This is a genomic window from Vibrio sp. LaRot3, from assembly GCF_027587025.1.
Taxonomy (GTDB): domain Bacteria; phylum Pseudomonadota; class Gammaproteobacteria; order Enterobacterales; family Vibrionaceae; genus Vibrio.
Map to the genome: position 1 here is coordinate 1 of NZ_JAPPTI010000012.1, position 57,671 is coordinate 57,671.

Sequence of the window (57,671 nt, forward strand, 5' to 3'; positions counted from 1 at the left end):
CTGCCTAGCCTTAAGTCTAAACACAGTATGGATATGGGCTTTTGGTTATGAAGCAGCTAATTACGTTAAGACCAAATCTAATCTTGATGACTTCCGAAAATGTTAACCAAGGTGACTGTCGAGACAGCATTAAATGTGGAAATTGATAGGTACCTTGGGAAGACTACAAAGTATTAAACGGCTTCTTCACCTTTAAAAAACCTTGTTTTAGGGTTTAGAGCATCAGTCAAAGACACTTAGCTCTTCTCAACCTGCTTCAATCCCAAAGGATTAGTCTACCCTGCCGGATTGACTACATATTGATAGTTATTTAACCCACCTGCAAGCCCTATTAGGTCTGGGATAATAAAACTTCCAGAATCGGAATGAAGAATATCGCTAATATGTTTACAAACCTCACTATGCCACGACAATGTACCCATTTTCGTTCACTATAAGAGAAGTCAATATGGGCGGAGTGAATCCGATAGAAGTAACCTCAACGTTAAGCAACTATCAGAACAATTTTTAGCCACTACATATAATAAAATGCTATCTTTTTTATCATTAAAGCATCTATTGATTCGATCGGCTTACCATTATTTTTTATTTCACTAAGCACATACTTAGCAATTGGATGTGGATTTGTTTCAATATCTGAAAATATTTGTTTTTTTAAAACATCATCATATATATATTTATCTACAAGATACTTTAGGTTCTGTTCTAGCTGTGCTCGGTTCATATTTACTCGTCAATCAAAGTTACGTTATCAAAATTAATAAAAGGTTTGTTCTCCATATCCAAAGGAACGAGTTGGAATTCACCACCCTTACCAAAATCAGGATAAAAACTCGTAAACGGCTCTAATTTTTCACCATTATCACCATCCTCAAACGGTACTCTAACTATTGGTTTTCCATCATTATCATATAACTGTAATGTATCGAACTCACCTTTAAGCCTAGCATCGGACCAAGAACCAACTGGGTCTTTAGGATCATAATAAATCTGAAATGCATCCCGAGCTTTTGAAGCATTCTTAAAGTCACTGAAACCAAAATAGCTTAGAGGAGCTGATTTTGTTTCCATTGTTATGTCTGCAAAACTGGAGTCCATGTACCTATAACCAGTACTTGGGAGAGTAGACTCCGGCCCTGCAGGTCCGACATAGAAATCGGGCTTACTAGAAGATGAATCTACACCATTTTTCTCAACCTGCTTCAACCCCAGCGGGTCAATCCACCCCGTCGGATTCACTACATATTGATAGTTATTCAACCCACCTGCAAGCCCTATTGGGTCTGGGGTGATAAAGCTTCCAGAATCGGGACTATAGTATCTGTATCGATTGTAGTGTAAGCCTGACTCTTCATCATAGTATTGGCCTTGGAACCTTAGTGGGCTTTCTATCTGAGAGACATATTTACGCGCAAGATTACCATAAGCTTTATATTCAACCTGCCATGCTATCGCACCGTTACCATCTAGTAGCTCTAATGGTGTTCCAAGGTGGTCGAGTTGATAGTAATAAACCTCACAATCTTGTGGACCTTCCCCTTGAATAAGAGCTAATGGTTTGAATGTGTCAGGCTCATACAAGTACGTCTTATAATCTTCACCACAGATCTCACTGAGCAGCTTATCCCCAAACCACAAAAACTCTGTTTTCGTTTCTACGCCATTCTTATCAACGACCGACTTTTCAATACGGCGCCCAAACGCATCATACTTATAATGAGCTTTGCTTCCGTCACTCTTAGAAATCTTCTCTAAACGATGGCTAGAATCATATTCAAAGTGAGAAGTGATCGCTTGGTTCTTACCTCGAGATTCTCTCGCTAGATTACCAAACTCATCATAAGCGTAATGACGATCACCTTGAATTAAGATTTGGTTCTGTCGAGACAAGGCATTTTTGTCTCTTAATAATGAGCCTGCAGGGTCATGGATGAACTGCTCTTCAATATCACCACGAACTATGGTCAATCTATCTAGTGGGTCGTAGTGATATTCTTTGGTACCACGGAGTAAGTCATCAACTTGAGCGAGGTTGCCGCTATCTGTGTAACTGTAATTACGTGCGAATGTCCGTTTGTTGTTTTGGAAGGTCGACTGCTCTGTTAACCGCCCCAGTTCATCATACAAGAACGATGTACTTAAATTACCCGACTTTCTCGTTGCCTCTAAACCATTCTTTAGATACTGATGCTGAGTCAGCAGTTCACCGTTCAATGCAACTTCAGACAATAGTCCATGGTGATACGTCTGCGTGACCAGTTGACCGTCAGGTAGCAGCATTCCCGTTAGATTACCTATAGCATCATACTGATAACCTAATGTCGCCCAGCTCTGGTGCTCCTCAACTAAACGGCCTAAAAGATCGTATTTGTACGCGAGAGGCCAGTGACCATCATCCACCTCACATAATCGACCGTGAGCATCATATTTATAAGTAATGACTTGTCCATCTGGTAGCGTTTTGGCGCTTAAATTCCCTGAGCTATCGTATTGGTATTGTGTGGTTAACTCATTTCCTTCTAGGCCTTTTTCAGTCTTAGCGATGAGCTGTGTATGCGCATCATACTCATAATCAAATTCCCGACCATCAAAAGTAATTTCTTTTTGAACGTGTCCTGTCGGCGTATATTCGATTTTGTAAACGTCACCCGATTCGTTAGCGATTTCACTTACAAAGTTAAAAGCAGAGTCATACTTATAATTAATTGAACTACCGTCTGGCTGAACGACTTTTCCAACTTGATGGTAAGGTAATTCAAATTGGAACTCTGTGGTGCGCCCTTGCTCATCCGTGAACTTGGTGACTTTATTGTAAGCGTTGTATTCGTATAGGCGAGTCTTTCCGCCTGGGCAGACCATTTTGATCAACCTATCTAACTTGTCAAAATGATACTCAGTAATACCAAGACTATCTTGTCTATATCGTAAACGACCTAAAATGTCGTACCGATAACGCTTAAGCTCTCCTGCTGCTGTCTGCTCTTCAATTAATTCGCCGTTGTTGTTCCAAGATAATTTGTGTATAGAACCATCGGGGTATTGTATCTGCTCAATAAGACCATGGGAGTTGTAAGAATAGCGAGTTTGATTACCTAGAGGGTCTGTTTGCAACAATACATTGCCATGTTTATCTCGTGAGTACTGCCACGTTGCTTTGCCTTGACTGACTTTAAATATATGCCCTTTGATATAACTAAAATGAGTAACAAGACCAGAGGGAGATATTTGCTGCACTAAATCACCGTTGTCGTTATACGAAAAAACGGTCGAATTACCAACGGCATCAGTTTCTTCAACTAGGCGTCCTTTTAGATCATACTTGTTATGGTATTCACCACCGCTAGCATCCACTTCTTTGATTAAACGAGCATTCTCATCATGCTGATAAATTTGCTCTGTACCATTCTTGTTTTTAACAACAACAGTATGAGAATCATCGTCCCACTTATAGGAAGTATCGACATTACCTAAGCTGTCGAATTGCCTAATAGCTCTCGCTTGTTTACCTTCACCTTGCCATTCCCAAGAGAAAACAACTCCTCCTGCAAGCTGACGGGATTGAATAACGTTATGTTGATCATAACTGTAAGTTTCTGAATCACCTTTAGCATTCGTTGCACGTATCAATTGTTTAGAAGCATTATATTCATAGCTCACTTGAGTGTGTATGAACACCCATTGCTTGGCACCATCGACCTCCTTACGATGATATAAGTCAACTTTACGAATTAGCTCCCCTGCATAGCTAAACTTAAATCGTAATCCAGATTGAGATGTCACAGACTCAATAACTTGAGTAAACTTGTTTCTCTCTAGCGTGTACTTATGCCCATATTTGTCTTCAACACGCTTAAGCTGGCCAACTTCCCCTAAAATATCAAAATAGTAAAAATGACCATTAGTATCTTGAATTACAATTTCGCTGTTTTCACTGAGGTAAATAGCCGATTTTGCCAACGTATTAGTGATAATTGGCTTAATTTCAGATGGTCTAGGAAATGTCGTTGTTTTATTCTCATGATCACGCCACTTCACTGCGTCTTCGGTGACAGTTAGAGAGTGAGATAAAGCGTGAGACCAACCATAACCTAACTCGCTTTTCCGCTCGACAGAGCTAGTTCGATAGAATCTTCTCCAATCAAATGCGATGAGTCCGGGTAAGCGACCATCAGTTAAAGAAAGAAGTTCCTCTCCTGTCGCCATGGAAATAGGGTCTTCGTTGGTTTTGGTGTCCTTTTCATCCTGTGACGGCTTATCGTTATCAGTACTTGATTGGCTACTTTGATCGGGAGTGTTGTCCTTGACGACAACTTCAGTCGTTAGTTTGTTGTCAGCAACGATTTCTACTTCACCATTATTATAGTTTTGACCGTTTGCATCATTTAACGCTAATTTTTTGTAACCTTGTTCGCTTTTCTCTCTCGATTTCTCAACCAAACTAGACAGTTTGGTAATAAGTTTTTTGATGGGCTCTAATATTTTTGAAACTACTTTGTAAATAGCCAAACCAACTCGACAACAAAAGTAAACAAATCCTACTACTGGAGTAGCAACAAAAGAAATAATTACAGCACCAATAAGTCCTAATAAAAAATCAAAAAAAGCTTGTCCACCTAATTTATTTAAACCAAGGATGATATCCTCTGTAGGAAACATTCTCGTATAAATTGTAATGCTATTAGTTAGCAACCACATTACTGCCTCATCAGATGCAATTAGCAGTGCTTGCTCATATTTCTTAGGTGCAGTTTCCGCAGCATTTTTAATTTCTTCAATAATTTCCTTAGATTGCTCATACTTGCCTTCAAGTGCCTTAACAGGGTCTTTCAGCATTTCGTAAATTTCTACAATCCCCTCCCAGAACTGTTTTATTCCATCAAGGAAACCTGAAAAAAAACTCATGTTTCGAGCAAGCATTTCTTCTAACTTTTTTTGTGCATGAGCCTCGCTCCATCTAGGTTTAAATGTTACCCACTGCTCATTCATCCAATTGGAAATGTCACCTCCCAATCCATTGTAACGTTCAAACAATGCATCAAGGTCCTTTTCCGTTGACTCATTATTAACTGTTACGGTATATGTTGCTCCTGGTTCTAAGCCTTCAACTTTGCCTTTACCCGAATCATCCAGCGGTACTTTTATTGGCTCTGAATTCGAGAGCCATTCATTTTTTTGCACCACAACTTGGATATTTCCTATCGGCACATGATAGATAGACTCATACCTCGCAGAGATCTCCAACATCCCACTTTGAGGGCAAACTACCTCAATAGCATACTTAGAGTCATAAACGCCTACATCAAGTTCAGAACCATTAGCCTTTAACGTCTTTTCCATACCCAAAAATGAAGGGAGATCAAGCATCTCCCCTGGTCTTTCTAAAGTACGAAAATATTTATTTGCAAGAGTTTCTCTATACGAACTTGTTATATTAGGGATATCATTAATTTGATTTTGAATATCTTCAAAGAATAGATCTAAGGCTTCATGTTTCATTTTATATTCCCTAACATCTTCTGTTCATGCTGAATAAGCTGTACGAATTTTTCCAATATTTGCGCAAATTCACCCTTATAACGCTGGCAAAAACGCTCAGTTTTACGTAAAAGAACACGTTCACCATACTTTGCTGATAATCCTGGTTGGATTTCATGAAGGGATTGAATCAAGTTATTCACCAACACCGTAGTATCCTCAACAAGCTTCTCTTTTACTTCCTCAGGCACCTGCCACCATGGAAACTCGCGTTCTGGCCTGTATTTAATGACTTCTCGATTAAGAGAGTGGGATTTGGTGCTCAACCATGACGTACATGGCCCCATAAGCTCTGCGCGCTGCTGTTCGTTGCAGAAGTTGGCGATATCGATGGAAGACATAGGGTCAAAGAATCGGAAAAAGGCATAGTTGCTTGAAGAAAGCCATACTTGAGTAAGACCGCGTAGATGATCACACACTTCCTCTATCTCGGCATTAGAAGCAACAAACATCCCCCAATCTTCTTTAGCTTCATTGATTACCCATTCCACAAAGCCTGAATCTCTATCTAATGCCGCAATATACGGCATAACTTCGTGCCAATCTTCGTATGGGGTTTCACTCCAAATGGGTAATGCATCTTTACCACCTAAACGGTAGTACTCAGCTAAGCCATTTGAATCACTGGTTTTGTTAAAAATGATGAACCAATTGTTCTGCTCATCAAGTGACTGTTTTACGCAGAACATTCGCCATCCTTACACGCTTCGCATTCTTCACAGAAAGGAGCAGCCGCACTCATAGTCGCAACTTGTGCTGAGCTTAAAATAGGATTTGGGAGTGGAGGTGCAGCTTCAAGTTGACCCGGTTTAAGAGCGGCTTGACCACTAAAGCCTTGGCCACTGCCTTTGCCACCACCGGAGTTCATATTGACTTTAGCCCCTGAAACATGAACACCTGCGCCATCTACTTTGACAAAACTGCCACCAGCTTTAAGCGTAATTTCGCTACCGGCTTCAATGACGACTTTACTTCCCGCTTTACAGTGAATAGCGTTAGCCGCGTCTAGAGCAAACCGCTTACCTGATTTTTGGTACAAATTACTATCAAGGAACTCTATCTTGTCACCCACGACCTTTAGGCGACATTCTCCCTCGACCGTCAAGTTGTTCTGATTAACGACCTCACTAAATTGGTCGTTGTCGATGGTCAAATGCTTATCGTGTTTAATGTGTGCGGTTGCATCATTTTTAATTTCTGCATTGAGATCTTTTTGAGCGTGGAGGTAGATTTTTTCACTCTCAGCTTGGTCTTCAAAGCTCAACTCGTTGTAGCCTTGACCTTGGTGACTTTCACTTCGTAGGACTGTCTTAGTCTTATTTGCTGGCAGTGGATATGGCGGTGTATTTGATGCGTGGAACGTTCGACCGATTATCACTGGCTGATCAGGGTCTCCATTTAAGAAGTCCACAATCACTTCTTGGCCTATGCGAGGCAAAGTGACTAAGCCATACTGACTGCCAGCCCAATCATGAGACACCCGCACCCAACAAGAGCTTTGCTCGTCACTATTTGAATAACGGTCCCAAGGGAAATGCAGTTTTACTCGGCCATGTTCATCGCAGAAAATTTCTTCGCCTGCAGGACCAACGACAATAGCGACTGTCGGGCCATCGACTTGTGGTTTTGCACATATCGGAGCTTGCCAATTGGTATCTGCTGGGATAACGGTGAATTGGTTTGCGTAAGTGGTCGCACCTTCTCCCCCCTCTTCTTCAAGAGCTTGCGGTTGCTCACCTTGATGTGAAGCCAATACCACAACCCAATCACGATTTAACTCGACATTACTGTGTTCCATTAAATCAAACTTATAACCCGCTCGAATGCTTGGATGGTTACTTTTTAGATCCGCACGAATTGCTGAACGACGCAACGCGCTTAAGCGCGTGAGGTTAAACTTTTTACCAACTCCGTCTTGCTTAAAGCGGCCAGGGAAGTCGAAATGCTCATACTTATCGGTTAGCTGATATTCTGCTTGAGTCGCCAGCTCCTGTTGTTGAAAACTAAAAGCAGGCTTTTTAAAACTGTAATCCTTGAGAGAGGCTTGGCTAGGAGCGGCTTCAGAGGTTAGTTTGAAAAAATTGATGTATGGTTCATCTACCATACCACCGCTCATCGCATTGTATGGTACTGGCGTAGCAAAAGACGGCAGTTGTTCAGATGAGTCGCTGATGTAGAGCGTATGCTTAGTCTCTTCATGCAAGAAGCTATATACCAAGCCTTCCTCTGCCGCTAAGCGATGGAAAAACTCTAAATCTGTCTCACGATACTGAACGCAGAACTCACGCTTTTCAAATTGACCATTTAGAGCAAATGCATAGTCTTCTATTGCCATTTCTTGCAATAGAATGGAAAGAATTTCTGGAACAGACTGTTGTTGGAAAATACGGCTATTTTGCCTTAAAGAAAGCCTCTCTAAAGCTGGCACTACCAGCATCGAATAAAACGTATGATGATGACCAGTATCTTTACGAGTAAAACTTTTCACCACACCATGAATAACTTGAGCGTCTTGGCCCTCTCGGATGATTTTGATGGTAACGTTCTTATCAACGACTTGATCAGCGGTGATAGTGCTAATACGACTCGCAAGCTCGAGTTCAAATCGAAAGCCGTTACATTGCTCGTTATTGTTTAAAGCGACTTGCGACATTGATTCGAAACCATGGTATTTTGTAAGAAGTAGATCGCCTTCTTCCATACCATCAACCAAAACATCAAAATTTAGTGGTGTCATCCTTGTGCCTCATAACCTCATATCAGAAGGCTATAGCGCAAGAATAGAGCCAAGTTTTATCAATTAAATATCAATCACTTAAAGTAACAAATCACTATAACGAGCAACTAATTGCCCGCTTAAACAATTAGTTGCTTGTTAGAGCAAATTTTATTGCCTGCTCTATCCGAGCAACGTAAAGACGGGAGACATGCCGTAATCTTGTCCGCTAAACAAGATTAATCCGATAATCACAAGAAAAACGCCAGCCAAAAACTGTAACGAGCTCCCCGCGACCTTAATGTTGATGAAACGATTTCCGCTGTCACCTTTTAAGTATCGTCTAACAATGTGCTTACCGGTCAATGTCAAAATAGCGATCATTGAAGTAGTGAATGCAGTTCCAGCGGCCATAACGATAGCACTAAGAACGCCCATCCAATACAAACCAACCACATTGGCAAACAGCAAAACCATGATCGCTCCTGTGCACGGCCTTATGCCGATGGTTGCCACAATACCTATATATTCTCGCCAAGTATCTGCGTTGTTGAGGGCCGAGGCATCCACCACATGTTGATGACCACAACCACATTCTTGGCTATGGGAATGACACTTTTTCTGAGGCTGAATTAAGGGTAAACCTGTCAAGCGTTCTAAACTCGAATTCGCTGAACATTGGTCATAACTAACCCGATCTTCACTGTTTAATGGAACGAAACGAGTAAATTTAGGTTTTGAGATTTTAACTAACTGATAGGTCTGTTTAACGGCTTTCCAACAGATTAGAGCTCCGAGAACCGTAACAAAAGCATAGCTCGTTGAGATTAGCCACATCGCTTTCTGGTTTACTTCTCGCATCGATGCATGAAATCCCCATAGCAAAACACTCACAAGCAGAATAGCGACGATTGCTTGGACTAATGCTGAAATAACCGTAAGCACAAGACTCATTTTCACTTTGGTTGGGTGGGTAGCAAGATAGGTAGTAACAATGACTTTACCGTGCCCCGGACCAAGGGAATGTAGCATTCCGTAGAGAAAGCTAAAGCCCACCAAATAACTACCTACCGCTACTGGGCTATTTTTCGCATCGTAGAGCAAATCCGCCAATTGGGCATTCACCTCTCGTTGCCATTGAATGCTGGTCACCACTAATGAAGGCCACACCCCCCATAGCTGATACAAACCAAGACTAAGAAGTAAAATCGCTGCTATTGCTAAACAAGAGTAGCGAGAAACTGAGAAATTTCTTTTCATAATACGCTCTAAACCTGAGGAATGGATGCGCAATAGATTTCAACCGTTTGAGTAAATAACTGCCCTAACGTGTTATCAGGGTCTGCTTCAGGAGGAAGCGACATCGCGTAACTCATTTGCTCTGGTGTTGGGTTGGGCTCAACAACCTTTAATTGACATTGGCGCGCTAATTCCGGCGACAAAATAACATCTTGATTGGAACGCCAAGCCATATCGACATAGTAACTTGGGTCAAAGATGAGCAAACGTAAACTCTCCCGAGTAACTGAAATTGGCTTAGCCAATGGTAACTCAAAGCTTAGGACGAGCTTAGCTCGATCACGGGTTAACTTATCACTGTGGGCCACTTTGTAACGAATTGGCGTTTCGCCATCATAGAAATAAGTGAAATAGTGCTGATATAGCATATTCTCCATGACCGATGCCGACACCTGACGGAAAGTCTGTTGTTCGTTTTCAGGAGAGGTATCTTCGCCATCTAGCATATACGCTGATGTCATTGCATCAAACGTCCATTCCATTTTGAAGCCAGTAATCATTCCAGCATCACCTAATATGTAGGTTTTCGTATATACCCAAGAGTGAGGATGTGCATATGCAGGAAGCGCTAAAAGCACAGAGCTCCCGCACAGCATCGTTAATAGCCTAAATGAACAGTAAACGCGTCTTACCGCTATTAGTGTTTTCAATTTTCCGGTTATACCAGAGAGCGTCGCGCAGAAGGATACTAATGTCATAATTACCATGGAATCGTCTTATTACTTTAACGAATAAATGCATTAACGATACAAAGAGAGTCCTCTCAACTTTGCTAAGTTACACTAGAGGTTGCGTATATAAACAACTCAAAAGCTGCGCTTCAAAAGCGTCTTCTATGTTTTCAGCGATGAGTTCAATGCGGCTTTCAACGCTATCATCAAGCTCATGCTCTGTTAAACCATCAGGAGTTAAGTTATAGCCAAACACGCCGCTTTCAGTAATGAACACCGCTTTCATTCGCTCAACATCCAGTTCCACTAACAAAGGAATCAGTTTGTTACGGGTGAATATTTTCATAGGAGAAAATCGCCAACCGACACTAGTAAAACCTTCACCTTTATTCTTTGCTTTAATCATGCCTGAGGCCGGTATCGGGATTTCAGAAGCTAAAGTTTTTCGATGGCCATGGTGATGGTGATGAGGTAACTCCTCTGATTTGGCACTCTGCCCTTGCAGTTCTGCAAACGGGAAAACCCCATGTTCCGCCATGATGACTTTCGTATTAGAACCTGCAACGTTTCTTACATAATCCATCAGCCTTTGCGCATCACCTTCTTGATACAAATCCGATTTATTGCCGACAACGGTATCAGCTATCGCAATCTGTTGATTGAAAGTCTCATGTTGGCTATAACGGGTATGCTCCAATTTGCGCGCATCAACCAAGGTGATGTTCTTTTGCAATGAAAGTACTTGTCGATAATGTTCGCTCGATAGAACTTCAAGCACTTCTTTCGGATGGCCTAACCCCGTAGGTTCTATCAATAAGCGATCTGGCTTAGCCTCCTTCAGCAATTGATTAAGCGCAATTTGCATGGGTAATCCAGCAGAGCAGCACATACAGCCGCCCGGAACTTCACTGATGAACACTTGCTGAACATTGCCTTTCTGCCCCTTGACCAAACTGCCATCCACGCCTATTTCACCAAACTCGTTAACGAGAACAGCCCACCGTTCGTTGTCTGGTCTGTACGCCATAAGGTTGAGAATGGCCGTCGTTTTACCCACACCAAGAAAACCAGTAATAATGTTGGTCGGAACCGCTAAAATAGGAGGCTTGTTTGAACTCATCTTGCGCGCTCCTATCGCTGACTGAATGGCTTAAATGATAAACGCATTGCTGACGCGTGCTCATCAGTTACAGCTTGGTTCGCGTAGACCAAGCGGCCGTTAACCCACGTTTTATCGATTCTTGAACTAAACTGATGGCCAGAAAACGGCGACCAAGCGCAATGGTATAAACTATTTTCATGAGTCACTTCCGTCACTGATTCACGATCAACTAATACTAAATCTGCGTAATAGCCTTCTCGAATGAAGCCACGCTGCTCAATCCCGTAGCGAATCGCGGGGTTATGTGCAGTTTTCTGCACCACTTGCTCGATAGTCATATGCCCAAAACTCACTTGATCAATCAAACTAAGCAAAGCGTGTTGAACCAATGGCAAGCCTGCAGGAGCATTACCATAAGGTACCTGCTTTTCTTGCCAAGTATGCGGCGCGTGGTCAGTCGCAATGATATCGATTTGCCCAGTATTTAGCGCATCGAGCAAAGCTTCACGATCACTAGGGTATTTAATAGCGGGATTACACTTAATTAAGCTTCCTAACGTCGCGTAATCTCGATTGCTAAACCATAAGTGATGTACACACGCCTCAGCGGTAATGTTTTTACCTTCAATTGACCCTGCATCAAATAACTCAAGCTCCTTCGCCGTTGTAATATGCAAAACATGCAATTGACTGTTATGCTTTTTTGCCAATTCAACCGCGTATGAAGATGAGGCATAACAAGCTAGGTCGTCTCGCAATACCGGGTGGTCATCAATCGTAAGCTCTAACTTTTCTTGCTTTAGCTTTTGTGTATTCTCCGCAATCACTGCACCACTTTCACAGTGGGTCACAATCAGCACTGGCGAGTATTGGAAAATAGCTTCTAATGCCAGTGGATCTTCGACCAGTAGGTCTCCTGTCGATGCCCCCATAAATACCTTCACCCCACAATGTTTCTCCGGATCCAGTCGCTTAATTTGATCGAGATTGTCTTCGGTTGCTCCTAAATAAAAGGAGTAGTTTGCATAAGAACTCTCACTGGCAATAGCAAACTTGTTCTCTAGCGCTTCAATTGTGGTGGTTGCAGGAGCCACATTAGGCATTTCCATATAGCTGGTTATCCCCCCTGCGACTGCCGCTCGAGATTCAGTGCGAATTGACCCTTTGTGAGTCAAACCCGGTTCACGAAAGTGGACTTGATCATCAATCATTCCGGGTAGAAGATAGCCACCTTTGGCATCAATTATCGTGTCATCTTTAGTTGCCTCGATGGTAGTTGCTATGGTTGCAATTCTTTGATTAACAATTCGTAAATCGGCTATGGTGACCTTTCCTTCGTTCACCACTTGGGCATTTTTAATGAGTGTCGCAGACATAGCTGTTCTTGGTCTCCTTTATGACTAAAGTTAGTTAATATGAAATTAATCTACTCGGTGAGAGTGGTAGCTAAGCAAGCGCTATCCACTTCAATCGGCACACTGGTTACACACACAGTTAATTTCCAACTGAGGGCTAACAACGGTAAACCCGGCTTGTTGGGCGTGAAATTGCAGATCTGTTATCGTAGTCGGATCGATGATTCGTTCACTGATTTTGTTGCATTTTGAGCAGATGAGAAATTGCGGGATACCATGTTCATGGCCATCAAGAATGTGCGAGCACACCACATATTTGTTTGATACATTCAGCTTATGAGCGAGATGTTCTTCTTCAAGAAAGTCTAGAATTCTGTACACTGACATCGCTTGAAGACGCTCGGAAAAATGTTTGTCGCAGTAATCTGAAAGCTCATAGGCCGATAATGCTTTGTTCGCTTCCACTAAAGCCCGAAGAACCAACTTGCGCTGAGGAGTAAGCCTTTTACCTCTAGCCTCACAGCGCTTCTCGACATGGGCAATGATGGCATCAAACTTGTGCATTGCTATTTAGACCATATCCAAAGTCAGTAGCAGTCGACGCTCATTACTCACTATCTGCGGGGAGCGATGAACCAGCGCGTTGTCCTCATTTCCTTCCCAACCGCCGCCTTTAAGTAACGCGACATCACCAGACGTTATTTGCTGGATAAGCGCGCCATTTTTCTCCGTTAGGGTGGAACGATCAACATCTTGATTCTCTAGCCACTGCGTCGCTTGCCCAATGTATGTGGTAACCAGCCTTACAGGCACTTGATCCACATGAAAGCTCGGACACATTGGTTTATCTAAGACCGTCAGCCGTAAGCCAACTTCTTTAACGTTGAACAAGCAACAGAACATATCAACGATAAGGGCAATGTCTTCACTTAAAGCAGCCACGCATGAGTGTTCACCAAGTTTGCGGCTAACTACTTCGGCAGCATCGTCTGGTGTAACAATACTAACAACGGCAAGTTGATGGTCGGCTTCAACCATTTGTTCTATTCCGTAAGCCAGTTCAGCAGATAGCTCTCGCTGCCAAATAGCAATGTTATGCTCAGGTTTATATATCTCAGATAAAACAGACGCTTTGTTGTCCTCTGCTCGAGGTTGGCTTACTTCAACAACTTCCTTATCTATGCTTGGGCTGATACTCATAAACGCAATCCCTTTCATTGCAACCTTGGGAGAATGGCACGTATCATCGCACCTTGAATATTGGTTATGTTATAACATAACCAATATTCTTGCTACCGCTACATATCAATGAGAGTCAATTCCGTCCTATTGCCATCAACTTGGGCCCAACGTAGGTATAAAAAAAGAGCCACTCGATGAGCAGCTCTTTTGTTAAATTTCAAACAACTTTTAAGTGTTATTCTTTACCGAATACGTTGTTCTCTTGCTCTTGTACGCGGATGAAAGTCGTACGCTTAGTTAGCTCTTTAAGCTTTGCTGCGCCTACGTATGTACAAGTTGAGCGCACACCACCAAGGATGTCAGAGATAGTGCCGTGCACGCTTCCACGGTATGGAAGTAAAACAGTTTTACCTTCAGCAGCGCGGTACTTAGCTACACCACCTGAGTGCTTATCCATAGCAGACTGGCTAGACATGCCGTAGAACTTCATGAATGTTTTGCCATCTTGCTCAATGAACTCGCCGCCTGACTCTTCGTGACCTGCTAACATACCGCCAAGCATAACGAAGTCTGCGCCGCCACCAAATGCTTTAGCAACATCACCCGCACATGAACAGCCGCCATCACCGATGATAACGCCACCAAGGCCGTGTGCAGCATCGCCACACTCGATGATTGCTGACAATTGAGGGTAACCTACACCTGTTTTTACGCGAGTAGTACATACTGAACCTGGGCCGATACCCACTTTCACAATGTCTGCACCTGCAAGGATCAACTCTTCACACATATCACCCGTTACAACGTTACCCGCTGAGATAACTTTGTCAGGAAAAGCAGCACGCACTTTTTCAACGTACTCAACAAGGTGCTCTGAGTAACCATTTGCGATATCTACACAAATGAAAATCAGCTCATCGCTAAGCGCCATGATGTCTTTCGTCTTTTGAAAGTCAGCTTCAGACGTACCTGTTGAAACCATCACATTGTTCAGAGTGGCTTTATCAGCATCTTTTACGAACTCTGCCCAATCTTCTACTGTGTAGTGTTTATGAACAGCCGTCATTACACCGTGTTCTGCTAGCGCTTTCGCCATTGCGAAACTACCAACAGAGTCCATATTCGCAGCAATTACAGGCACACCAGACCATTGACGACCACTATGCTTGAATGTAAAATCGCGGGTTAAATTTACTTGAGAACGACTTTTTAGTGTTGAACGCTTAGGGCGAAACAGTACATCTTTAAAGCCTAACTTAAGTTCTTGTTCGATACGCATTGTGTAATTCCTTGATTCATATAGCTATGTGTCACATCAGAGTGCGTAGTAATCACGTTGGCAGACGTTATTACTGTCCTTCGGACACAAAAAAACCGGAGCGTTGGCAGACGCTCCGGTTTTCAGCATTATAGGCTGTGATTTCTTTCTCGCAAGACTGATAATTCATTTTTTTTTATGCTACAGTTTCGACTTCTTGCAAACCTAAATCCCTGCAATTCAAACACTTTCCCGACATTTTCTTAATTATCATCAACTTAACTAGCCGACCACACTAACCGTTTGCGCAATGGTTTGCGTTTTGAGAGGCACTCCAATCAAATTTTTGATCCAATTGTGAGACCTAAAGCGAAAGTTGGTCTCAAATCTCCCCCTTTTCAGTAATTTTTTATTATAGATTTCGTACGAAATACCGATAAATGAGCATTGGATTACAAAACACAAATCGTTATAGAACGACTGACGGTTAGTGTGGTAAAGTGAATGTAAATTAACCGAGCAGGTATTGGTATCAATGAAACTTATAAATAAATCACTGTTAGCTGCGGCAATTTGCGCATTGTGCTCAACCACTGCGTATGCAAATGGCCAACACTCAGTATACGGAAATACGGGTATCTCTACTTTTTCTAAGGACGGGCACAGCCAAAGTGGTCTGTACTTCCAAGGTGGTTACAACTACTACCTTACTCCGTTCTTAGCACTTGACCTAAACTACACCATGGCGAACTCATTTAATGTCGATATGAACCAGAACAGTCCGGATTTCTCAGCGGATGCGAATGGTTTTGGTGCTGGCCTTAAACTAGAACACTATGCAGGACCAATCAGCATGCACGCGAAAGGCGGTATGAGCTCTTTAAGAATTAAGAGTGACTACTGGGATAACACTGCGCTTGAGTTCAAAGAGTCCAAAGATACTGTGACAAGCCCTTACTTTGAAGTGGGTGTAGGTATGATGTCTCCATGGGACAAGAACCTTAATGTGAGCGTTATCTACAACAAACAGACCGCCGATAATGTATGGGATATTTCTACCTTTACCATTAGCGGCGCATACATGTTCTAAGTAACCCTTTTTAGCTAAGCGCTATTGATCACCGCTCTCAATGAGCCAATAACATCACTAGCGCTTAACCCAATCATGCCACGCTGAGCAACGTCAGCATCTGCTGCCAGACTATGCGCAAGCACCCCAGACTTGGCCGCATCAATAAGCGGTAGACCTTGAGCTAAAAAAGCAACAATAACGCCTGTTAACACATCTCCCATTCCACCGGTAGCCATGCCTGCGTTTCCTGCACCACAAACAAACACTCGATTCTCATCAGCGACGAGCGTTCCTGCACCTTTTAATACCACTACCCCTCCGTACTGCCTTTGCAATTTAACAACAGCCGAATACCTATCTGCTTCAATCTCAGTGTTACCGCAATTAAGCAATCGAGCTGCCTCTCCGGGGTGTGGCGTAATAATTCGGCTGTTGTCGTAATTAGGGCGTTCGGCCAGCATGGTTAGGGCATCAGCATCGAGCACCTTGGATTTGCGTGACGTAACGACGTTCTGGAATAACTTCTTCGCTTCATCACTAAACCCTAACCCAGGCCCTAGCGCTATCGCGTCGCACCAGCTAAGCCGCTCGATCGTATTTGCTTCTTCCCAAGTGGAGTACATCACTTCGGGAGAACCCATAATACCCGCCGTCACGTTGCTGGGTTCGGTCAAGCAAGCCGTTAATCCAGCCCCAGATTTTAAACAAGCTTTTGATGCCAGCAATATCGCCCCGCCTAGCCCTTTGCCACCACCAATGAGCAATGCCCGTCCATGATGACCTTTATGAGAACTCTCCTTTCGGTGGAAACGAGGTAATTGAACAATGATTTGAGCGCTAGGCTCTACTAGGCGGCGAAATGCTTGCTCTATGCCTAAACCTTTAAAATGAAGTTCACCAACATAGTCGCGCGCTTGACCTGTTACCAGACCTTGTTTGGTGCCTATGAAGGTCACTGTATGATTCGCTCTAACCGCACAGCTACTCACAGCACCTGTATCACTGCAAAGTCCGGACGGCACATCAACGGCAAGCACATCTGCATGAGACTGATTTATGGCTTGGATTATTTGCTGAAACTCTTCGCGCAGTTCACCTTGAAAACCGGTTCCCAGCAAGGCGTCCACAATCAATAAGGGCTGAGGCTCTCTAAGTCGCGCTAAATTTGGATTGCTAACTTGACCTCCGGCTGCAATAAAATCCTCAAATGCTTGCCTCGCGTCTCCTTTTAAGCTTTTCGATGATTTGATTGCCCAAACATCAGTTTGGTAACCAGATTGAATCGCCAACTTAGCAACGATGTATCCATCTCCACCATTATTGCCACCACCGCATATCACAACGATACGAGTTGGCATTGGGTAATGATTAACGATAACCTCAAACGCTGCGCGCCCTGCTCGCTCCATCAACTCGAACATGGTTACATTTACAGCATCGGCTGCAAGTTTTTCGCCATTTCGAACTTGCTCTGCGGTGTATAAATCACTGGAGTGGGTCATTGTTATTCCTTAACAAATACTGGATATAGAAAAGGCTAGCCGAAGCTAGCCTTTAAGTTTGAGATCAAACCTAGGTTATTTGCGTCTAGCTTCGCTTTGAAACCAGCGCTTCTGCTGTTGCATCTTGAATCGACAAAAACAACGAGCGAATTTCACCAGTTGGAGTTCGCATAGGGTTAAGCGTAATGTTTTGGTACATATAATCCGCTTGCTGCGTTACTGGGCGTACATTTCGACACTTAAACAGGTAAGGTCTTTGCTGCCAAGTAATAAAGCTTCGGCAACCGAGATCATAAACGGGTTTGGTTTTTAGCTTAAACCACTCTTGAGGGATTTCAGGAAATAGTTCAAACAGAGACTTACCAATCGCATCATGAGCCTGAATGCCACTATGGTGGGTCATAAAGCCATTCCAAACTTGCACGTTGTGGTCTCTGTCTAATACGACTAGGCCAAGATCAACGTTTTGCACCATATCCACCATCCAGTGGAATTGCTCAAACTCTGCAGGAAGATTTAACATTAGAAGTCCTCCATTAGGTAAGACAGCTTATTATCAAGCAGTGGTAATGACTCATCGACAAACATAAACAACAGATCGCAGCGGATATCCGTACCATCTATGTTATAGCTCACTTCAAAGGTCATGGTTTTCTTAAACGACCCCGACGTTGACTGAATAACGGAATCAATCGAGATATGTTGGCCAAGCAATACCGGCGAGCTTTGGAAAAAACGAACTTCAGCTTGCTGACCTAAACCGTTAAGGAACGAGCCAACCAGAATGTTGGACACATCCATGAGAAGTTCAAGCTCTTCAAGCTCTTCGCTATCGGCAGGTACTTTCATCAGTTTCTTCAAATCAGAAACACTTGAATCACTTAGCAGAACCAGTGCCTCACCAGCAATGCCTTCGCCACTAAAGCCCTGACACACACCAGAGACTTGGTCATTTTCAGCCAAATCACGAAGTGCCATATGAAGCTCGCTCACTTCAAAGATATTCACGTTAGGTAATGGCAGATGTACAAACACATCAAAATGACGAGCAAGCGCATCAGCAGCTCGACCAATAGAAACGTTGGCCACTTCCATGTAGATATCACGGCGGCGCAGAGCAGGAATGTGAACGGGAGCAACCGCAACGGGCACTGCCGCCTTATCCGCAGGCTCCACTAGCTCACGTAAGACTTGCTTTAGCGCTTCTTTATCAATTGGCTTTTGAATAAACGCTTTTGCGCCGAGGCCCATCACACGTTCTTTGGCTTTTGGCTGAATATCACCCGAAACAACCACTACGTTGATTTGCAAGCCGCGCTTGTTAATTTCTTCTAATGTTCCAAAACCATCCAATTCCGGCATGGTCAAATCGAGGAACATCACTTTAAATTGATTCTTTTCCAGCTGCTCTAATGCATCAATACCATGAACGGCGAAGCTAATGTCGGCATTCAAAGTAGCAGGTAGAGAACGTGCCATCTGCTTGCGGGCAAGCGCAGAGTCATCACAGATTAAAACGGGATAAGACATCGGTTTACCTACTGCTATTTTGTCGTTATGAATAAACAAATTGTAACAGATAGTTATGGGGGCAGATACGGTTAAGTAGTATTTCTTTTTGGCTACTAAAAAGCCAGTAGTCAATCACTACTGGCTCTCTATAGGGGGACTAAATTGCGCTGGAGCTTAAGGTTAAGCTGCCATACGAATCAATGCCTTACCAATCAACCATTCAAGTTCTTTGCCGCTTTCAGCACCGAACTTCACTTCAACCGCTTTGTATAGGCGATCGATGCCTTTTGCTGCGAATTCGTTCGCTTTCTCTGAAGTCACAATGTGGTGGAAAAGCAAACGCAGAATCGCAAGGAACTCTTCGTTATCTAGTGCTTTTACCCAGCTATCTGAAAATGTTTTTAAGTCTGAGTCAAAGTCTAAGTGTTCAACGAACATTTTAAAGAAACGACCATCTAGTGCTGCACTAAAATCAGTTTTCTTTGGAAAGTGGTGACTGATACCTGTTCTCGATACACCTGTCTGTTGGCTCAATGTTGTGTATGACATTTTGTCATAACCTAGACGAAGTAGCTGATCAACTACGGCGTCCATTATTTTCTGAATCGTAATTTCGGTATCTTCTTTACTACGCTTTGGCATGTTTAGGCTCTTCTCTTTGTAAATCCATCTAACTCATATGAGTCAAAGTAGAGACTCGTTAAACTGTCGAATCTTTTATCTTTATATTAGATAGCCTTATAGGTGAGCTGCATGTATCGGTGCAGATCTTGGCCATCTTTCTTATTCGGTGAGAATTCTACCACATTGATAACTCTCACAACGCGACAAATTGTAACTGGTCAACAGCATTCTCATAAATAATGCATAGGCACTACGAATGAAAATACGAGTCATTCATGGCTATTTGTTATACTGAACAACAGATAATCTTATAAATGTAGCGTACTTACAACTAAGGGAATGGCATTCTGACACAAGAATGACATTCTGCATTTAAGCAACATGAGCAAGATCACATTCGAAGCTCACAAAATTGCTCGCTACTACTGTCTTTTACAACATCATCGCAATACAACATGCCATTCTTACTCTAGCTTATATTGACTCGTTTTTATGGATTAAGTTCAAATATCTCGATAAAATAACAACAACTTTTGTAAGAGGATTTAGAAATGAGTGAAGAATTAGAAGCTCAAGTATGTGAAGCATGTGGCTGCGCAGGTGAGATGGGTTTCATCATCAAAGAAGGTGATGATGTCGCTGAAGTGACCATTTTTGCTCAAGGCGAAGCACTGCTAAACGCAGAGCTTGCTAAATACGTTGAGCTAGCAAAGCAAGTGTGTGCCAACGTAGAGTTTGAATCAACAGCGGTTGAAGCAGACTCAACAGAGCTAACCGCTCGCTTTAAGTTTGAAGTAAGTGCTGAAAAACTTATCTTCGAACTAAAAACACGCTCTCTAGCGCGCTAATTCAAAGTGGCGGGTAATCACCCGCTACTTTACTCTCCGCCCAGCTCAACCCACTTCTGCTTCCACTTTATTTTATTCCTTTGCTTAACATGTTGACCTAGCCCAATCTGTTACCGATACTGTCGCGGTGTCTTCTTATTTGCCGTGTTATATGCTTAAAGCGATTTCATTAGCGCTCACTTTAATTGCCAGCTCTGCCAGTGCTCAGACGCTCGACTATTATCGTATGCTCAACCACCTCGATAACTACGGCAATCTCGACCTGCGCAATAAGCCTTATACCCAGTTAGCAGACGGTCTCATAGTGAAAGGCAACCTCAACATAGCGAAAACCGCCATCAAGCGCTTGCCTAATGGACTGGAAGTGGAAGGCAGTTTAGATGCATCCAACAGCAGCTTGGAGAGAGTTGGCAAAGGAACCAAGATAAAAGGTTTCGCCAATATGCTTGGTTCTCAAATCAAACGTTGGCCCGGTGGAATCCGAGTTGGAGGTTACTTAAACTTTACCGACACCCCCCTAGAGAAACTGCCTAATCGTCTGAGAGTGAAAGGGGATTTAAGCTTAATCCGTACGCCAATGACTGAGTTGCCAGAAGGCATTATCGTTGAAGGAAACTTATTCATTGGTGGCTCCAATATCAAAACCTTCCCAGCGACAATGACGGTAGATGGGAACATTTTTCTTGGTGGCAACCGAATTGAAAAATGGCCTGAAAATCTAACTTTAGGCGGTGCAGTTGCACCTTAATCGCTCGTTAAAAATAGAACAATAAGAAAAGAGCAGCGTTGTCGCTGCTCTTTTCGTTGTTCTCTAATGACAAACTATTGCTGATTCTTTACAGGGTTCGCATAGCTATCAATCAAGTACTGGTGCGCGCCTTGTGGCAACTGCGCTAATTTCTCATTGAGTACCGCGGTAACCTGAGGCCCTAGCGTTTCATCACCTGCAGCAAGTTGATTGATCGGGAAAAGCTTGTAGTTCTCGTGGATTTGGCGATCAATTTCTGCAGCTAGCTCTTCTGGTGTATCAAAACTTTGGTCAATAACATCACCAAAAGCGACATGCACTCGGCCTTTATCACCAATGATACCTTGGATAATGCTCTCGATGTCTTCAAATTCGCCTTTTTCATAACTACCATTCACCGCTTTTTCATACAGCTCATTCGCTTTGGCAATATCGCACGGGTCATTTTCATAAGAAATAGAGACTGGAACGATTCTTAGCGACTTAATGTAGTCAGGAAACGCCATTTTTTGTTTGCGTCCTTCGACGTGAAACATTTTCAAAATCGCAGGATCGGTAAAATCGTTGCCATCTTTCGCTCGACCTTCTTTTTGTGCAATCCAAATCGAGTTACCCGTATCAAGCGAGTGTTTGATGTAAGACGATAATGTGCCTAGCGCTTTCATCATTTCTCGTGGGCCTTTCGCTGAACGTTTAACGATGAAACTCTTGTTTAGCTTCATCAGTTCCGTGGCGCATGGCTTTTTCAGCAAGTTATCACCAATCGCGATACGAACTGTTTTATGCTCTGTCTGATGAAGGCCGTAGTTCACTAATGCTGGGTCCATCGCAATGTCACGGTGGTTAGAAACAAACAGGTAGGAAGTCTGCTTATTTAACTTTTCCAAGCCGCTGTATACAACGCCTCTTGTTGTGCTATCTAACGTTTGCTGGAGGTATTTTTTCACCTCTAATTGAATTGCTTCAACCGAGTTTAACTTGCTCCATTTGAATTTGAGATACACTTTTACAAGCGGCGTCATCATGCCTTTAAACCAAGGTGCATGGTTTGAAAAGCGGTGCTGAAGAATTGCATCGATAAATTCATCATCTTGAATCAATCGATCGATTGCCGCAGGGATCTCATCGTCGTTATACGGACGAATATCAATGTAAGGGTCGGTATTTACAGTCATGTTTCACTAACTTAGGTTCGAATCGCCGCCATTCTACGCATAGAAGCCGCTCTTGACAGCTAAAGTGAGCACATTATTGATAAGGTCAGACCAGAATTCACTGCCCCATCGCGGCTGACAATAGCTTTTTAATCCATTTAGCGGTAACCTTAGCGCCCCGAAAATGGCTGAGTTTTTCCATGCACTACTCTATATCTCATCAGACAACAGAACATCACTTTTTATCAATCACTTCTCGTAAGAAATTGTTAAAACACACATTGCTCCGTGTTGAGCAAGGTATAGTGCTGGCAAGATTAGGTAAACAAGAGTATGCCATTGAAGCGGGTCAGAGCTTATGGCTACCCTTTGATAGTTTGACCGCACTGACATTTTTCCCGCAGACAAAAACCAGCACTGTTGAAGTGTCGTGCCGCGTAACTAAACCGTTACCTGCTAATGGCGGCTACGTTGGCTTAAATGAACTTACGACGGCACTGATGAACCGCTTAACAATATTAGATGAGCATCAACATAAGCAGGCTTTATTAACTGTGATGCTGGATGAATTGGCGCAGCTCAAACCTAAACTTGAAAACAGCGCATTGACTCAACAAATCAATGCTTGGTCGGTAAACCAACCTTCAAATCTAGCTAAAGATTGTCAACTGGTACTGCAATTACGTGAAGCGCGTAAGTGGCTGCTTTCAGGCAAAAAAGAAGACCAAGTCATCGAACAGTTGTTTGCAGGTGATAAAGCGGCTTATCAGTCACTTAAAAGCGCCATTTTAGGTTAACGGCTTAACTAACCTCACCTTTTAAAACAACAAAGCCCAATCAACAGTGATTGGGCTTTGTTGTAATAAGCGCATCGATAAGACAAATCAGCGATGCTATTCACTCTCGGCAATAAACATCGCGCATGTTCTGGCTGCAATGTGAAATTCTAACCGTTCACCTTCAACGACAAATCGCGTATCAGATAGACACTCTCGCCATTGGCCATTCGCCACAATAGAAACCGTTTGAGGACGAACAGATTTGTTCAGCACTACAATTCCGTGTTTGCCTCGGGTGAAGACCAATAAATCATCAGATGCCTCCACTACTTTCATCGCACAACCGTGCATCCGATTATGAAATGCAATCATCGCGGCTAATTTAGGATCTCGCCACATTGATAACCAACGAGGTTTACGCTCGCTATTCGTCATGCCACTGGTATCCAAATCACTATAAATCAGTGGCACACCGCCATCTCGTCCTAGAATAAAACCATAAGCCAACCATTCTTCGGCTTCTTCGAGCACTAGGTTCTCAAAGACCTGATTATTCGGTATGTCATGGGTGATAGCAAAGGTGACCGCTCGATGTTCTTCAAGAGCCTGACCTAAGCTATATGGGTCAATAAGGCTTTTGAAACTGCCTTTGCTTTGCAACGCATCATACAGCGTTTGAAATAGTGGGAAATCATAAGCCCCCAACTGAGTCTGTTCTAAATAAGGCTGTAAGAAGGTGTCATATTCTTGTTTGGTTGCGCCGCCGTCGGTAATGATCTCACCAAAGATGTGAACATCTTTACACAGCTCATCAGCCCACACCTTAGTTAAGTGCTCTAGGCTCATGTGCTTAGCCGCATCAATTCTAAAACCCTTCACGCCAAGCTCTCTCAGTGCTTTGATGTAGTTTTGCTGCTGTAATACAACGTGTGCGTTATCTCTTAACGTCGGCAACCCCGGATCTTCTGGCCCACCTGTAATACGGCCATTTTGAACCTGCCATTTGTCCTGCCAATCCTCAATGCCAAAGGCTTCGACAAAGTCATCTTCTGTAAACAAAGGCTGACTTAAATCACCGAACAAACGCTGCTGCTGAAAGTATTCTGCATTCGATTGGTAAGTCATCATTTCTTGCTGGCTTGGGTATTGAAGATCGTCACGAAGATCCGACTCGTTCGCCATGTGGTTAAACACCACATCGACGTACACCTGAATGTCATGCTGGCTCAACTTGGCAATCATCGCCTTCAAATCTGTTAGATTACCCAGCTGATTATCGATCACTCGGTAATCTTGGGGCTGGTAACGCTGCCACCAGCGAGTCCCTGACGGCTGCTTTAACGATTTCATCGGCGGAGATATCAAAACCGATTGGTATCCCAATTGACTAATTTCAGCAGCATACTGTGTCACCATTTGATATGGCCAATCAAATACATGCAAGATGACATTACTGCGTAGTGCGGACATCATAGTCTACTTCCTTCTCCTTAAATTCCGACTCAATACAGCCAACGTATTGTATTATAAGGAAGCGTACTCGGATTTGTTCAGCCTTTTAGAAATATTTAATGTAGTAGAAATCAGGCGTAGACCTCAGCCTTTAGTGATTGCAGTTGTTCTGAACGCTCTATATTCTCTAAGCTACCTCAACGAACTGAAGCTATGACTATGAAAACTGAATTTAGCTACCCTATTGGTACGCCAGGTACACCTTGGACTGATACAGAACGTGCGCAATGGCGTGCTGAGCGTGTTATTCACCGTGAATACGGTGAGGAAGTGTTACCTAAAATCAAAGCATTAGCCGAGACATATACCATCGAGCAATATGGTGCCTTGTCCTACGACCCTGACCGATACCCGCTTTACTGCCTCAAATCTAAACAATGGCACGCCGATAAGCCTACAGTACTGATCACAGGCGGAGTTCACGGCTATGAAACCAGTGGTGTTCAAGGTGCTCTAGAGTTTGCTAAGCAGCGTATGGAACACTACAGCCAATATTTTAATATTGTTGTCGCTCCGTGTGTCAGCCCTTGGGGTTATGAAACCATTAACCGTTGGAATCCACTTGCCATTGACCCGAATCGCTCTTTTTACCCAGAGTCCCCCTCCCAAGAAGCAGCTTCATTACGCAAGCTCGTTGAGGGTTTAGGCGATGTACTAGTGCACTTCGATCTTCATGAAACCACAGATACTGATGAATCTGAGTTTCGCCCAGCACTTGCCGCGCGCGATGGTCAAACTTATATCGAAGAAAACATTCCAGACGGATTTTATACAGTAGGCGATAGCGAAAACCCTCAGCTCGATTTTCAAGCGGCCATCATTAGCTCAGTGGCAAACGTGACCCATATTGCGCCTGCCGATGAAAATGGCGAAATCATTGGTTCTGATGTGGTGCAAAACGGCGTTATTCTCTACCCAATGGTGAAATTGGGCTTATGCGGTGGCGTCACAAACTGCCTGTTCGGTACGACTACCGAGGTTTACCCTGACAGCCCTAAAGTAAGCGACGAAGAGTGTAACCAAGCGCAAGTTGCAGCGATCACTGGTGGCCTTGATTATGTATTAAGCCATCACTTAAACATTCAGCCATAACTAGGCGAGTAGCTTACTTTTGTATTGTTCAGGAGTTTGACCAGAATATTTCTTAAACATGGAGATAAAAGGGCTCGCTTGGTTATAACCCAAAGTAAGCGCAACATCTTTTACTGAGTGGCCCTTTTGCAATAAATCCATCGAATATAAGTAACGAACCCTCAAGCGCCACTCGGTAAAACTCATACCAAGTTCCGTTTGGCAATGACGCGCTAAGGTTCTTTCTGTGGTATGAACTTTAGCCGCCCATTCGGATAAAGGCGTGCTGTCGGTCGGATCTTCTTCAACCGACGTTAAGATCGGCGCTAAGTACTTGTGATCGCTCGATGGCAAGAAATGGTGCTGTGTATCTCGGGTTGCCAATTGATCCAATAAAACTTGCACCAAGCGCTGGTCCGCTTCACTTTTCGCCACATTTACTTTTCGTGAACGAAAATCATCAATAATCGCAGAAACAATAGGTGTGACTCGAATCAAGCTTGTTTTGGCAGGAAACTGCTTTGTAAGATGCCCTGCTATATTCAAAGAGCAGTAAGAAAGTGGCTTGCGGTTAAAACTGGTATGCATCACACCGGCTGGCACCCAAATAGCTAAATGAGGCGGTGCAAGAAAGCGCGTATCTTCCGCTTCCATTTCCAAAATACCGCCACTGATCAACTGTATTTGCCCCCATGGATGGCTATGAACGCGAGTCTCTGTATTCGACAGAAAAGCTTCGAAATTCATAAATACGTCAGATGGTGCTTCATCAATTGATAATGATGGGTGGAGGTGTTTTGCTGATTTTCTCAAACTTGTCTTCCTAAAACGCGCAATGTCTTCCTAGAGATATTTGCAATTATACAGACCTGCGACACTACACGCCATTATTGTTTGCGACGAGCTTCTCATGATCTACCTTCTACCATTGTTGACTGTTTGTATTTGGGGCGGAAACTCCATCGTCAACAAGATGGCTGCATCGGCTATCGAACCTAGTGCGATGAGTTTCTATCGTTGGTTCGTTGCCATGCTGTTATTAACACCGTTTTGTCTTCCGCAAGTCATTAAACAATGGAAAAACGTGCGCCCTTATCTGACAAAGCTGGCCTTTTTGGCCATGCTAGGTATGGTCTTAAACCAATCGCTTGGCTACTACGCGGGGCTTACGACCACCGCATCTAATATGTCGTTGATTACGTCCCTCGTGCCTCTACTTGCGGTATTCATGAGCTTACCATTACTTGGCAAGGCCATTTCGCCACTCAGTATTGTCGGTGGTGTACTCTCTTTAGTCGGGCTCGCTTATATGCTGGGTAAAGGAGAAGTCTTTTTCTTTCTTGACCAACAAGTGACTCAAGGGGATGGTTTGATGGTGCTTGCTGCTATCTGTTACGCCGCATACTGTGTGTTACTGAAACGCTGGAAAATGCCACTTTCGAGCTGGGTGCTCATTTATATGCAAGGATTGTTTGCCGTTGCCATGCTGACGCTATTATGGCTAACCAGCGATACACTTGTTGCCCCGAGAGAGTCCCTCCCTTTGATTGCTTACGCCTCTGTCGCAGCTTCTATTGTCGCACCTTGGATGTGGATTAAAGCGATCGATGTAATAGGCGCAGATTCAAGTGCGATGTTTATGAATTTATTGCCGGTGGTCGCTGTCACATTAGCGGCAACCCTACTTGGTGAAACAATCCATAGTTACCACCTCGTTGGCGGGCTAATGGTGATAGGTGGCGTGCTACTCTCGCAAATCAAACGCAAAGCGAAATTCACCAACCCTCCTCTCAATAATGAGGCGATATAGCACGCGAGTTTTAAAGCCAAATGTGACCCACTAAGTAGTTTGAGTGATCTTGCTTCCCATTATTTGGCGGAGTTTGTTATAAAAAACACAATGCTATTTATTGGATCGCCGATGAAAGAAATATTACGCTTAGTTCAAGAAAATCAAAAAATAAACTCGGTCGGCGAACTGACTGAGTTACTCACCAAACTAAACTATAGATTGGAAAACGAGTATTTCTTACTCGGCCTCTCATTATCGCCTTCACTGGCTCACAACAACACACTCATCATAGATAGTTACCCATCAGGCTGGCGAGAGCAGTATGACCAATCCGGCTTTATGTACATAGACCCGATCGTTCAATACAGTGCGAACAATGCACTACCGATCAATTGGGAAAATGCGCACAGCTTAATGCCTGATAATTCAAACCTTTTTGAAGAAGCTCGAGTTAACGGTTTAAATGCGGGGTTCAGTATTCCTATTCACGGGCCTCAATGTGAATTTGGCATGTTAAGTTTTGCCACCTCAGATGTGAAAACGTTCAACGCCAATATCGATAATTTTATTCTTTCACAACTGTTTGTCCCTCTGATTTCGCAAAACCTTCCCACCATTACCCAGAACGAGCCACTCGCTCGCAGCAAAGTTCATCTAACTCGGCGTGAGACAGAAGTATTGTCTTGGGCATCAGAGGGAAAAAGCACTTGGGAAATCAGTAAGATATTGGGCTGTTCAGAACGAACGATAAAATTTCATTTTAGCAATGTATGCCAAAAATTAGGAGCGGTTAATCGCTATCAAGCGATCTCCAAAGCAATAGTGGGGGGATATATCTTTCCCCACTATTGATTGTTGTTAACAAACTAACGTTAAGAGGCACGCTTTAATAAGCCCACCGCTGTTTGATATTGTTGGTTCATTGGAATAGACAGCACCACTGAACGGGTATTTCCAAGTAAATGAACCTGCTGATCACCAACCCTTTGATTCGGGATCCCCATGCGTGAAATCAGCTTTTCTATCCCCACCGAAGTCACCGTTACGTAAGACTCAATATCATGGCTTTCAGCATAGTGGTATAGAGCCTGAAACATGGTCAAGGTGACATCGCTCACCCCGGGGTTCTTCTTGGAAAAATCCTTATCTACCGCAAAACGGCTTAACTCAAATACTCGACGTTCTTGCGGGGCGATTTGATCACCTAGCAGCTCTGAGAAGGTATCTTTTAACATGTAGTCTTGTGTAGTAGGTAGGATTCGCCAACAGCCCACAACCCCATCACGATCACTTTTTACATACAGGTAATCCGCTCGCTCGACATCATACTCATCACTTTCACAGTTTTGACTAACTTTAAGCTCCCAGTTCAGTCTCTTCGCAAATACCTTGTATCGCAGTTCAAGCAAATTATGGTAATCACGATCAGGAATAGAGGAGTAATTGTAAGAATGTACAGACAGTGTCATTGTTGTTATCTCCCATTTAGATATAGTCTGGGGATAAGCATCTAAACTAATAGAAACGATAACAACCTGTCCGATCGGGCAGCTTATATTTTTTCTAATCTACTTTATTATTAATAAGACTGTACTAACCGTTAGTTGGCTAAAACGGACCCTATAGAATATAAATCAGTCATACTTAGGCCCAGATGAGACCGCTCAATCTGGGCCTTAATCATTATTAGTACCCCATTTCCCTACGCCTCGAATCATCTGCACCTACGCAAACGTTTAGCTGAATTGTCAGCAAATCGAAAGCAAATGTGAAAAAGGGGATGAAATCCTACCCTCTTTCCACTATCATCCTGTCGCCTAAGCGTTTGCGTTTGCTTTACAGACCAACTGTTTAGGCTCCAATCAGACAACGAATTAATGGTGGGAGCTACAATGACAACACATACGATTACACGCCCTGACGACTGGCACGTTCACCTACGCGATGGTGATGTTCTAAAAGATACAGTGCGTGATATTAGCCGCTACAATGGTCGCGCGCTAATCATGCCAAACACCATCCCACCTGTAACTACCACTGAAATGGCACTTGCTTACCGTGAACGCATCATGGCAGAAAAACCAAGTGCACAGTTTGAACCGCTAATGGCGTTGTATCTAACAGACAACACGACACCAGAAGAGATTCGCAAGGCGAAAGCCTCTGGTCGCGTTGTTGCAGCAAAGCTATACCCTGCAGGGGCTACAACTAACTCTGATTCCGGTGTAACTTCCGCTAAGAACATTTACCACGTTCTTGAAGCTATGCAGGAAGTGGGCATGCTGCTATTGATCCATGGCGAAGTAACCACACATGATGTCGACATTTTTGACCGTGAGAAAAAGTTCCTCGACACGGTACTTGCCCCAATTGTTAATGATTTTCCTAACCTAAAAATCGTTCTAGAGCACATTACTACGTCAGACGCTGCTGAGTTTGTTGCTAAAGCAAATGACAATGTTGCGGCGACGATCACAGCCCATCACTTAATGTATAACCGTAACCACATGTTGGTTGGCGGCATTAAGCCGCATTTTTACTGCTTACCGATTCTTAAACGTAACACCCACCAACAAGCATTGGTTGCAGCAGCGACCAGCGGTAGTAAAAAGTTCTTCTTGGGTACTGATTCAGCACCTCACGCAAAAGATAAGAAAGAAGCAGCTTGTGGTTGTGCCGGCTCATACACAGCTCACGCTGCACTAGAGCTTTATGCAGAAGTGTTCGAGCAAGAAGGTAAATTGGAAAACCTAGAAGCATTCGCCAGCCACAACGGCCCAGACTTTTATGGCGTTCCACGTAATAGCGATACAGTGACTCTGACAAAAGCGTCATGGCCTGTTCCGCAAACCATGCCATTTGGCCAAGACATTGTCGTGCCAATTAAAGCAGGCGAAGAGATTACTTGGACTGTTAAATAAACCACAAAGCCACCATCAAGGTGGCTTTTCTTTTATTGCTTGTGCCAAATACTCAGATACTAGGCGCTAAAATCCAGTAACGGTTTAGCCAGTATTTGCTCACTCCCTTCCGCCATTTTCATAATTGATTGCATGTGGAAGATATCTATCTCGGCGGTCGAAGCTTGAAATGCTTGTACAGCCTTCTCTAGCGAAGCTGCCCTCATATACCACAACAGATATGGCGTTGATTCAATCTCGATCTTAAACCAACTCTCGACCATCACCTGCTCGTTTTTTAATGACGCCGTCACTTGCTCAACGCTGTCGTTCATGTGTTGTTGCCAATCCGTCAAAGTATCATGATGCGGTATTTGCAATTTAATTAAGCCAGCGGCTACTTCCACGCTCTCTCTCCATGTATATAAGAAATAAATGGCTATATTGCGTGAGTTCATCTTCAACACAAGCAAAGTTACATTTGAATCAATGTTATACGACAGAGGTTTGAACTACGGATACAAAAACGCCTAGCTGTTTAGCTAGGCGTTAAGTTGGGCACTTAGACTGCGTTACTTAAATTCAAATTTGCCCTTCATGATCGCCCAGTGACCAGGGAAAGAGCAAAAGAAGGTGTAATCACCACCCGCTGTCAGTTTGTCAGTCATAAAGGTTAACGTGGTCGTTTCGCCACCACCGATCACTTTAGAGAAAGCATACACGCGATCATCACCCGGTTTTACATAGCTATTATCAATGCCAGCACTCATGCCTTCCGTTCCAACACCTTGTACATTCGCGGTATCAGAAATAACGACATTGTGCCCCATAGAGGTCGCAGGTAGAGAGCCCGTATGCTTCAAGGTGATCGAAACCTCTTTACAGCTTGCCGGGACACTTATCACATCCTTATTGAATTTCATCATATCGTTTGCTTCAAGTTCAACGTCACAACTCGCTACTGCTTGAGCGGAGAATGCAGCAGCAAAAAGAGTCGCGATAGAAAGTAGTGAACGAAGTTTCATTATTAGTCTCCTTATTTGAAAGCCGTTTTTATTATACGCTAGTAACCACAATAATCTTGTGTAGAGCTCTCACACAGCCCGACAAATATCCATCTCCTTTCTAGCACAGATCACTTTACACACAATTTGTTTACGTTTTATTTTTTATTCTTCATACCCTAAAAACTTATAAACCGATCACCCGTTACTCCGTAAAGGAAAAGTGTTGGGACGCAGAAGACCCGAGACGAAAAACGCATCCCGAAGGATGCGTTTACTTTCTATTTAGGTTGCACTTGAAAATTAGAACCTCAGTTCAAGAGACGCGCCAATTAAGCGCTCGCGTTGCTTCAAGACTTCGGTACCACTGCGACTTGCTGAATATAGCAATTCATCATCAGAATCAAATAAGTTTTCAACAAACAATGCAGCTCGACCATATTCGAAATCATACGCAAACTGAGCGTCGACTAACCAATAACCGTCAATTTTTAACTCTTCAATATTGTCTTTTTCTGAGTAATATTCGCTAGTGTATTTAGCATTCGCACTCAATTCAAAGCCATCACCAAAGTAGAATAGACCGCCGAGTGTTGAAGTAAATGCAGGCGAACGATCAAGTTCTAGTGTTTTACCACCTTGCGAAGCTTTCTCTTTGTATTCCGTCTCCAACCAACCTATGTTTGCGTATAACTCAACGTCAGAAGTGGCGTACCAACGAGTTGCAACTTCAGCGCCGTAAGTTTCCGCGTTATCGATGTTAGTTACAACACTAATATCATTTTCGTTACGCTGACTGATCTGGAAGTTATCATAATCATTAAAGAATATGTTTGACGTTAGCTCGACAGCTCCACCCGCGAGTGCGTGACGAGTATATAGCTCATAATTCCATACATATTCACTTTCATATTCAAAATCTTGATAGCGACCACCTGTAGAATCAAAGCCTAAACCAGCACCACCACCGTTATAACCTTTAGCAATTTTAAAGCCTAACGTGCTGTTGCTCTGAGGCTTGTAAGCTACATCGAAGCGAGGTAAAAACTCAGAGAAAGTTTCGTCGTAATCCACAGTCATGTTAAGAGGGTTAGGCTCAACAATTCGGATTTTGTGTTCTTGCTCAAAACGACCCGCAAAAGTAACGGTCACCTCTGGTACAACATCATAAGACACTTCAGCAAATGCAGATTTAGTTACCGTTCTATCGTACATAGGGCTTGAACCAGCGCTATGAATATACACTTCATCTTGTTCAGAGTTGAAGTAACGGATACCCGCCAAACCATACAATTTGCTTTGCATTGCGTTATAGCGCACCAATGCCTCTACTTGAACCTCATCTCCTTCGATTAAGAAATCTGCTGGATATGAAGGCGGTGTTTGGCGATGGTTTACAAAATCTGTGTACATAACATTCGTTTCAAACCTTAAGTGGTCATTAACGTCGAAACCAGTATCCCATGCATAACTGATTGAGTCAGTTTCATAGATAGCCCTATCAGCTGTATAGCCAGAACTGAGTTCATGTTCAGATTGAGGAGAACGAGAGTCCAAATAAGCTACCGACAAACCTGTTCTAAAACCAGGCAATGACGTTGGTTCAAGCAATAACTTGGCACGAACTGTCGACATTTCAATTTCTCGAGCATCACCAACAGGGTCATAAGAGATCATTTCAATGTGGCTCTTTCGCTTTTGTTGATCAACAGACAAACGAAACGCAAGTTGATCTTCAACAATTGGCGCCGATATCATTGCTGCAGTTTGTGAATAGTTATGCTGACCTACAGCCACTTTTACTGCACTTTCAAAGTCATACGTTGGGTCTTTTGACTTCATCACAATTGCGCCAGCAATTGCATTGCGACCTTGAATATAGCTTTGTGGGCCAAGGTAAATCTCGGCCTGTTCCATATCCCAAAGAGAACGAGGGCCAAAGGCGATTTCAGAATAGTTTAAAGAGCGGCCATCGATAGAAAGGTTAACACGAGGACGAGAACCGGAGAAACTTGCGATACCACCGATAGACGGGCCCGAAGCGTCCACACCACGAATCGAAGGAAGGTTGTTACCTAAACCTGAATCGACCACGTTGGGTGCAAGTTGGATCAGGTCTTTAATCTCTGTGGCGTTTGGTGTGCTGTCGATACGATCTGAATCGTAAACTTCAACACTCGAACTGGTGTCGTAGATAGTTCGCTCTACCTTTTCACCAATCACCGTAATCACTTCTTTTACATCATCTTGAGCTAAGACTGGTTGAGTTCCAACTGCACCAATGCACACCCCGGCGATCAATGCCGACAGAGGACGAACTCTAAATTTCGCTACTTGTCGAGCTGGAATAGAGGCTGTCATTTCAATTCTCCTTCATTAAACAATAACAACTTTTTTGCCCATAACGAGGAGTACGCGAACGTTTGCTTCAAATGTTCAGGGTGCACGAAACCTACCCTATTTCTAAGGTATATGCGTCATGACGCGCGACATCTGTTCAACGTCGTTCAAAAACCAATCGTGTTTATGAGCTAATATCCCACGCCTCAAACGACTACGCGAAAGCACAACGAAACGCCCCTTTACCGATAGGTTCAGGAAGTGCTTTAACAGCGTATTTTTGCCAGATTGATTTATGGGTCAATTTTAAGGCGGAGCAATAGAATGCTCGCCACTAACAATCAGCTAGATGAAGGTGAACATATGGGATGAATCACAATCACTGCGTTAACTATTGTTTTAATTATCTATATTGACGAGAGAAAACTAACAATAAGCAGCCTAAATGTAAAGCATTCTCATTAATAAATTGTCATTCTAATATTAACTTTTCTTAATGTTCTCTCTATCGCCTCGTTAAGCCGCAATAGACAACCTGACTAAAGCATTCATTCAATGTTCATTTATAGAGTGTCATTCTGTACCAAATCTTCGACGAGAGAACCGCTATGAAAGTACCAAAAATCATCACCTTATCTATTATTGCCTTGTTAGTTTCTAGCGGCATTTGGGCGCTACTTCCCGTCGACTTGGAGCTTGCTCGAAAAGTACCGGCGTTCTTTGCAACTGTCTCAATGATCGCAATGGCGTTAGCAATGCTGCTTAGCTGTCGATTAAAGTGGCTTGAGCCAATATTTGGTGGAATGGATAAAGCCTATGTTTGGCACAAGTGGCTGGGCATTGCAGGGCTAGTCGGTGCAAGTTTTCATTGGCTACTGGTTCCCGGCCCTGCAGGGAATGGTATTGACCCGCTATTTGCTGATTTCGGTGAAGAAATAGGCCAATGGGCTATGTACGGATTATTGGTGCTAGGCAGTGTCAGTATGGTTAAACAAATCCCTTATCGTATCTGGTTTTACACCCACAAATTAATGGGGCCTATTTTCTTAATCTCGGTTTACCATACCTTTTTCTCTGATGTGCCTTTTGAATTGTTCAGTGTCACAGGAGCGGCTCTGGTCATCATATCGGCGATTGGCACTGCTGCTTACTTCTATAAATGCCTAGTTAAGCCGCGCAGTTATAAGCGCTACACCGTTAAACAAGTAACACAGTTAGATAACGCAGTAGAAGTGACTCTAGATGCCGATCATGGCGCTATCAAACATCATGCAGGGCAATTTGCTTACCTAGATTTTGGCTTAGATAACATAGAGCACTTTCATCCATTTACGATTGCTTCAGCCCCAAACGGTAACGAGCTGACTTTTATCATTCGTAACTTGGGACGCCATACACAACAATTACAAACCGAAATCAATATAGGGCAAAAGGTGACGGTAGATGGCGCTTATGGACGCTTGCATGCGCAGCGCAATCGTAATAAGCCGCAAGTATGGATTGCCGGTGGCATTGGTATCACCCCATTTTTAGCTTGGTTACAAGCTCGTGATACGCAGCAACCTATCGAACTGTTCTTTGTAGGTAGAGGTAAGTTATATCAATTACTCATCGCGAAAGTGCAACCACTGTTAAGTAGTACAAATGTGACACTGCATTTACCGACGATGGACAATCAACGTCTTGATGCAGAGATCATCCAGAAATCGCTGAAAAAACCACTTAATAACTATCAATTTTTCGCATGTGGACCACAAAGCATGATGGAATCGATAAAAAAACAACTTTTCATCGAAGGAATGAAGCCAAAGCAGTGGCACAATGAAAATTTTGCCATGCGCTAGTCAGATTAATAGCTAACGAGGGCGTGGAAACACGCCCTATAATTTATAGTATGACATATAAATACATCTTCTTTATGAAAGCTCTCAAACACCAACAAATACAAGCAAAAGCTACAAAAGCAAACGTTATCAACCTTGATTCATAGAAATAAAGTATAAATTAACTAGTTGAAAAATAATGACTAAATAAATTAAAAAACCTAAAGTAAAATTAATAACAAAAATATCATTGACTATCTGACTTAGATCCACATAATACGCGCCGTTTAACTAAAATTTGTTCACCAATTTTAAAAGCGATGTGAGGGTAATAATGGCTGCTGATAACAACTATAGTCTGGGTCCAGTTCCAAATTCCGCAAGGAAAGGGGTAATGTCTTTAACCATGGTAATGTTAGGACTGACCTTCTTCTCTGCCAGTATGTGGACAGGCGGTTCACTCGGCACCGGACTTTCATTTAACGACTTTTTCCTCGCAGTTCTCATCGGTAACCTCATTCTCGGTATTTACACTTCTTTCCTTGGTTACATTGGCGCTTCTACTGGTCTTTCTACTCACCTCCTTGCTCGTTTCTCTTTTGGCTCTAAAGGCTCATGGCTTCCTTCCGCATTACTTGGCGGTACACAAGTTGGTTGGTTTGGTGTTGGCGTAGCGATGTTTGCTCTTCCGGTAAACAAAGCAACAGGCATCGATATAAACACTCTTATCATCATTTCTGGTCTACTCATGACTGCCACGGTTTACTTCGGCATCTCTGCACTGATGGTGTTATCTGCGATTGCGGTACCAGCCATTGCTCTACTTGGTGGCTACTCAGTGATTGAAGCGATTAACAGTATTGGCGGCGTTGCAGAACTACAAAAAGTTCAACCCGCTGAACCTATCGACTTTTCTCTAGCGCTAGCAATGGTAGTTGGCTCATTTATCAGCGCGGGCACATTAACCGCTGACTTTGTCCGCTTTGGTAAAAAGCCTAAAGGCGCAGTTTTAGTAACGATGGTGGCTTTCTTTATCGGCAACTCACTGATGTTTATCTTCGGCGCTGCAGGGGCATCGGTGACGGGTCAATCCGATATTTCAGAAGTGATGATTGCGCAGGGGCTACTTATCCCAGCAATTATCGTACTTGGTCTAAACATTTGGACGACGAACGACAACGCACTATACGCATCAGGCCTTGGTTTCTCGAACATTACTGGCCTACCGAGTAAGTACATTTCAATGGTGAATGGCCTTGTTGGTACATTGTGTGCGCTGTGGCTTTACAACAACTTCGTGGGTTGGCTAACATTCCTATCTCTTGCGATTCCACCAATTGGTGGCGTTATCATTGCGGATTTCTTTATTAACCGTAAGCGCTACAATAATTTTAAAGCTGCTCAGTTCAAAACATTTAATTGGGCTGGCATTATCGCGGTTGCAATTGGTGTGGCAGCAGGTCACTTCCTTCCGGGTGTTGTACCAGTAAACGCCGTGCTAGGCGGTGCGATTAGCTACCTAGTTTTAAATCCTATTCTTAATAAAAAAACACTGGCCGAGCAGCCAGCGTAAGGAACCATAATGACAACTCTGTTGATCAAGAACGTAACGCTACAAGGCCAAACAGGTCTGAAGCAAATTTTGATTGAGAATGGTCAATTCAAGCGTATTGAAGACAACAATCTAAGCCTAGATATTGCTGATAATATTCTTGATGCAGAGGGCGGCATGGCTGTCGCGCCTTTCTGCGAGCCCCACATTCACTTAGACACCACTCAAACCGCAGGTGAACCAAACTGGAACATTTCAGGTACGCTGTTTGAAGGGATTGAACGTTGGGCCGAACGCAAGGAAATGCTGTCAATTGAAGACGTAAAAGCGCGAGCGAAACAAACGCTAAAATGGCAAATTGCTAACGGCGTTCAGCACGTTCGAACTCACGTTGATGTCTCTGACCCAACACTTGTCGCACTAAAAGCGATGATTGAAGTGCGCGAAGAGATGAAAGAATGGGTTGATATTCAAATCGTTGCCTTCCCGCAAGAAGGCATCCTTTCTTATCCAAATGGTAAAGAGCTGCTAGAAGAAGCGGTACAACTGGGCGCAGATGTCATTGGTGCCATCCCTCACTTCGAATTTACGCGTGAATACGGTATTGAATCTCTTCACTACGTGTTTGAGCTTGCGCAAAAATACGATCGCCTTATTGACGTGCATTGTGATGAAATTGATGACGAGCAGTCACGCTTTGTTGAAACACTTGCGGCGCTAGCGCACAAATTCAACATGGGCCATAAGGTAACCGCGAGCCATACAACGGCAATGGGCTCGTACAATGGCGCTTACGCGTCTCGCCTATTCCGCTTGCTGCGTATGTCTGGCATCAACTTTGTTGCTAACCCATTAGTGAACATTCACTTACAAGGCCGCTTTGACGATTACCCGAAACGCCGTGGTGTGACCCGTGTGAAAGAGATGCTGAATGCCAATATTAATGTGTGCTTCGGTCATGATGATGTGTTTGACCCGTGGTATCCGCTAGGCACTGCGAACATGCTACAAGTGTTGCACATGGGTCTGCATGTGTGTCAGGTAATGGGTTACGATCAAATCAACAACTCACTTGATCTGATCAGCACAAACTCTGCACGTACATTGAACATTCAAGATAAGCATGGCATTGAGATGGGCAAGCCGGGTAGTTTATTGATATTGCCTGCGGAAACCGGTTTTGATGCAGTACGCCGCCAAGTACCAGTGCGCTACTCCGTACGCCACGGTAAGGTCATTGCGGAAACGCAACCGGCGACAACGCAGCTTCACCTAGAACAGTCAGAGCCTGTGACTTTCAAACGATAAAAGAAAAACCCGCTAGGCTTTCACCTAGCGGGTTCTATTCTTACTCGCAGCAATCCGGCTACTAATAAGTGCTCCCTGCATCAAATCCTTGATAGTACGCTGCTTCCCTCAGCACTTCCTTAACATCGCTTTCCTAGCGGTGTCCTTTGCTATCCTAGCTAATCATCTGTCCTCGATGACTATATCTTCGTCCTGAAGATGACCAATCCTTGGGTCTTTCCTGTTCCATGTCCGCTTCCTGCCGACACAGTTAAGATATCGCTAGCGACGAATTTAAACAACGCAGCGTTATCCATTATTTCTCACCCCAAAATCATAACGAAAACAAATAAGCCATATTATTCAATAACTTAAATTAACACCTTCACAAATCACTCTGCCTATAATCGCCTCAGTCTCACGCATTTGTAAGAGATCTCGCACATGATGCTATCGGCAAAGACTCACTCTCTCACTAAATAACCAAAAGGCACCGAACAAAAAGCGACCTATTTCGCTAACTAGATTCAACAAATTTGGTTCTAACTTGTTAAAAATTGAGATATTATTTGCGGATCAATATCACAATTTTCTATCTTTAAGGTGTGAGGCTTGAATCTCTGCAACACACATTAACCATCACTAAGGAACTTAGATGATTTCAAAATGGGCGCAACGCTTTTACCAAATGGCTGAACTTGTTGGCTCTTGGAGTAAAGACCCTTCCACACAAGTTGGTGCTGTCATTACTAAACAAAACCGCATTGTGTCGGTTGGCTTCAATGGCTACCCGCATGGCATTTCTGATAGCGCGATGACCGACGAACGCGAAATGAAATACCTTAAAACCTTACATGCAGAAGAAAATGCGATTCTATTTGCTAAGCGTGATCTTGATGGCTGTGAAATTTGGGTGACACACTTCCCTTGTCCGAATTGTGCGGCAAAAATAATTCAGACAGGGATTTCAGCAGTGCATTGCCCTGAGCAAACGGAAGACTTCCTATCTCGTTGGGGCGATAAGATTAAAGTAAGCCAAGAAATGTTTCTCCAAGCAGGCGTCAAAGTACACTGGCTGCCTTTGGATGAACTGGGCCTTTAATCCGCTATATGGATAACCTCCAGCTTTCGGAACGTTTCTAATAGCTGCTCTAATTTGTAGGGTTTTGATAAATACGCATCCATCCCCGCATTAAAGCAGCTATTCACTTCTTCAGGCAATTCGCGCGCTGTTAAAGCTACAATGGGTAATCTCACCCGCTGATTTTCGTTTTCCCATTGCCGAATGTGTTTGGTTGCCGTTAGGCCATCCATCACTGGCATCATGCAATCCATCAAGACAACATCAAAAACTTCCCCTTGGGTGATGATATTCAACGCTTCACGCCCATTACACGCCAATCTATGCGGCATTTCCGCTCGATTTAGAAAACAACTGGCAATCTTCTGATTCATTAAATTGTCTTCAACCACCAAGACATTCGGTACTTTTTTCGTACCAAACGCCACCGATTGTGTTGGTTTCGTCCCCAGCACCTGCTTGCGTTTATCTTGAGTCATTCCTTGTTTCGCAACTCGAGTTGAGTGCATACCTTCATTCATCCTTTGAATAAATTTTGACCAAATATAGAGAGTTGAGTCCGCGGCTACCAATAAGTCTGTCACTAATTGAAGGCCTTCTTACAATTAAAACAAGCAAATCATTGACGATTAGCAACCGTGACCAATCTCACCTTTTGTAGCAAAACTCTTAATCGTTAAAACAAATTCGCTCTATCCGTGGTTATAAAATCATCACTCATTTGTGATAACCAAAGTCGCAGTCACTCAGCTCTCACTTGTTATAACCAATTTTGTTGATAAGTTGATCAAAATCTCAAGATACAATCTGTTGATCTCATATTTTTCAATGTTGGCTTGAACTGAGTATTTATCATCACGAATTAACTCTCCACTTTTACAAAAGTCAATCAGCAAAACAACCTAGCAAGCCACATATAAAAGCTAGCAATCAACCAATTTATAGCACAAAAAACTTCATTTATTTTTACTAGCAGAATAAGGATTCAGCACTTACACTCCCGCCACATAAAAATTACAAATAATTCACCACCTCATCCAACCATGAATTATGAGGTGGCTCCTACACCTGAAACGTGAAATAAGGCCCCGATAATCCATGAGCCCAGAGAAACACCTTCTAGATTGGCAAACAAGCCAAACGATTGCGGAAACTATCTCTCCTTTACTCGGTCAACTTTATCGACAAAAAGGCGTGGAAGTGACGTTGTTTGGAAAAACCTTAGTCAACGCTGCGACCATCGACATCATCAAAACCCATCGTTTATCACGCCATTACACTCAAGAAGCAATCCAACCCAACCAAACCCTGCCAATTATCCAAGCGCTATGTGAAATGCCCCTTTCACCGTGTCGCGTCGATGTGGGAATGCTGGCAGAGAAGTTTTGGCAAAATAGAGATGACGCACACGGTGTAAAAGACTTTCTCTACACAGAGTTGCTCACAGCAATGACAGGTGAAAGCGTGACTAAACCGCGAGATGTGGTTTTGTATGGCTTTGGACGTATTGGACGCCTGCTCACTCGTCTATTGGTTGAAAAGAGCGGACCTGGTTACCCACTTCGCTTACGCGCTATTGTGGTACGTGGCGGAAAACAAGGTGATCTAGAAAAACGAGCAAGCTTATTACGCCGTGATTCAGTACATGGTCAGTTCAATGGCAGCATCATCATTGATGAAGAGCGCAAAGCGATCATCGCAAACGGTAACTACATTCAGGTCATCTATGCGAATAGTCCGGAAGAGGTTGATTACACCCAGTACGGCATTAACCAAGCGCTTATCGTAGACAACACAGGTGTATGGCGCGACAGTGAAGGTCTAGGAAAGCATCTTGCTTGCAGTGGCGCAGAGAAAGTTCTGCTTACCGCCCCGGGGAAAGGGGATATCAAGAATGTGGTCTTTGGCGTTAACGAATCCGTTATCCAAAAAGAAGACACCATAATTTCTGCGGCAAGTTGCACCACCAATGCGATCACCCCAGTACTAAAAGCGATCAACGATCGGTATGGTATTACCTCAGGCCACATCGAGACCGTTCACTCATTTACAAATGATCAAAACCTGATTGATAACTTCCATACTGGTGAACGACGTGGCCGCAGTGCTTCTCTCAACATGGTATTAACTTCAACGGGCGCTGCTAAAGCAGTATCGAAAGCCTTACCTGAACTTGCCGGTAAATTAACTGGCAACGCGATCCGTGTCCCTACTCCAAATGTTTCTATGGCAGTTGCTAACTTAAACCTAAACAGCTCAGTAGAAACAGAAGAACTTAACCATTACCTACGTGAAATGGCGCTCAACTCTCCTTTGTCGGGCCAGATTGACTACACCGATTCTACCGAAGTAGTGTCATCCGACTTAGTGGGTTCGCGATACGCTGGTGTCGTGGATGGCGCGGCGACCATCGCTCAAGACAATCGCTGCGTGCTATACATCTGGTATGACAATGAGTTTGGTTACAGCTGCCAAGTCGTGCACTGTATGGAGCAAATGATGGGTGTTCGCTACAAGAGCTACCCTGAAACCAACTAGCCTTTGATAACCTCCACAACATAATAATAACGATACTTTTCTTTGCCGCTTTTCCCCTGAAAGCGGCTTTTTTCTATCACCCTCCCGCAATTAGCGCCTCAACATTTAAGCCCGTCCACGAAACCAAACCTAAATGTGATGTTCATCTATTATTCATTTTCAACCGATTAATATGATTCCATATTGCGAACGATTGTTTTATTAACATGCTTTCGCGCCACTGAACTGAGGTATTGATTATGTATAAATTCATCTCAAGTGTTTTGGCACTATTGGTCGGTTTTATCTCCGTCTTATTTGGTCTACTGCTTGCTATTCCACTGACTATTCTTGCTTTAATTACAGGTAAGAAGCTTCGTGACACCGCAAAAAAACAACAAGCTAATCAACCTCACCACGGCGCAGTTCTCGAGGGCGAATATGAAGATGTCTCAAAGTAAGAAAGAACGTTTGGAATATATTATGCGCAAGCGATCCGCCATGGTGTTTTACGTTGCGGCAGCGGTGACGACAGGTTTAATTGGCTGTACATCAAACCAAAGCGCAGATCCGCACTTTCAGGCAGCTCAAGCGTTGCCAAGCCATACACAAGCGAGTTTTTCAGAATACGTGAATCAAACTCGCCAATGGTTAGAGACAAACCGTATTTTCATGACCACTGATAAGCAAAATGAGTTGAATCAAGTATTGCCTAGTGAATACCGCCCTACACAACCTAATGGTCAGGGAGTATTGCTTGTCCATGGTTTAGGTGATTCACCCTATTCATTTGTTGATGTCGCGACACACTTAGCGCAGCAGGGGTATCTTGTTAGGACGGTGTTGTTGCCCGGTCACGCCAGTAAAGTTGGCGATCTACAGTTGCCAAGCTTGAATGAATGGCAAAGCGTGGTCGCGCATCATACCGAACTGTTAAAACAACAAGTAGATTCTGTATGGTTAGGCGGCTATTCAACCGGAGCTAACCTTGCTACTTCACAGGCAATTGCCGATAACGACATCGAAGGTTTGTTGCTATTCTCCCCTGCTTTTGAGCCGGGTTCTTCCATGGTCGGCTTTGCGGATATCGCCAGTTACTTTGTTACTTGGGCAGATCAAGACCCAGAAAATAATCCTCTGCGTTACAACTCTTTGCCAATGAACGCTGCCGCGGTCTACTACCAAACATCGGAAGTCGTGCGCGATCAATTACAAGATGCAAACTATCAAAAGCCTGTATTTATGTTGATGAGCGAAGGCGATAAGGTCATCGATACGCAATTTGCTATTGACGCTTTTAGCCAGCACATGACCAACCCAAGCAATATGATCGTTTGGCAAGGTGAAGAGCCCATCAGCGAACCTCGTTCAACTCGTTTTAGCATGAAATTGCCAGAACAACGCATTTCAAATGGTTCGCACATGGGTTTACTGTTTTCGCCGACCAACCCCAACTATGGCATTGGAGGCAGCAACATCATTTGTGGTAACGGCCAAACGGCCAGCAACGAAACCAGTTGTGCCGATGGCGAACAAGTATGGTACTCCGCTTGGGGCTACTCCGAAGCAGGCAAAATCCACGCAAGATTGACCTATAACCCATACTTTGAACAAAGTATGGCTATTATGGATAAAGTGATGTCTCAACCGTTATAATCAAAGCAATTCGTGAAGCCTCATCAGCAAAGCGAGCACATAAAGGAGTATAACGATGAGCAAACCACAACGAGACATTACCTTACGCTTTCTCGCCGAACCAAGTGACGTTAACTTTGGCGGTAAAGTGCATGGTGGCGCGGCAATGAAATGGATCGACCTTGCGGCTTATGCTTGTGCTGCGGGTTGGTCTGGTAAGTACTGTATCACTGCTTATGCTGGCGGCATCCGGTTTGTCGCGCCAATACATGTTGGAAACTTGGTCGAAGTCAGTGCAAAAGTAATCTATACCGGAAGCTCTTCTATGCACATCGCGATCGATGTGCAAGCAAGCGATCCTAAAGAGCTAAAAAACCGCTTAACCACCCATTGTATTGTGATTATGGTGGCCGTCGATGAACAAGGGAAACCAACAAAGGTGCCTGAGTGGATTCCGCAATCAGACGAAGACATTGAGTTGAAAGAATCAGCAATTCGTCTAATGAATATGCGCAAGCAAATTGGCGAAGAGATGCAAGCTCACGTCAAATACCTTAAATAGTAAAAAAGCGACCAGAGGTCGCTTTTTCCATCTCTGACGTTAACTTAAAAAGTAAACGCTAAGTTTAGCGAAGCACCAAACTGGTTATCACCCGCGTAAGAGCCTGCAAGGTCTAAACTCACGACATCAAACGGGCTCATGCCAATACCGGCCGTTACTGAGTTCTCTAATGTGTCTTCAAGGTCAATCTCGTAACCCGCACGTAGCTGCGCCCAACCCCATGCATTGCCTTCAATACCAAAACGTAAGAACTGCGTATCATCCGCCAGTTCTTTAAAGCGCTTTTGTTTGGTAAGGTCAAAATCGACACTTGCAGCAACAAACTCACCGGCATAGCCAAAACCTACCGTCGCTTGAGGGTTTAACTCATAAGTGTAATTGCCAACTTGTGTATTGATTTCTTGCGAGAACAAGTTTTTCAGCGCAAGACCTGCGCGTAATGGACCAGAATGCCAAGCCATACCCATATCGAGGTTGAATGCGCTTTCAGTTACCTCGCTCTTGTCGTAATCATCAAGATCAAAGGTATCAAGGCTTGCTTGTTGTGAGTATGTCACCAAATTTTGATACTTAGGTGAGATACCAAAGGCAATATCATGGTTACCAAGCTCAAAACTCTTAGCGAAAGATAAACCCACTTCTGTCACACCAAAGGCAACCATCGCAAACTTCGAATTTAGATAACGAGTTTCAACGTCAGTGGGATCAGTAGGATCATAACCTGTTTGCTCTGAGGCAATCTGGGTATCGGCAATCACATCGGTATAACCACCAGCAAACAAGTTTACCGAGACAGTACGGGTAGGAATTGCAACTGCGAAGTTCGCACCTCCCGTAATAGCAACAGGTTGATTGCCTTCTAACTCATCCATAAAACGATCGAGCTCTAATGCATCACTCGCCACCACAGAGCCGCTTTCAAAGCGGTCGTATAGGCTTTGTGCATCATCAATCGTCGAAACGGTTTCATCTTTGTCACTGATGTTCACACCTAGCGCTGGTAATAAAATCCCCACGTTATCATCCTCACGATGAAGCGCACCTAATGCTGGGTTGTGAAATGGCGCTAGTAGGTAGTCAGATGAAACAACACCTGTATTACCCATAGCGTTACTGCGAGCATCGGCGACTATAGTGCCAGCTTGCGTTTGAGAAGACATTGCGCCTAACGCGCATACCACTGCGATCGTTGTCTTTTTCATACAATTTCCATTTATTTACGTTGCTGAGTCTGACTCTTTGGTCAAATTTTCCTTTTAGTGCGGTAATAACCAAAGCCCATTGAGCTACCGTTATTGCCACTCCTTTAACATAGACACTATGTATTGATTTTTCAGTTAATTAGAAAAAGGTTCATCAAATAATGAGAATTAAGCTGAATTGAAAATAGCGAAGCGTGACTTAACCATCACTTTCTAGATATTGGCTCAACCTTTCGATATTGACGATTTTCAGTCCCGAATCACTTTTTTCAACTAAGCCTCGTTCGACTAATTCTTTTACCGCTCGGCGGTAAACACGACTTGATGTGCCAAAACGTTCGGCCTCTTGGTTCACTTTTTCGAACCCACCTAAGCTAATGCTGTCTTGGTGCTGAATGAGCAAGTCATGAGCGATATTGTAAGCTATCGGATGCAATAAACGGCTGGTGTAGATGTCCAGTGACTCTTGGTAGTCTTCCGCCAAGGCAGAAGCAAAAAACAACATCATCTTAGGTTGTTGTTGCAGCATTTGGCTCAGCGTTTTTAAACAAATCACGTCCACTTGCATTGCTTCGTCTGCCACCACATTCCACTGGCATGAAGTGTCTGTGAAGAACTCCATTTCACCGAAAATGTGGTCATCACAAAGTGCTTCACCCAACTGGAAACAGCGCCCATTAGCCGCGATGATGTTCATCGAGACTCGGCCAACTGGCACAATATATAAAGAGTCTAACTGCTCGCCTTGAGTAAGAATCGCCTCACCTGCATCCACATACCTTGAGCCCGTCTGACACTGATAAATAAGTGTTTTAAACTGCTCGCTGTCGGCAGCTAGCTGTTGTGAAAATCGACCAGTGGTAGAAGGCTTAACTCGCATAGATTTGACTCTGTATTCTTGAACGTCGTCAAACTAACGACTTGACCTTAGGATTACAACTTTCACTCAAAAGTTTAACTGTAATATCTGCCCAAGCTCCCGTTTTATAATATCAATACCACAAATAAAAAAAGCGACATCAATTGATGTCGCTCGAAACGGGGGAAGTTTCAGGTTGGCATACTGCTATGCTGCGTTGACTAGCGCATGCAAAGCAGCTTTGGCGGCCAGCGTTTCACCGGCCATCATGGCTTGGTTTTCATCAACGTATTGCGCCACGCCTTGCTGCACATCTTGTTGATAAAGCACCACGTTATTGAGAATGGATGCGACGTTTAAACCGCGCAATCGACCTACGGTAAGTAATGCTGAGGTTTCCATATCAGCGCCTAACACTCCTTTGTTACTCCAGCGCTCGCACAATTGGTCTTCTTCATCGGTGTAAAAGCTATCATGAGAGCGAACAACGCCTGAATGGTAACGCACATTTTCTTCACGCAAATAACCATGAATATCGCTCAACAAGGCAAAGCTTGAATACGCAGGGTAAGTTGAAGATACATAGGCTTTCGAACCACCTTCATCTCTTACTGCCGCTTCAGCTACGATAAGTTCACCAAGCTGAATATCGCTTTGTAACGCTCCAGCCGATCCCACACGAACAACATCCTTCGCACCACACTGTTTAAGCTCTTCAACAGCAATGATCATTGACGGAGCACCAATACCTGTACTGCACACGGTAATTGGCTTACCTTGAAATTCGCCGGTAAACACGCGGTACTCGCGGTTTTCCGACATGAGTTCCGCATTATCAAGTAGCGCAGCGATACGATTAGCTCGGTCAGGTTCACCACACACAATCACACGAGCGGCTACTTGACTGCTATCAACACAAATATGAGGTTGTTTCATTACACTCGCGCCTCTTGCATTGGCTGTGAGCGGTTTTGCTTAGCAGTGCGCGCCCATTCACGAGTGCCGTTAGCAGCAATAAACATTAGGATTGCGTATTGTACTGACATCGCCATAACACCTTGCGTTGCATACACACCGACGCTGATGATGTTAATCACTACCCATAGAATCCAGTTCTCAACGTATTTACGTGTCATCAGAATTTGCGCCACAATCGACAATACTGTCATGGTTGCATCCCAGAATGGGAACGCATCTGGTTCTAAAGTTGGAGCCGCAATCTCAGCACCAAATAGGTTAAGTACATCGACAGAAATGTTCGCCAATGAGAAGAAGAATGGGTCAATGTAGATAGTGAGCAGTGCAATGGCTACCGCACTTACACCAGCAGTAATGACTAACTTTTGCTTGCTTAGCCAACGAACTTCCAGTGTTTCACCTTGCGCATTGGGACGAGTCCACGCATACCACCCGTAGATGTTGGCGCAGAAGAAAAACAGTTGCAGTAGCAATAGTCCGTAAAGCTGAATTTGGAAAAAAATCACCGCAAACAGGGTTACGTTAATCAGACCAAACAGGTAGTTGATGGTTTTCTCTTGGCTAGCAAACCAAATACACAGCAAACCAAACAGTGTGCCAAAGCCTTCAATCCAAGACATGGCATAACCGCCACCAATTGGAATATTCACTAAGGTGTTATTGATATCAAGTAAGGCGAGTAGGTCCATTGTGATGTCCTTTAATTGTTATTACTTACGTTAGGTGCATCATAAAAGGCTTCAAAATGAAAACAGGAGGACAATTGTCCTCCTGCATATCGATGCGATCATAGTTTGAAATAATACTGATAGTTTTATGCTTATTTCAGCATCGCGACACTATCTCGCTCCACTAATGTCGGTTCAAGTTGAACGACTTGCGCATCTTGGCTCTCTTTATTGAGTTTACTCAACAAGGTATCTACAGCCGCTTTGCCCAAACGATATTTAGGCTGATGGATCGTACTCAATGATGGCGTCATAAACTTAGCAATGTGGATGTCATCATAACCAATGATTGAGAGATCATCCGGAATGGAGATGTCCTTTTCATTCGCCGCATTGATCACACCCATTGCCATCATGTCATTGCAGACGAAAATCGCACTCGGCAGTGGGCCTTTGTCATACATCTTATTAAATGCGTCATAGCCCCCTTCACTTTCGAAGTCGGATTCAATAATCCAATGAGGGTTAAAGGCGAGCCCTTCTTCATTCAGTGCTCGTTTGTAACCTTCATAACGCATTTGTGCTTGATGACGATTTAGCGGCCCCGTAATACATCCAATCTCTTGGTGACCACACTCAATCAAGTGCTTAGCCGCCATGTAACCACCACGCAGAGAGTTATCTTGAATCTTATCGCTCGCAAACAGCATTGGCCCCCAGTCCATCACCACCACAGGCACATCAGGATACTTATCAAAGATATCAATCTGCTCTCCTTCTAAGGATGAACACATTAAAATCATGCCATCGACACGCTTTTGCAATAAGGTTTTAATCGACGACTTCATGCGCTGGTTGTCGCCTTCAGTATTACATAAGATAAGATTGTAGCCTTGCTGGTAACAGCTACGCTCGACCCCTTTAACCACTTCGCCAAAGAATGGGTTCGTTGATGTCGTCACTAACATACCCAATGTTTTGGTGCGATTAACTTTAAGGCTACGCGCTAACGCGGAGGGAGTATAGTTAAGATCCTGAGCGGCTTTATTTACTCGCTCAGAAATCTCTTCACTCACGTATCGCGATTGGTTAATAACATGGCTTACGGTCGAGGTGGATACCCCTGCAAGTTTGGCAATGTCTTTCATTGTGGCCATGCTATCTGTCTCCTACTGCTGCTTGGCGAGAAATTCCTCTACCTCTTCACGGGCTGGAATTGACGTTTGCGCGCCAAAGCGAGTCACACTGATCGCTGCTGCTGCGTGAGCAAACGTTATAGCAGATTCTATCGGCTTATCTTCTAACAAACCAGTGACGAATGCCCCATTAAAGGTATCGCCCGCAGCTGTTGTATCTGTCGCATCAACGCGGAACCCGGGGATGATTTTTCCGCGGCCATTTTCACTCAACCATACCCCTTTAGCACCTAGGGTAATCATCACAGTATCAATACCTTTACGGTGCAGTACGTTCGCGGCTTCTTGCGCTGAGTCGTCATCGTTCACCGTAATGCCCGTTAGCACTTCTGCTTCGGTTTCGTTTGGAGTAATGATGTCGACGTTCGCAAGCAAAGCATCTGGCAGATCACGCGCTGGCGCTGGGTTAAGGATTACCTTGGTGTTATTTTGGCGAGCAATTTCAGCGGCGTACTCGATGCCCTCTAACGGCGTTTCAAGTTGCATGAGTAAGTACTCTGCACCTGCAATGTTCGTGGCATCATTATCTTCGATCGATTGTTTAGTTAAGCATGCATTGGCTTCTGCAGAAATACAGATGCTATTCTCACCGCTGTCCGCGACTTGAATCATAGCAATACCCGTTGGGGTATTTGGCTGCATCTTAATCCCATTGATGTTGATGCCATCCATCTTGAAATTTTCACGAATATTGATGCCAAAAGAGTCGTCACCAACACAAGCGATAAAGCCGGTATCCGCTTTTAAACGCGCGGCAGCAACTGCTTGGTTCGCACCTTTACCACCTGGAATGACTTGATAATTAGAACCGTGTAACGTCTCGCCCGGACGAGGAAAAGAAGGCACTTTCAAAACATGGTCTGCGTTTACACTACCTAAAACCACTAACTTATTCATACAGAGATCCTCGGCTCTTACGAACCTGATGTTACTTAGATACTGCTCGTTATATGTGAGCAACAAAACTGATGGTTATGAGCTCTTTTATCCCAAAAGGAAAGAACTCAGAAGCATCGGTTTTGCCCTCTCAGGCCGATAGGGGAACACCCTGAGAGAGCAATACAGAGACTAATTACTTAGCAATCACTTTTAGCGGCACAGGGATGCTCGCTTCTACTGATTCACCTTTCAGTACTTTCGCTGCTGTTTCTACACCTAGAGCACCAATTAGGTCTGGCTGCTGCGCGACTGTTGCACCTAGCTTGCCACGGTTAACAGCTGCGATGCCGTCGTCAGTACCATCAAAGCCCACGATCAACACATCTTTACCTGAAGCTTGAACTGCGCGTAGCGCACCTAGTGCCATTTCGTCATTTTGTGCGAACACCGCTTGCACGTCTGGATTAGCCGCCAGTAGGTTTTCCATTACGTTTAGACCTTTAGTGCGGTCAAAATCAGCAGGCTGGCTTGCTAGAAGCTCCATGTTGCTGCCTTTCACTGCTTTCATGAAGCCTTCACCACGTTCACGCGCCGCAGAGGTACCTGCAATGCCTTCTAGTTGGATAACTTTTGCAGTTTCACCAACTTTCTCCATGATGAATTTACCTGCCATTTCACCACCAGCTACGTTGTCTGATGCAATGTGGCTCACCACTTCACCACGGCTTGCGCCACGGTCTAGTGTCAATACAGGAATGTTCGAACGGTTTGCCATGCGAATCGCGTTTGAAACCGCATCAGAGTCCGTTGGGTTGATAAGAATCGCTTTCACGCCACGGATAGTTAAATCTTCAACGTTTGATAGCTCTTTACTCGGATCGTTTTGCGAGTCTAGAACAATCAGGTCATAACCCAGCTCTTTTGCTTTCGCCTCTGCACCATCTTTCATTGTGACAAAGAAAGGGTTGTTAAGAGTTGAAAGTACAATCGCCATCGTATCTTGCGCTTGTGCAGATACAGAAACGGTTGAAGAAAGTAGTGCAGCAGAAATAAGAGTTGCGAGTTTTTTCATCGTTATCGTCCTTTAAGTAGAGATGCTTAATGCATTCTTTTGTTTTGTATTCACATGGCGAGCGCCAAGTTAATGTGAATTCGTGTGTTTGCTGGCTAAGGAGCACTCAAGCTCCCTAGCCGCTTGTATTACTTGTTCTTGTTATCAACCAATACCGCCAGAAGAATCACCACTGCTTTTGCAATCATCTGGTAGTAAGAAGAAACATCGAGTAGGTTTAGGGCGTTGTTCAGGAAGCCAATAATCAGAGCACCAATCAGCGTACCCATGATTCGACCTTTACCGCCCATTAGGCTGGTACCGCCTAGAACAACCGCAGCAATCGCATCTAGCTCGTAACCCATACCTGCGGTTGGTTGCGCCGAAGATAAGCGAGAAGTAATGATGATGCCGGCAAGCGCAGCCAAAAGACCACAGATTGCGTACACACCGATTTTTACGCGGTCAACGTTAATACCAGAAAGACGAGTTGCTGATTCGTTGCCACCTAGTGCGTAAACATAGCGACCAAAGCGAGTGTGGTTTAGTAAGTACCATGCCGCCGCAAATACAATCACCATCAGCCATACTGGAACTGGAATACCAAGTGCATAGCCAGTACCAAACCAAGCGAATGCGTCAGCGGTGTCAGTAAAGCCAGTAGAAATTGGTCGACCGTCGGTGTACACCATGGTTACACCACGTAGTAGAGTCATGGTCACTAGAGTCGCAATGAACGCCTGAACCTTACCCTTGGCGATGATGATGCCGCTAATCGCACCAAGTGCCGCACCCGCGACTAAAGCCGTTGGCACTGCAATCATCACCGGTATTTCTAAACCAATCATGGTTGCGGCAAATGCACCACAAAGCGCCAGCACCGAGCCAACGCTCAGGTCGATGCCTGCGGTTAAAATAACCAGTGTCATACCAACCGCGATGATCGCGTTGACAGAGGTTTGACGCAGGATGTTAAGAATGTTGTCTACTGTAAAAAAGTTCGGGTTTAAGAATGAAACAACAACAATTAAGAACAAGAGTGCAATTAAAGACTTTTGCTCAATCAGCCACTCTTTGCTAAATAACTTTTTGCTGTTTGCTTGGGTTGTTGGTTTGCTCATGGTATTGGTACTCATGCTGCTTCCTCATTAATCTTTTTACCTACCGCACAGGCCAGTAGTTTCTCTTGGTCTGCCTCTTTGGCATCAAATTCACCGCTAATACGGCCTTCATGCATCACCATGATGCGGTCACTCATCCCCAATACTTCTGGCATTTCAGAAGAGACTAAAATGATGCTCATTCCTTCTGCCTTGAACTTGTTGATCAGTTGGTAAATTTCTTTCTTAGCACCGACGTCGACACCACGGGTTGGCTCATCGAGAATCAGTACTTTCGGCTTGGTCATTAAGCCTTTGGCAATCGCCACCTTCTGCTGGTTACCACCGGATAGGTTGCCAATAATTTGTTCGCGAGTTGGCGTTTTGATATTGAACAGTTTGATGAAGTCATCCACGGCCAATACTTCGTCAGAGTGTTGAATACGACCTGCTTTGGTGAGCTTATCTAACGCACAAAGTGACATGTTCTCTTTGACTGATAAGCCAAGCACTAGGCCATCGCCTTTACGGTCTTCCGAGATGTACGCAATACCATTGGCTAAGCCATCTTGTGGACTCACCGGGTTAATGGTTTTGCTATCGAGGTTAATCACGCCACGCTCACTGGGTAGTGCGCCGTAGATAACCTTCATTAGCTCAGTGCGCCCTGCGCCCATCAGACCTGATACACCAAGAATCTCACCACGCTTAAGAGTAAAACTTACGTCATGCACACCAGAGCCCGTTAAACCAATGACTTCAAGACAGGTTTCGCCATGTTTCACATCGATACGCGGGTATTGTTCTTCCAACTTACGGCCTACCATCATTTCAATCAGGCCATCTTCGTTAGTTTCAGCGACTTGGCATTCGCCAATAAACTTGCCATCACGCAGCACGGTGATGTCATCACAGATTTCGAAGATCTCTTTCAAACGGTGGGAGATGTAAACAATGCCGCAGCCTTGCTCACGCAGTTCATTAATCACTTTAAACAGAGATTCTGTTTCAGTATCGGTTAACGCATCGGTCGGCTCATCCATGATGATGACTTTAGATTCAAACGACAGCGCTTTGGCAATTTCCACCATTTGCTGTTCGCCTAAGCTCAAATCACCGAGTAACGTTTGAGAGCTGTGTTTCACGTTCAGGCGAGCCAGTAACTTGTCCGCTTCCTGATACATCTTCGCCCATTGAATACGCCCCATTGCGCCAGTAAATTCGCGGCCAATAAAGATGTTCTCTGCAATGGTCAGTTCAGGGATAAGGTTGAGTTCTTGGTGAATAATACTGATGCCCGCTTGCTGCGAGTCTCTTGGGCCTTTGAAGGCAGCAGGTTGGCCTTGATAATGAATGGTACCGCCATCAAGTGGATGAATGCCGGTGAGCACCTTCATCAAGGTAGATTTACCCGCACCATTTTCACCCATCAACGCCATCACGCGCCCCGGATAAACGTTCAAGCTCGCTTTATCGAGAGCTTTTACGCCCGGAAACGCTTTTTCAATCTCGTTGAGTTGCAAAATTGCTTGAGTCATAAATGATCCTCAATTCGTTTCTTAACTGACGTTTAAAATACAACGCCAGATTGGAATATAACGTTCGCATAAGGTGTGCATTCACCTGTTCGAATCACCGCTTTACTCTGTGCGGTACGCTGCTTGAACTGCTCATGGCTGATATAGCTAATCGTGATCGTTTTGCCAGTACGCTGCTGCTCTTCTTCAAGTAAATGGCATAGCTGTTGATGCAACTCAGGGCTCACTTGAGCAAACTCTTCAGCCATGATGACGCCTTCAAATTGCGCTTCATCTAACATCACTTTTACCGTTGCAATAAAGCTCGGAACGCCGTGAGTAAGCGCGAGATCGATACGCTGCACTTCATCAGGGATAGGCAAGCCAGCATCACAAACAGTGGTTTCATCGGTATGACCCAATGTCGACACTAGGTAAGAAATTTCTGAATTTAGTAGGGTGCTTTTTTTCATCTCATCGACCTTATTTGGTTCACGTTTCTACTGCTTTAACGTCTCTATCTTGGAGTTTTAGTTTATTGATAAAAACATCATCGAAACGTTTCGATGAGGATAATAGCTCACTAAAATGGCTTTGCATCTCATCAAAACGAGATGTGTGATTTCGATCTTTTTTGTCTAGGCTTTGGAGTGGAATTTAGCGATTTCGATCACGATTAATGACTTATCACTCAATTAAACATGCGATTTGTCTAAAGACTACCGCATAAATCAATGTTCAAAATTCATAAGTATTGCTTGAACAAAGCCTTAAAATGATTACACTTTGACGTGAAATTGTTCATAACGCATAAGTAAGCCGTAGCGAAAATACGCTTCTTTTCATTACGCGTTGTTTTCTTAGTCACTGATCGTTTATTGAATTCTGCATCTATTTAACGCCAAGCAAACTTCTGATTTATTTGGCGTATTTTGAGTTATTACTAAAATGGACCAAGATAAGTTTACAAACATCTACCGCTTACCGACGGCAATTCAAATTCGAATTGGTAAATGGCAGCAAACATTTAATGGCACTTCAGATCTCGTGCTGCACAATGCTATTGACGTCCGTAACAAGCAATTTAAACGTCAAGACTTTCTGCCATCTGGCTGGTGTGTTAAGCCATTTGAGCTGGATGATATTTCGATTACCAATCATGGTAAGTACATTCAAACAGCAATGCGCACGATGAAAGATCGTAAGGTCTCGTATAAACGTGTTTACCTATCGCGCTTACCTTTAGAGCAAGCTGAGCCTGCTCTGAAAGAATTTAAGCTCGAGTGGATAAGAAAACACAATCGAGTAGCGAAGAAATACAACCAAATTAAGAAGAAACAGTTCTTAAGATTCGCCTTCGAAGAATTCGAGACCCTCTACCCTGCCATTCCTAAAGGGGAGTTCGACCGCCAGCTTTGGAACAAACTGGTTTGGTCTGAAATTGGGCCAGAGAAGAAGTTCGATAACCCTTACTTTGTTAAAAAGGCCTGCTTCTAAAGAAGCATTCAAAAACAATAAAGCCGAGCATCACGCTCGGCTTTTCGTTTTCTAAAGGGTGGTTCACTACGGTTTTGCCCATTGTTTTCTAGCCATATTCGCCAGCTTATTCGTCAAACATGGGCCTTTAACGACCAGATAAACAGCGATGGCCGCTAAAATAAAACCGACAATACCAAGCCAATCAAAAGACTCACCAAACAACAGCCATGCTTGTATCGCCGTAGTAGGAGGAACGAGGTAGAAAACGGATGCGACACTTGAGGCAGCGCCATGCTCTACCATATACAGCAGCAACAATATTGCCACGCAAGACAGCACAACCACTAACCACACCATGGTCAAAGCAAACTCAATAGTCCAATCAATTTGCATGGTTTCAAAACGATAAGCGACTGGCAAGAACAGGCAACCGGCCGCAAAATACTGCACCATCGCACTGCCAACCATGTCCGCACCCTGACAAAATTTCTTTTGATATAACGTACCTATGGTGATACCGATGAGTGCGCCCATAGAAGCCAGAATCGCCAATCCTTTGTATTGCTCAGACTGCCACTCCGTTTTGCCGATCAACACACAAGTAATTCCAATAAAACCCAATATGAGACCGAGCCACTGCGATGCGGTAAATCTTTGTGCTGCAAAACTGACTAAGATCAGCGCCGTGACAATAGGCTGCAACCCTACCAATAGTGAACTTAGCCCTGCAGGCATACCAAGTGCGATGGCTAGGTAAGTGCCGCCAAGATAAAAGCCATGAATAAGCAGACCGACTGCCATGCAATGCAGCAGCAACTTCCCTGTTGGCATCCGACGTCTCAATACCACTAATAGAATGGCGAACAGCAAGACATTACACATCATACGTAAAGAAAGTAATGTGGCAGGCTCTGCGTATTGCAAACCAAACCGTGCGCCAACGAAACCAGAAGCCCATAACAAAACAAAAATAAACGGTATCGCCCTAACCAACATAATTTTCCCTGACAAACTACACTCTTTCCGTTACTTTATTTGGGTACAGTATTTCGATAAAGATACAGAACTGACTATTTAGATGGGTACAGATGAGGGGCGACGATGAACACCATCAATAAATATCTTTCGGTAGAACAGCATCTAAAACAAGCCATTGAGCTAGGTGTATACGCCATTGATGACAAGCTACCCTCTATTCGTCAGCTCAGTGCTGAGCTCAACGTCGGCAAAAATACCGTCATTCGCGCCTATCAAGAACTCGAAGCTCTCGGTACGATTTATTCTGTCCCTAAATCAGGCTATCGAGTCAAAGCGCCGTTAAGCCAAACCACCTCAAAACAACAGCCTAGCGAAGTCGATATGCTGGCGATCTGTAAAGAAATACTCAGCCCCATTAATCATAAAGCGCACCTGCCCGCGGGCTCCGCACACCCAAGAACCGATGCGCCTGCAATTCGCAGTTTGTATGCTGAAATTGGCCGCCATAGTCGCTTGCAAAGTCAAATTCCAAGCAACTATCAACTGCCTCCCGGCCATGAAACCTTGATCCAGCAAGTCGCTCGTATTTGTCATGAGATGAATGTCAACGCTCGCGCAGAGGACATCGCCATTACCCATGGCGCGCAGCAAGCCATCAGTTTAGCGCTAAGAGCAATCACCAAACCGGGAGACATCGTTGCTGTTGAGTCCCCTTGTTACTTTGGCAACCTACTGCTGATGGAGTCACTCGGCTTAAAAGTGGTTGAGGTTTCTGGCTGTGTAAAACATGGCATTAATCCGAATGCGCTCGCCGAAGCCATTCAACTTTGGCCAATCTCCGCCATCTTGATCACCCCCAACTTTTGCAATCCGACCGGAGCGCGTGTTCCGCTGATTCAACGCCAGAGTATCTTGGATGTATCAGGAGACATTCCAATCATTGAAGACGATGTATTTGGCGAACTGTCATACGATGAGGGGTTACCGTCACTCTATCAATTAGATGACAAACAACGAGTGATCTACGTAAACTCATTTTCTAAAACGTTAGACTCGCGCCTGCGAGTGGGTTGGGTTATCTCAGGCCGCTATCGAGCCGAAATAGAAAAGCAATTATTGTGTGACAACATGGGCAGCCTGAATCTGATGCAATCGGCCTTGAGCTGCTTTTTACAATCGGGGAAGTATCGTCCGCACATCAATAAAATGCGCCGACTCTATCAATCAAACACGAAACAGCTGATTACGCTACTTAATGACGCGTTAAAACAATATCCGCACTTAAAAGATCAATACCATATATCTCAGCCGCAAGGGGCGTTCTTAACTTG

52 protein-coding genes and 1 pseudogene (1 of these 53 running past the window's edge) are annotated in these 57,671 nt (G+C 43.9%); 19 read left to right on the plus strand and 34 right to left on the minus strand.

Annotation, left to right across the window (positions count from 1 at the left end; all coding sequences use genetic code 11):
* Positions 1 to 31: 31 nt before the first annotated feature.
* Positions 32 to 159 (plus strand): annotated as a pseudogene (locus OH461_RS20100) (IS256 family transposase); the annotation flags it as partial.
* A gap of 355 nt (positions 160 to 514) precedes the next feature.
* Here OH461_RS20100 and OH461_RS17080 read toward each other — a convergent pair.
* The 11 genes from OH461_RS17080 to OH461_RS17130 all read right to left on the minus strand — a co-directional run bounded on the left by OH461_RS17080 (position 515) and on the right by OH461_RS17130 (position 15,139).
* Positions 515 to 724, minus strand: coding sequence for a hypothetical protein (locus OH461_RS17080; RefSeq protein ID WP_270021760.1), 210 nt, complete (start codon positions 722 to 724; stop codon positions 515 to 517).
* 2 nt (positions 725 to 726) lie between these two features.
* Positions 727 to 5,496 (minus strand): RHS repeat-associated core domain-containing protein, encoded by a 4,770-nt coding sequence (locus OH461_RS17085; protein WP_270021761.1) that lies wholly within the window; start codon positions 5,494 to 5,496, stop codon positions 727 to 729.
* Entirely contained in the window at positions 5,493 to 6,224 is a 732-nt protein-coding gene (locus OH461_RS17090; RefSeq protein WP_270021762.1) for a DUF4123 domain-containing protein, read from the minus strand. The genes OH461_RS17085 and OH461_RS17090 overlap by 4 nt, the downstream gene beginning before the upstream one ends.
* Positions 6,212 to 8,272 carry a type VI secretion system tip protein TssI/VgrG gene (tssI, locus tag OH461_RS17095; protein WP_270021763.1) on the minus strand — a complete coding sequence of 687 codons (2,061 nt, stop codon included), beginning with the start codon at positions 8,270 to 8,272 and terminating at the stop codon, positions 6,212 to 6,214. Before tssI ends, OH461_RS17090 begins: the two co-directional genes overlap by 13 nt.
* A gap of 162 nt (positions 8,273 to 8,434) precedes the next feature.
* Positions 8,435 to 9,511 (minus strand): nickel/cobalt transporter, encoded by a 1,077-nt coding sequence (locus tag OH461_RS17100; protein ID WP_270021764.1) that lies wholly within the window; start codon positions 9,509 to 9,511, stop codon positions 8,435 to 8,437.
* Between the two features lie 8 nt (positions 9,512 to 9,519).
* On the minus strand, positions 9,520 to 10,146 hold the full coding sequence (locus tag OH461_RS17105; protein ID WP_270021765.1) for a DUF1007 family protein: 627 nt from the start codon (positions 10,144 to 10,146) through the stop codon (positions 9,520 to 9,522).
* 181 nt (positions 10,147 to 10,327) lie between these two features.
* Positions 10,328 to 11,341 carry a CobW family GTP-binding protein gene (locus tag OH461_RS17110; RefSeq protein WP_270021766.1) on the minus strand — a complete coding sequence of 338 codons (1,014 nt, stop codon included), beginning with the start codon at positions 11,339 to 11,341 and terminating at the stop codon, positions 10,328 to 10,330.
* Positions 11,342 to 11,352: 11 nt separating this feature from the next.
* The gene (locus OH461_RS17115; RefSeq protein WP_270021767.1) at positions 11,353 to 12,699 is read right to left on the minus strand and encodes a dihydroorotase; all 1,347 of its coding nucleotides are present in this window, start codon (positions 12,697 to 12,699) and stop codon (positions 11,353 to 11,355) included.
* A 90-nt stretch (positions 12,700 to 12,789) separates the two neighbouring features.
* The gene (locus OH461_RS17120) at positions 12,790 to 13,242 is read right to left on the minus strand and encodes a Fur family transcriptional regulator (RefSeq protein WP_270021768.1); all 453 of its coding nucleotides are present in this window, start codon (positions 13,240 to 13,242) and stop codon (positions 12,790 to 12,792) included.
* A 6-nt stretch (positions 13,243 to 13,248) separates the two neighbouring features.
* On the minus strand, positions 13,249 to 13,878 hold the full coding sequence (locus tag OH461_RS17125; protein ID WP_270021769.1) for a DUF1826 domain-containing protein: 630 nt from the start codon (positions 13,876 to 13,878) through the stop codon (positions 13,249 to 13,251).
* 217 nt (positions 13,879 to 14,095) lie between these two features.
* Positions 14,096 to 15,139, minus strand: a complete 1,044-nt coding sequence (locus tag OH461_RS17130) for a GMP reductase (protein WP_270021770.1) — start codon at positions 15,137 to 15,139, stop codon at positions 14,096 to 14,098.
* Between the two features lie 514 nt (positions 15,140 to 15,653).
* Here OH461_RS17130 and OH461_RS17135 point away from each other — a divergent pair.
* Positions 15,654 to 16,208, plus strand: coding sequence for an outer membrane beta-barrel protein (locus OH461_RS17135; protein WP_270021771.1), 555 nt, complete (start codon positions 15,654 to 15,656; stop codon positions 16,206 to 16,208).
* Between the two features lie 14 nt (positions 16,209 to 16,222).
* Here OH461_RS17135 and OH461_RS17140 read toward each other — a convergent pair whose 3' ends face one another.
* The 4 genes from OH461_RS17140 to OH461_RS17155 form a co-directional block, all read right to left on the minus strand.
* Complete coding sequence (locus tag OH461_RS17140) at positions 16,223 to 17,692, minus strand: NAD(P)H-hydrate dehydratase (RefSeq protein ID WP_270021772.1); 1,470 nt, start codon at positions 17,690 to 17,692, stop codon at positions 16,223 to 16,225.
* 85 nt (positions 17,693 to 17,777) lie between these two features.
* A complete protein-coding gene (locus OH461_RS17145) occupies positions 17,778 to 18,215 on the minus strand; it encodes a PAS domain-containing protein (RefSeq protein ID WP_270021773.1) in 438 nt (145 codons plus the stop codon).
* Positions 18,215 to 19,222 carry a response regulator gene (locus OH461_RS17150; RefSeq protein WP_270021774.1) on the minus strand — a complete coding sequence of 336 codons (1,008 nt, stop codon included), beginning with the start codon at positions 19,220 to 19,222 and terminating at the stop codon, positions 18,215 to 18,217. The genes OH461_RS17145 and OH461_RS17150 overlap by 1 nt, the downstream gene beginning before the upstream one ends.
* 162 nt (positions 19,223 to 19,384) lie before the next feature.
* Positions 19,385 to 19,846 carry a TetR/AcrR family transcriptional regulator gene (locus OH461_RS17155; RefSeq protein WP_260262126.1) on the minus strand — a complete coding sequence of 154 codons (462 nt, stop codon included), beginning with the start codon at positions 19,844 to 19,846 and terminating at the stop codon, positions 19,385 to 19,387.
* Between the two features lie 533 nt (positions 19,847 to 20,379).
* Here OH461_RS17155 and OH461_RS17160 point away from each other — a divergent pair.
* Entirely contained in the window at positions 20,380 to 20,676 is a 297-nt protein-coding gene (locus OH461_RS17160; RefSeq protein ID WP_270021775.1) for a YfcZ/YiiS family protein, read from the plus strand.
* A gap of 151 nt (positions 20,677 to 20,827) precedes the next feature.
* The gene (locus tag OH461_RS17165; RefSeq protein ID WP_270021777.1) at positions 20,828 to 21,424 is read left to right on the plus strand and encodes a hypothetical protein; all 597 of its coding nucleotides are present in this window, start codon (positions 20,828 to 20,830) and stop codon (positions 21,422 to 21,424) included.
* 74 nt (positions 21,425 to 21,498) lie between these two features.
* Here the strand turns inward: OH461_RS17165 and OH461_RS17170 are convergent, their stop codons facing one another.
* A complete protein-coding gene (locus OH461_RS17170; protein ID WP_270021779.1) occupies positions 21,499 to 22,599 on the minus strand; it encodes a 1-acyl-sn-glycerol-3-phosphate acyltransferase in 1,101 nt (366 codons plus the stop codon).
* 179 nt (positions 22,600 to 22,778) lie between these two features.
* Here OH461_RS17170 and OH461_RS17175 point away from each other — a divergent pair, with 179 nt between their 5' ends.
* On the plus strand, positions 22,779 to 23,375 hold the full coding sequence (locus OH461_RS17175) for an AraC family transcriptional regulator (protein WP_270021780.1): 597 nt from the start codon (positions 22,779 to 22,781) through the stop codon (positions 23,373 to 23,375).
* Between the two features lie 96 nt (positions 23,376 to 23,471).
* Here OH461_RS17175 and OH461_RS17180 read toward each other — a convergent pair whose 3' ends face one another.
* Positions 23,472 to 24,830, minus strand: a complete 1,359-nt coding sequence (locus OH461_RS17180) for an alpha-amylase family glycosyl hydrolase (RefSeq protein ID WP_270021781.1) — start codon at positions 24,828 to 24,830, stop codon at positions 23,472 to 23,474.
* Positions 24,831 to 25,028: 198 nt separating this feature from the next.
* Here OH461_RS17180 and OH461_RS17185 point away from each other — a divergent pair, with 198 nt between their 5' ends.
* Positions 25,029 to 25,961 carry a M14 family metallopeptidase gene (locus OH461_RS17185; RefSeq protein WP_270021832.1) on the plus strand — a complete coding sequence of 311 codons (933 nt, stop codon included), beginning with the start codon at positions 25,029 to 25,031 and terminating at the stop codon, positions 25,959 to 25,961.
* On the opposite strand, the gene OH461_RS17190 is transcribed toward OH461_RS17185, so the two are convergent.
* Entirely contained in the window at positions 25,962 to 26,753 is a 792-nt protein-coding gene (locus OH461_RS17190; protein WP_270021782.1) for an AraC family transcriptional regulator, read from the minus strand.
* A 97-nt stretch (positions 26,754 to 26,850) separates the two neighbouring features.
* Here OH461_RS17190 and OH461_RS17195 point away from each other — a divergent pair, with 97 nt between their 5' ends.
* Both OH461_RS17195 and OH461_RS17200 read left to right on the plus strand, forming a co-directional pair.
* A complete protein-coding gene (locus OH461_RS17195; protein WP_270021783.1) occupies positions 26,851 to 27,750 on the plus strand; it encodes a DMT family transporter in 900 nt (299 codons plus the stop codon).
* A 111-nt stretch (positions 27,751 to 27,861) separates the two neighbouring features.
* A complete protein-coding gene (locus OH461_RS17200; RefSeq protein ID WP_270021784.1) occupies positions 27,862 to 28,584 on the plus strand; it encodes a LuxR family transcriptional regulator in 723 nt (240 codons plus the stop codon).
* A 20-nt stretch (positions 28,585 to 28,604) separates the two neighbouring features.
* On the opposite strand, the gene OH461_RS17205 is transcribed toward OH461_RS17200, so the two are convergent.
* Positions 28,605 to 29,201 (minus strand): acyl-homoserine-lactone synthase, encoded by a 597-nt coding sequence (locus OH461_RS17205; protein WP_270021785.1) that lies wholly within the window; start codon positions 29,199 to 29,201, stop codon positions 28,605 to 28,607.
* Positions 29,202 to 29,624: 423 nt separating this feature from the next.
* Between OH461_RS17205 and pyrC the strand changes: the two genes are divergently transcribed.
* The gene (gene pyrC / locus OH461_RS17210) at positions 29,625 to 30,653 is read left to right on the plus strand and encodes a dihydroorotase (RefSeq protein WP_270021786.1); all 1,029 of its coding nucleotides are present in this window, start codon (positions 29,625 to 29,627) and stop codon (positions 30,651 to 30,653) included.
* 59 nt (positions 30,654 to 30,712) lie between these two features.
* Here the strand turns inward: pyrC and OH461_RS17215 are convergent, their stop codons facing one another.
* From OH461_RS17215 to OH461_RS17225, 3 genes are all read right to left on the minus strand, one after another.
* Positions 30,713 to 31,039, minus strand: a complete 327-nt coding sequence (locus OH461_RS17215; protein WP_270021787.1) for a DUF6176 family protein — start codon at positions 31,037 to 31,039, stop codon at positions 30,713 to 30,715.
* Between the two features lie 165 nt (positions 31,040 to 31,204).
* Positions 31,205 to 31,657 (minus strand): azurin, encoded by a 453-nt coding sequence (gene azu, locus OH461_RS17220; RefSeq protein ID WP_270021788.1) that lies wholly within the window; start codon positions 31,655 to 31,657, stop codon positions 31,205 to 31,207.
* A gap of 282 nt (positions 31,658 to 31,939) precedes the next feature.
* Positions 31,940 to 33,997 carry a TonB-dependent receptor domain-containing protein gene (locus OH461_RS17225; protein WP_270021789.1) on the minus strand — a complete coding sequence of 686 codons (2,058 nt, stop codon included), beginning with the start codon at positions 33,995 to 33,997 and terminating at the stop codon, positions 31,940 to 31,942.
* 587 nt (positions 33,998 to 34,584) lie between these two features.
* Here OH461_RS17225 and OH461_RS17230 point away from each other — a divergent pair.
* From OH461_RS17230 to OH461_RS17245, 4 genes are all read left to right on the plus strand, one after another.
* Complete coding sequence (locus tag OH461_RS17230) at positions 34,585 to 35,820, plus strand: ferredoxin reductase family protein (RefSeq protein WP_270021790.1); 1,236 nt, start codon at positions 34,585 to 34,587, stop codon at positions 35,818 to 35,820.
* A gap of 313 nt (positions 35,821 to 36,133) precedes the next feature.
* On the plus strand, positions 36,134 to 37,372 hold the full coding sequence (gene codB / locus OH461_RS17235; protein ID WP_270021791.1) for a cytosine permease: 1,239 nt from the start codon (positions 36,134 to 36,136) through the stop codon (positions 37,370 to 37,372).
* 9 nt (positions 37,373 to 37,381) lie between these two features.
* On the plus strand, positions 37,382 to 38,659 hold the full coding sequence (locus OH461_RS17240; protein ID WP_270021792.1) for a cytosine deaminase: 1,278 nt from the start codon (positions 37,382 to 37,384) through the stop codon (positions 38,657 to 38,659).
* Positions 38,660 to 39,293: 634 nt separating this feature from the next.
* The gene (locus tag OH461_RS17245; RefSeq protein WP_270021793.1) at positions 39,294 to 39,740 is read left to right on the plus strand and encodes a dCMP deaminase family protein; all 447 of its coding nucleotides are present in this window, start codon (positions 39,294 to 39,296) and stop codon (positions 39,738 to 39,740) included.
* Here the strand turns inward: OH461_RS17245 and OH461_RS17250 are convergent.
* Positions 39,737 to 40,198: a response regulator gene (locus OH461_RS17250; protein ID WP_333482227.1), complete on the minus strand. Its 462-nt coding sequence runs from the start codon at positions 40,196 to 40,198 to the stop codon at positions 39,737 to 39,739. The two genes, OH461_RS17245 and OH461_RS17250, sit on opposite strands and share 4 nt — an antisense overlap.
* A 619-nt stretch (positions 40,199 to 40,817) precedes the next feature.
* Between OH461_RS17250 and OH461_RS17255 the strand changes: the two genes are divergently transcribed.
* From OH461_RS17255 to OH461_RS17270, 4 genes are all read left to right on the plus strand, one after another.
* Positions 40,818 to 42,257, plus strand: coding sequence for a glyceraldehyde-3-phosphate dehydrogenase (locus tag OH461_RS17255; RefSeq protein WP_270021794.1), 1,440 nt, complete (start codon positions 40,818 to 40,820; stop codon positions 42,255 to 42,257).
* Between the two features lie 239 nt (positions 42,258 to 42,496).
* Entirely contained in the window at positions 42,497 to 42,697 is a 201-nt protein-coding gene (locus OH461_RS17260; RefSeq protein ID WP_270021795.1) for a hypothetical protein, read from the plus strand.
* Positions 42,698 to 42,719: 22 nt separating this feature from the next.
* The gene (locus OH461_RS17265) at positions 42,720 to 43,892 is read left to right on the plus strand and encodes an alpha/beta hydrolase (protein ID WP_270021796.1); all 1,173 of its coding nucleotides are present in this window, start codon (positions 42,720 to 42,722) and stop codon (positions 43,890 to 43,892) included.
* Positions 43,893 to 43,947: 55 nt separating this feature from the next.
* A complete protein-coding gene (locus tag OH461_RS17270; protein ID WP_270021797.1) occupies positions 43,948 to 44,433 on the plus strand; it encodes an acyl-CoA thioesterase in 486 nt (161 codons plus the stop codon).
* 44 nt (positions 44,434 to 44,477) lie between these two features.
* On the opposite strand, the gene OH461_RS17275 is transcribed toward OH461_RS17270, so the two are convergent.
* The 10 genes from OH461_RS17275 to rbsD form a co-directional block, all read right to left on the minus strand.
* Positions 44,478 to 45,635, minus strand: a complete 1,158-nt coding sequence (locus OH461_RS17275; protein ID WP_270021798.1) for a conjugal transfer protein TraF — start codon at positions 45,633 to 45,635, stop codon at positions 44,478 to 44,480.
* Positions 45,636 to 45,834: 199 nt separating this feature from the next.
* Entirely contained in the window at positions 45,835 to 46,515 is a 681-nt protein-coding gene (locus OH461_RS17280; protein WP_270021799.1) for a Crp/Fnr family transcriptional regulator, read from the minus strand.
* A gap of 186 nt (positions 46,516 to 46,701) precedes the next feature.
* Positions 46,702 to 47,430 (minus strand): nucleoside phosphorylase, encoded by a 729-nt coding sequence (locus OH461_RS17285; RefSeq protein ID WP_270021800.1) that lies wholly within the window; start codon positions 47,428 to 47,430, stop codon positions 46,702 to 46,704.
* A complete protein-coding gene (gene pnuC, locus OH461_RS17290; protein ID WP_270021801.1) occupies positions 47,430 to 48,161 on the minus strand; it encodes a nicotinamide riboside transporter PnuC in 732 nt (243 codons plus the stop codon). The genes OH461_RS17285 and pnuC overlap by 1 nt, the downstream gene beginning before the upstream one ends.
* Before the next feature lie 131 nt (positions 48,162 to 48,292).
* Entirely contained in the window at positions 48,293 to 49,297 is a 1,005-nt protein-coding gene (locus OH461_RS17295) for a substrate-binding domain-containing protein (protein ID WP_270021802.1), read from the minus strand.
* Between the two features lie 12 nt (positions 49,298 to 49,309).
* A complete protein-coding gene (gene rbsK, locus OH461_RS17300; protein WP_270021803.1) occupies positions 49,310 to 50,233 on the minus strand; it encodes a ribokinase in 924 nt (307 codons plus the stop codon).
* A 175-nt stretch (positions 50,234 to 50,408) separates the two neighbouring features.
* Positions 50,409 to 51,287: a ribose ABC transporter substrate-binding protein RbsB gene (gene rbsB / locus OH461_RS17305; protein WP_270021804.1), complete on the minus strand. Its 879-nt coding sequence runs from the start codon at positions 51,285 to 51,287 to the stop codon at positions 50,409 to 50,411.
* A gap of 128 nt (positions 51,288 to 51,415) precedes the next feature.
* On the minus strand, positions 51,416 to 52,402 hold the full coding sequence (gene rbsC, locus OH461_RS17310) for a ribose ABC transporter permease (protein ID WP_270021805.1): 987 nt from the start codon (positions 52,400 to 52,402) through the stop codon (positions 51,416 to 51,418).
* Positions 52,399 to 53,904: a ribose ABC transporter ATP-binding protein RbsA gene (gene rbsA / locus OH461_RS17315; RefSeq protein ID WP_270021806.1), complete on the minus strand. Its 1,506-nt coding sequence runs from the start codon at positions 53,902 to 53,904 to the stop codon at positions 52,399 to 52,401. Before rbsA ends, rbsC begins: the two co-directional genes overlap by 4 nt.
* Before the next feature lie 32 nt (positions 53,905 to 53,936).
* The gene (gene rbsD, locus OH461_RS17320) at positions 53,937 to 54,356 is read right to left on the minus strand and encodes a D-ribose pyranase (protein WP_270021807.1); all 420 of its coding nucleotides are present in this window, start codon (positions 54,354 to 54,356) and stop codon (positions 53,937 to 53,939) included.
* Positions 54,357 to 54,831: 475 nt separating this feature from the next.
* Here rbsD and OH461_RS17325 point away from each other — a divergent pair, with 475 nt between their 5' ends.
* Positions 54,832 to 55,380: an MSHA operon transcriptional regulator gene (locus OH461_RS17325; RefSeq protein ID WP_270021808.1), complete on the plus strand. Its 549-nt coding sequence runs from the start codon at positions 54,832 to 54,834 to the stop codon at positions 55,378 to 55,380.
* A 66-nt stretch (positions 55,381 to 55,446) separates the two neighbouring features.
* Here OH461_RS17325 and OH461_RS17330 read toward each other — a convergent pair whose 3' ends face one another.
* Positions 55,447 to 56,358 carry a DMT family transporter gene (locus OH461_RS17330; RefSeq protein ID WP_270021833.1) on the minus strand — a complete coding sequence of 304 codons (912 nt, stop codon included), beginning with the start codon at positions 56,356 to 56,358 and terminating at the stop codon, positions 55,447 to 55,449.
* A gap of 105 nt (positions 56,359 to 56,463) precedes the next feature.
* Here OH461_RS17330 and OH461_RS17335 point away from each other — a divergent pair, with 105 nt between their 5' ends.
* Positions 56,464 to 57,671, plus strand: partial view of an aminotransferase-like domain-containing protein gene (locus OH461_RS17335; RefSeq protein WP_270021809.1) — the 5' portion only. Its footprint extends 208 nt past the window's final position; 1,208 of the gene's 1,416 nt are visible here — the first part of the coding sequence; it begins with the start codon at positions 56,464 to 56,466; the stop codon falls past the right edge of the window.

Excerpts from the sequence above, each read along its gene's own strand:
- OH461_RS17080 (WP_270021760.1), bottom strand. The coding sequence starts at position 724 with ATGAACCGAGCACAGCTAGAACAGAACCTAAAGTATCTTGTAGATAAA.
- OH461_RS17085 (WP_270021761.1), bottom strand. The coding sequence starts at position 5,496 with ATGAAACATGAAGCCTTAGATCTATTCTTTGAAGATATTCAAAATCAA.
- OH461_RS17090 (WP_270021762.1), bottom strand. The coding sequence starts at position 6,224 with ATGTTCTGCGTAAAACAGTCACTTGATGAGCAGAACAATTGGTTCATC.
- tssI (WP_270021763.1), bottom strand. The coding sequence starts at position 8,272 with ATGACACCACTAAATTTTGATGTTTTGGTTGATGGTATGGAAGAAGGC.
- OH461_RS17100 (WP_270021764.1), bottom strand. The coding sequence starts at position 9,511 with ATGAAAAGAAATTTCTCAGTTTCTCGCTACTCTTGTTTAGCAATAGCA.
- OH461_RS17105 (WP_270021765.1), bottom strand. The coding sequence starts at position 10,146 with ATGCTGTGCGGGAGCTCTGTGCTTTTAGCGCTTCCTGCATATGCACAT.
- OH461_RS17110 (WP_270021766.1), bottom strand. The coding sequence starts at position 11,341 with ATGAGTTCAAACAAGCCTCCTATTTTAGCGGTTCCGACCAACATTATT.
- OH461_RS17115 (WP_270021767.1), bottom strand. The coding sequence starts at position 12,699 with ATGTCTGCGACACTCATTAAAAATGCCCAAGTGGTGAACGAAGGAAAG.
- OH461_RS17120 (WP_270021768.1), bottom strand. The coding sequence starts at position 13,242 with ATGCACAAGTTTGATGCCATCATTGCCCATGTCGAGAAGCGCTGTGAG.
- OH461_RS17125 (WP_270021769.1), bottom strand. The coding sequence starts at position 13,878 with ATGAGTATCAGCCCAAGCATAGATAAGGAAGTTGTTGAAGTAAGCCAA.
- OH461_RS17130 (WP_270021770.1), bottom strand. The coding sequence starts at position 15,139 with ATGCGTATCGAACAAGAACTTAAGTTAGGCTTTAAAGATGTACTGTTT.
- OH461_RS17135 (WP_270021771.1), top strand. The coding sequence starts at position 15,654 with ATGAAACTTATAAATAAATCACTGTTAGCTGCGGCAATTTGCGCATTG.
- OH461_RS17140 (WP_270021772.1), bottom strand. The coding sequence starts at position 17,692 with ATGACCCACTCCAGTGATTTATACACCGCAGAGCAAGTTCGAAATGGC.
- OH461_RS17145 (WP_270021773.1), bottom strand. The coding sequence starts at position 18,215 with ATGTTAAATCTTCCTGCAGAGTTTGAGCAATTCCACTGGATGGTGGAT.
- OH461_RS17150 (WP_270021774.1), bottom strand. The coding sequence starts at position 19,222 with ATGTCTTATCCCGTTTTAATCTGTGATGACTCTGCGCTTGCCCGCAAG.
- OH461_RS17155 (WP_260262126.1), bottom strand. The coding sequence starts at position 19,846 with ATGCCAAAGCGTAGTAAAGAAGATACCGAAATTACGATTCAGAAAATA.
- OH461_RS17160 (WP_270021775.1), top strand. The coding sequence starts at position 20,380 with ATGAGTGAAGAATTAGAAGCTCAAGTATGTGAAGCATGTGGCTGCGCA.
- OH461_RS17165 (WP_270021777.1), top strand. The coding sequence starts at position 20,828 with ATGCTTAAAGCGATTTCATTAGCGCTCACTTTAATTGCCAGCTCTGCC.
- OH461_RS17170 (WP_270021779.1), bottom strand. The coding sequence starts at position 22,599 with ATGACTGTAAATACCGACCCTTACATTGATATTCGTCCGTATAACGAC.
- OH461_RS17175 (WP_270021780.1), top strand. The coding sequence starts at position 22,779 with ATGCACTACTCTATATCTCATCAGACAACAGAACATCACTTTTTATCA.
- OH461_RS17180 (WP_270021781.1), bottom strand. The coding sequence starts at position 24,830 with ATGATGTCCGCACTACGCAGTAATGTCATCTTGCATGTATTTGATTGG.
- OH461_RS17185 (WP_270021832.1), top strand. The coding sequence starts at position 25,029 with ATGAAAACTGAATTTAGCTACCCTATTGGTACGCCAGGTACACCTTGG.
- OH461_RS17195 (WP_270021783.1), top strand. The coding sequence starts at position 26,851 with ATGATCTACCTTCTACCATTGTTGACTGTTTGTATTTGGGGCGGAAAC.
- OH461_RS17200 (WP_270021784.1), top strand. The coding sequence starts at position 27,862 with ATGAAAGAAATATTACGCTTAGTTCAAGAAAATCAAAAAATAAACTCG.
- OH461_RS17205 (WP_270021785.1), bottom strand. The coding sequence starts at position 29,201 with ATGACACTGTCTGTACATTCTTACAATTACTCCTCTATTCCTGATCGT.
- pyrC (WP_270021786.1), top strand. The coding sequence starts at position 29,625 with ATGACAACACATACGATTACACGCCCTGACGACTGGCACGTTCACCTA.
- azu (WP_270021788.1), bottom strand. The coding sequence starts at position 31,657 with ATGAAACTTCGTTCACTACTTTCTATCGCGACTCTTTTTGCTGCTGCA.
- OH461_RS17225 (WP_270021789.1), bottom strand. The coding sequence starts at position 33,997 with ATGACAGCCTCTATTCCAGCTCGACAAGTAGCGAAATTTAGAGTTCGT.
- OH461_RS17230 (WP_270021790.1), top strand. The coding sequence starts at position 34,585 with ATGAAAGTACCAAAAATCATCACCTTATCTATTATTGCCTTGTTAGTT.
- codB (WP_270021791.1), top strand. The coding sequence starts at position 36,134 with ATGGCTGCTGATAACAACTATAGTCTGGGTCCAGTTCCAAATTCCGCA.
- OH461_RS17240 (WP_270021792.1), top strand. The coding sequence starts at position 37,382 with ATGACAACTCTGTTGATCAAGAACGTAACGCTACAAGGCCAAACAGGT.
- OH461_RS17245 (WP_270021793.1), top strand. The coding sequence starts at position 39,294 with ATGATTTCAAAATGGGCGCAACGCTTTTACCAAATGGCTGAACTTGTT.
- OH461_RS17250 (WP_333482227.1), bottom strand. The coding sequence starts at position 40,198 with ATGACTCAAGATAAACGCAAGCAGGTGCTGGGGACGAAACCAACACAA.
- OH461_RS17255 (WP_270021794.1), top strand. The coding sequence starts at position 40,818 with ATGAGCCCAGAGAAACACCTTCTAGATTGGCAAACAAGCCAAACGATT.
- OH461_RS17260 (WP_270021795.1), top strand. The coding sequence starts at position 42,497 with ATGTATAAATTCATCTCAAGTGTTTTGGCACTATTGGTCGGTTTTATC.
- OH461_RS17265 (WP_270021796.1), top strand. The coding sequence starts at position 42,720 with ATGCGCAAGCGATCCGCCATGGTGTTTTACGTTGCGGCAGCGGTGACG.
- OH461_RS17270 (WP_270021797.1), top strand. The coding sequence starts at position 43,948 with ATGAGCAAACCACAACGAGACATTACCTTACGCTTTCTCGCCGAACCA.
- OH461_RS17275 (WP_270021798.1), bottom strand. The coding sequence starts at position 45,635 with ATGAAAAAGACAACGATCGCAGTGGTATGCGCGTTAGGCGCAATGTCT.
- OH461_RS17280 (WP_270021799.1), bottom strand. The coding sequence starts at position 46,515 with ATGCGAGTTAAGCCTTCTACCACTGGTCGATTTTCACAACAGCTAGCT.
- OH461_RS17285 (WP_270021800.1), bottom strand. The coding sequence starts at position 47,430 with ATGAAACAACCTCATATTTGTGTTGATAGCAGTCAAGTAGCCGCTCGT.
- pnuC (WP_270021801.1), bottom strand. The coding sequence starts at position 48,161 with ATGGACCTACTCGCCTTACTTGATATCAATAACACCTTAGTGAATATT.
- OH461_RS17295 (WP_270021802.1), bottom strand. The coding sequence starts at position 49,297 with ATGGCCACAATGAAAGACATTGCCAAACTTGCAGGGGTATCCACCTCG.
- rbsK (WP_270021803.1), bottom strand. The coding sequence starts at position 50,233 with ATGAATAAGTTAGTGGTTTTAGGTAGTGTAAACGCAGACCATGTTTTG.
- rbsB (WP_270021804.1), bottom strand. The coding sequence starts at position 51,287 with ATGAAAAAACTCGCAACTCTTATTTCTGCTGCACTACTTTCTTCAACC.
- rbsC (WP_270021805.1), bottom strand. The coding sequence starts at position 52,402 with ATGAGTACCAATACCATGAGCAAACCAACAACCCAAGCAAACAGCAAA.
- rbsA (WP_270021806.1), bottom strand. The coding sequence starts at position 53,904 with ATGACTCAAGCAATTTTGCAACTCAACGAGATTGAAAAAGCGTTTCCG.
- rbsD (WP_270021807.1), bottom strand. The coding sequence starts at position 54,356 with ATGAAAAAAAGCACCCTACTAAATTCAGAAATTTCTTACCTAGTGTCG.
- OH461_RS17325 (WP_270021808.1), top strand. The coding sequence starts at position 54,832 with ATGGACCAAGATAAGTTTACAAACATCTACCGCTTACCGACGGCAATT.
- OH461_RS17330 (WP_270021833.1), bottom strand. The coding sequence starts at position 56,358 with ATGTTGGTTAGGGCGATACCGTTTATTTTTGTTTTGTTATGGGCTTCT.